This is a genomic window from Parachitinimonas caeni (genome assembly GCF_030129945.1).
GTDB lineage: Bacteria > Pseudomonadota > Gammaproteobacteria > Burkholderiales > Chitinimonadaceae > Parachitinimonas > Parachitinimonas caeni.
Genome location: NZ_JARRAF010000001.1, coordinates 230,687 through 288,357, shown reverse-complemented (window position 1 = coordinate 288,357; position 57,671 = coordinate 230,687). Strand labels below are relative to the sequence as shown.

The window sequence follows — 57,671 nt, the reverse complement described above, 5'->3', positions numbered from 1 at the left end:
GCAGGGCGGCCATCCGTCAGTCCCCGCCAATTTCCTTTTCCAGATCCAGTTCCTGAATCTTACGGGTCAACGTATTACGGCCCAGGCCGAGCTTCTCTGCAGCCTCAATGCGTTTGCCACCCGTACAGGCCAAGGCCCGCAGGATCAGCGTCTTTTCAAAGCGTCGCGACAGATCATCTATCACCCCGGTTTCGCCGGCACGCAAGCGGCGATCAACTTCATCGGCCAGCAGCTGCATCCAGTCCCCTTCCATCGGCATCGCCGCTGGCATGTCACCGCGCAACTCGGGCGGCAAATCCGCGACCTCGACGTTCTGGCCAGGCGCCATGACCGAAATCCAGTGGCAGAGGTTTTCCAGCTGCCGCACATTGCCGGGAAAATCAAAACCAGCCAGATGACGCATGGCATTTTCGGATAAACGTTTGGTTTCACCGCCCAGCTCCTGAGCACTGCGCTGCAGGAAATGGCGAGCCAGCAGGGGGATGTCTTCCCGGCGTTCGCGCAACGGCGGTAAACGCAATCGAATGACATTGAGCCGGTGAAACAGATCCTCACGGAACAAACCCTGCCGCACCCGCTCATCCAGATTCTGATGGGTTGCCGCGATGACTCGCACATTGGCCTTGATCGGCGAATGGCCACCAACGCGGTAATAGAAGCCGTCGGACAGCACGCGCAACAGGCGGGTCTGCAACTCTGCGGGCATATCGCCGATTTCATCCAGAAACAGCGTGCCACCCTCCGCCTGTTCGAATCTTCCCTGCCGCTGCTGCTGTGCCCCGGTGAACGAGCCGCGCTCATGGCCAAACAATTCCGACTCCAGCAGATCTTTGGGAATCGCCGCAGTATTGATGGCAACAAACGGCCTCGCTGATCGTGGGCTATGACGATGCAACGCCCGCGCCACCAATTCCTTGCCCGCACCAGACTCGCCCGTGATCAACACCGTCGCCGCCGATTGGCTCAGGCGACCAATCGCCCGGAACACATCCTGCATCGCGGGCGCCTGGCCAAGTATCTCCGGAGCGGTCAGCGCCGGCTCTTCGGGAGCTTCCTGCCGGCGGCTTTCTTCCATCGCCCGCCGGATCAGGTCGACCGCCTGATCCACATCGAAAGGCTTGGGCAGATACTCGAAAGCCCCGCCCTGAAACGCTGCCACGGCGCTTTCCAGATCAGAATGGGCCGTCATGATGATCACCGGCAGGCTTGGGTGGGCATTTTTAACTTTCTGCAGGAAATCCAGGCCCGACTCCCCTGGCATGCGAATATCGCTGACCACCACCTGAGGCAACTCGGACTGCATCCGGTCCAGCGCCTCGGTGGCCGAGGCGAAAGTCTTGAAGGCAATTCCCTCCCGACCTAGCGCTTTTTCAAATACCCAGCGTATCGAACGGTCATCATCGATGATCCAGATTGGTTTCATGGCGGCTCTTTGGTTTATTTGGCGGAATCGGCATCTGGCCGGACAGCCCAGCCATTCAGGGGCAACAACAGGGTAAAGACGGTGCGGCCGGGTACGGATTCAAAATCGATGGCGCCGTTGTGTTGCAGGACAAAGGTATGCGCCAGGTGCAGGCCAATACCCGTTCCCCCCGGTCGGCCCGATACCAGCGGGTAGAACACCTGATCGCGAATATGCTCGGGTATGCCAGGGCCGTTGTCGATGATCTGCACTTGCAGGGCCAATGGCTGGCGCTGGCGATTGATGGTGACCTGACGGGCAATCCGGGTGCGCAAAATCACTTCACCCGCCCCATGCATGGCCTGCACGGCATTACGGACGATGTTGAGGACCGCCTGGATCAGCTGCTCCTTGTCACCAATCAGGGTAGGCAGGCTGGTGTCGTAATCACGCCGTACCGCCAGTCCGTTCGGGACTTCAGCCAGCATCAGCGAGCGCACGCGCTCCAGGACTTCGTGGATATTAAGTTCGGCCACCTGCGGCAGCCGATGCGGGGTCAGCAGACGATCCAGCAGGCTTTGCAGGCGATCGGTCTCGTCGCGAATCACCTGGGTGTATTCGCTCAGCACCGGAGAGTTCAGTTCGCGCTCCAGCAACTGCGCAGCGCCACGAATCCCCCCGAGTGGATTTTTGATCTCGTGGGCGAGATTGCGAATCAGTTGGCGATTAGCCTGCTGCTGCACCAGCAGTCGCTCTTCATTGACGATCTTCAGTTGCTGATCGGTATGACGGAATTCGAGCACCGTCAGCGCGGCAGGGGAGTCGATGGTCTTGACGGTGAAGCTGACATGAATGGTGGCCCCCAGCCTCAGTGCGATGGCCACATCGTGCTCTGTGACGCTGACATTGCGATGGTCAGCCGCATCGACCGCGGCCAGGACTTCCTGCGGCTCATTAAAGCAATGCGAAAGCGGTCTGCCCTCGACATCCCGGAGATTCAGTTCAAACAAGGTCTCTGCGGCCGGATTGAGGTAACGCACGACCATGCTGCGGTCGAGCACCACAACGGCGGTTTCAAGCAGTTCCAGGCCGCAATAAGCTGAGGCATTCATGGGCATATTGGCCAAAGTTCAATTGAAGGGCACCAAGCAATTTATGGACCATCCGCCACAAGCATGAAAACCCCTTTATTAACCAGCCACTTACCAACCAAAACAGGCCCGCATTACCTCCTCACGCTTGCTCAGCCCATAAAACCCGACCAGCACGCACCAAATCAGTGCGTGTTATTTAAGATTGGAAATTTCCTTGTTCAGGGCCTGGATGTTTTTTTCGTGCAAGGTGACTTCATTCCGCAGATTCGCCACCCGATCGAGGTATTTCTGATAGTTGTTGCGTTCCTCGCCGGTTCTTACCTGTTCCCCCTCGCTCAGAGCCTTGCGCGCGGTATCAAGCAACTGTTGCTCGGAACGCATTTCATCCTCAAGAATCTTGCGGCGGCCCTGGTCGCGCTGTTTCTGGGTACTGGTGTCCACTTTCGGGAAATCGCTGGGGGTTGGCGATCGGGAGGCGCTGGACGGGTTTCCGCCACCTTCGCCCCGACGGGGTGAGGAAATCACTTGTGCCGGCCCCAGGTCGAGCTTCTTGGCGCCACGGATGGGCATATTTGAATACGTCACCCGGCCTTCGGAATCGACATACTTGTAGATCTCCGCCTGGGCCATACCGCTGATCATGCCACCCAGCAAGGCAAACAATGGCAGGTGCTTCATGCAGCAGACTCCTTGGCACGGACGATATTGGCTTGGCAGCACAGGGCCACACGATAGGGTCGCAACTCGGCTTGCATCACCCCTGCCACAACAGCAGGGTCGGCAAGCATGATGGCTCTGGCGGCCGCCTCGTCCTTGGCATTGAAAATCGCCAGGCCGATGGTGTGCTGGGTATTTTCAGTGGTACGGCCCGCCAGAATCAGGCTGCCCGCTGCTTCCAGCTGCTGCAGATAAGCAAAATGGCGCCCGACTGCGGCCGACTCGGCCTCTGTCGGGCCTTCGGTCAGCATCGCCGGGCGAGTGGGTGTCAGCAAATAAAGGAATTCCATAGGACAATGTCGTTACGAACAGATCTCTTCGATAATAGCACGCGGTCCTTCACCGGCTTGCCAAGCTACTCCGACAGGGGCTCAACGCAGAGGTTCTCGGCACTGTAGATGTTTGATTTTCGGGGAAACCTTGCACCGGATTTGCGTCCGCAACCGCATTGACGACCCGGTGCGACCGGGAACAAAACCTCAACAGCGCCTTGCGAAGTTGCCTGCCCAAAACAAAACGGACGATCAGCTGATCGTCCGTTTTGTCACTTACCCAGATAAAACAACCTGGCAATGCTTACAGGCTGTAGTACATGGCGAATTCGACCGGGTGAGTCGTCATGCGGAAGCGGTTGACTTCTTCCATCTTCAGCTCGATGTAGGAATCAATCCAGTCATTCGAGAACACACCACCACGGGTCAGGAATTCACGATCCTGATCCAAGGCTTCCAGAGCCTGCTCCAGGCTATGGCACACCTTCGGAATCTTCTTGTCTTCTTCAGGTGGCAGGTCGTACAGATTCTTGTCGGCAGGATCACCAGGGTGAATCTTGTTCTGTACACCGTCCAGACCCGCCATCATCAGGGCGGTGAAGGCCAGGTAGGGGTTAGCCAGTGGATCGGGGAAGCGGGCTTCGATACGACGCGCCTTGTCGCTGGCAACATAAGGGATGCGGATCGACGCCGAACGGTTCTTGGCCGAGTAAGCCAGCATAACCGGCGCTTCAAAACCAGGTACCAGACGCTTGTACGAGTTGGTGCCAGGGTTGGTAATGGCGTTCAGGGCCTTGGCGTGCTTGATGATACCGCCGATGTAGTACAGGGCGAACTCGGACATGCCAGCGTAACCGTTACCGGCAAACAGGTTCTTGCCATCCTTCCAGATCGACTGGTGAACGTGCATGCCAGAGCCGTTATCACCCACGATAGGCTTGGGCATGAAGGTAGCGGTCTTGCCGTACTGGTGAGCCACGTTGTGTACCACGTACTTCAGGCGCTGAGTCCAGTCTGCGCGCTGTACCAGCGTGCTGAACTTGGTACCGATTTCGTTCTGGCCGGCGGTGGCCACTTCGTGGTGATGCACTTCAACCGGGATACCCAGCTCTTCCAGCGCCAGCACCATGGCCGAACGGATGTCCTGGAAGCTGTCTACCGGCGCAACCGGGAAATAGCCGCCCTTGACGCTTGGACGATGGCCGGTATTGCCGGAATCGTAGTCTTCAGAAGACGACCAGGCAGCTTCTTCCGACTTGATCTTGACGTGGCAGCCGCTCATGTCGGCACCCCAGGTCACGCCATCGAAAATAAAGAATTCAGGTTCCGGGCCAAAAAAGGCGGTGTCGCCAAGGCCGGAAGCCTTCAGATAAGCCTCGCCACGCTTGGCGATGGAACGTGGGTCACGGTCATAGCCCTTGCCATCGGTGGGGTCCACAACGTCACAGGTCAGGAACAGGGTGGGCTCGTCATAGAACGGGTCCATGGCCGCAGTCGATGCATCGGGCAACAACAGCATGTCGGAAGCCTGAATGCCCTTCCAGCCAGCAATCGACGAACCATCAAACGCATGGCCGTGCTCGAACCACTCTTCATCCACCACATGCGAGGGCACCGAAACATGCTGCTCCTTGCCACGGGTGTCAGTAAAACGCAGATCAACAAAGCGAACTTCATTGTCCTCGATCATCTTCAGAACATTGGCAACCGCCATTGGATTCTCCTAGGGTTTCTGTACTCGGGAAATCAACGAACTACTCGTGCCCGGTGGCTAACGGGCCAGACAAAGCATTAAGCATGCCATGTGCCAACAAGGCCGCAAAACCGCTGCTTGCCCCTGAATCGCTCAAGCAGATGCACACTCTGCCGCCCCGCTTCAGGGCAAACCAGCCCCGTCAGCACCATAATGGTGCGCAATGGTTGGCCTTGCCAAACTTTGCAATAATTCCATTGCAACCATCCTATTTCTAAACGGAGTTACCGCCATGAGCCAAATCAACCAAACACTGCTGGCGGCACGTCAGCGTGCGGCCGCGCAAAATCTGCCTTACTCCGGCGCGCTGACGCCACAGGAAGCGCATCAGCTATTGCAAGGGCTGCCAGCCGCCCGCCTGGTGGATGTGCGTAGTGCTGCAGAATGGCAATTTGTGGGGCAGGTGCCCGAGGCGCTGCGTATCGAGTGGAAAACCTACCCCGGCATGCTGCCCAACCCCCACTTCATCGAGCAACTCAAGCAACAGGCAGACCCCGAAGCGGTACTTTTGTTCCTGTGCCGCACCGGCGGCCGTTCGCACGAAGCCGCCGCAGCAGCAGCCGCCAGCGGTTATTCCGAGTGCTACAACGTGCTCGAAGGCTTTGAAGGGGACCGGGACGCTGAGGGCCATCGCGGCACGGTGAATGGCTGGAAGGCACATCAGCTGCCTTGGCAGCAGAGCTGAGATACGAACACCCCATCGCGACGCTCAGCCCGTCCGTAGGCCTGAGCAGGCTGCACGACAAGCAGCGCTTGACCTCGCCGGCAGCCCCTGTCGTGGGCAAGGCGTTGCTTGATTCTTCCAACGTAAACGGGTACATCCCGGCCAGCCGCTTTGGCTCTTCCAAACCAACTCATTTATGACCGCCCAGTACGCAGTAATCGGCCACCCGGTGGCCCATAGCAAGTCCCCCATCATTCATGCAGCTTTTGCCGCACAAACCGGGCAGCGCATCCGCTATGACAAGCTGGAAGCACCGCTAGAGGGATTCATCGACTTCGTCGCCCAATTCTTCGCTATGGGCGGGGAAGGGTGCAATGTCACCGTTCCATTCAAGGAACAGGCCTTCGCCTTTGCCAATCAGCTGACCGAACGCGCCCGGCAGGCAGGTGCCGTCAATACCCTGTGGCTCGACGACGATGGTGTAGTGGGGGACAACACGGATGGCGTGGGCCTGTGCCGCGACCTGACCCGTCATATCAACCTTGCCGGCAAACGGATACTGCTGCTGGGCGCAGGTGGGGCTGCCAGAGGAGCAATCGGAGCACTGTTGGCCGAGCAACCGGCCCAACTCACCATCGCCAACCGTAGCGCCGACAAAGCAATCACCCTGGCGGCCAACTTCGGTGGCGTCTCTGAGGGGTGCGGCTTGCCGGATCTGACCGGCCGGTCTTTCGATCTGGTCATCAATGCCACCAGCGCCAGTCTGGCCCAAGCGCAACTCGCTTTGCCTTCCGGGCTATTCGCACCAGGCGCCCTGGCTTACGACATGATGTACGGCCAAGGTGACACCCCATTCATGCAACAGGCCAGGGCGGATGGCGCCGCTCAAGCCGTTGATGGGCTGGGTATGTTGGTCGAACAGGCAGCCGAAGCCTTCCGCCTGTGGCGCGGCGTCCAACCCGATACCGCTCCGGTGCTGGCTGAGCTGCGCGCCAGCCTGGCGTAAAGGGGCGGGGCATGCAGAACGTCTGGAAATGGCTATGGCGCGGTCTGGCTTTATTGCTGGCGCTGATTGTGCTCTATCAGCTGTGGATCTTCGGCCACATCTGGTGGTGGCGCGACCATAACCCTAGCGCAACCGCCTTCATGGATGAACAGCTGGCACGCTTGCAGGAAAAAGACCCCGAAGCGGAGCTTCGACACAAATGGGTGCCCTACAACAAGATTTCGCCCAATCTGAAACAGGCGCTGATCGCAGCCGAAGATGCCCGCTTTCTTGAACATGAGGGCTTCGACTGGGAAGGCATTCAGCTGGCGTGGGAGAAGAATCTGAAAAAGGGCCGGATTGTGGCTGGCGGCTCCACCATCAGCCAGCAGCTGGCAAAAAACCTGTTCCTGTCCTCCCGCCGCACCCCTTGGCGCAAGCTGGAAGAAGCTGTCATCACGGTGATGCTGGAAAACATGATGGACAAGCAGCGCATCTTTGAAATCTATCTGAACGTGATTGAGTGGGGAGATGGCGTCTTCGGGGCCGAAGCCGCCGCCCGCCATTACTTCAAGACCAGTGCTGCCGGGCTTGGACCGTCGCAGGCAGCCAAACTGGCAGCGATGGTCCCCAACCCCCGCTATTTCGATACCCATCGGCAAGACCGCAAGTTGTTGCGTAAGGCGGCAATTATCGAACGACGCTTGTCTTACGCCGACGCCCCCTGAAGCGGGCACAGCAACCCCAGTCCAGAAAAACAAACAGCCCGGCAAATCCGGGCTGTTTGTTTTGTCAGGGCGGCGTGTGAACCACGGCCGACAATCAGCGTGGCTTTTTACCGACTTGAACCCCTAGCTGCTTGAGCTTGCGATAAAGATGGGTACGCTCCAGGCCCACCTTGTCTGCAACCCGACTCATGTTGCCACCTTCCAGACCAATGTGGTGTTCAAAGTAAGCACGCTCAAACTCATCCCTGGCTTCACGTAGCGGCTGGTCAAAATTGAAACGTGGGCCCGACTGCACGACCGTCTGCGGCCGAGGAGGCGTGAATTGAGCCAGTACCTTGTTAACCGGCTGCGCATCAATCTCAGACTCTGTGGCCGTCAACGCCAGACTTTTCACGATATTGTTCAACTGCTCGTGATTGCCCGGCCAATCGTGTTGACGCAGCGCATTCAAGGCTGCCGAGGTAAAGCGGCGCGGCGAAATCTGATTGGCTTCGATCAGGTTCGACAAGATATGCTCGGCCAGCTCGGGAATATCATCCCGGTGGTCGCGCAATGGTGGCAGTGGTATCACCAGCTGCGTCAGGAATGTAAACAGCGTCGGATCAAAGCGGTCCAGCAGCTCGGGCAAGCCACGACTGGTGGCACAGATCAACCGCACATTGAAGCGATCAAGCTTGGGCACCAGGTTGACCAGCGCATTCTGCGTACGACGCTCGTAATGGCCAATATCGCGCAAAAACAGGCAGCCATTGGACGCCTTTTGCAGCAGGTCTGGTCCCGACTCAGCAATAACGTCCTGACTCTCGGGCGCCACGAATGGCGCAGTTGGTGGTGTCAGATAGCGGGCACACGGCACAAAGCCGCTCCCCGGCTCGCCAGTCAGCAGCAAGGGCAGGGTCAGGTTCATGGCCTGATCGAGCTGCTTTTTCAGCACCAGAATCTGCGGACTCTTGCCCAGCACTGCCAAAGAATTATCGGGCTTGGGCTGTGACTCGACATGCTTGAGCGCCTTGCGCACCGTGGCCAGTAGCTTTTGCAGGCCGATCGGCTTTTCCAGAAAATCGAAGGCACCAATGCGCGTGGCATCCACGGCGGTGTCGATGGTGGCATGGCCAGACATCATCACCACCGGCATGGTCAGCTGGCCATTGCTGGCCCACTCTTTCAGCAAGGTGATCCCGTCTGTATCAGGCATCCAGATGTCGAGCAGCACCAGCGCCGGACGTGCCTGATTACGGAGCTGACGGGCCTCCTCCGCATTTTCTGCCAAAGCTACCCGGAAACCCTCGTCCTGCAGGATCTCGGACAGCAATTCGCGGATGCCGATTTCGTCATCCACGATCAGAATGTCATTACTCCCCACGTATATTCTCCGCCAGCGGGATGTCGATTCTCACCAGAGCCCCCTGCGGCTCACGATTGGCCGCCAGGATATTCCCCGAGTGTTCCTCAACGATTTTCTTGACGATGGCGAGCCCAAGGCCCGTCCCTTTCTTCTTGGTTGTAGCATACGGCTCGAACACACGATCAAGGATGGCATCAGCAAACCCCTCACCGTTGTCGGCCACGCTCAACCGGGCATTGTGCTCGTTCAGCTCTAGCCGTACTTCGATCAGGCCATCTGGCCTGTCGCTCACTGCCTCCCGCGCATTCTTCAACAAGTTATGAATGACCTGCCGCAGCAGCGTCGGGTCTCCGTTCACCTCAACCGGCGCGTCTGGTGCGCCAAACCTCACGTCATTGCCTTCATACAGAACCAGCACCTCCCGCACCAGTGCTGCCAGATCCAGCCGCACCAATTTGGCCGTGGGTTTGCGGGCGTACTCCCGGAAAGCATCAACCATCTGCTTGAGCGCCGCAACCTGACCGACGATGGTCTGGGTGGAACGCCCCAACATTTCCGCATCGGCTGGGGCCAGTTTGGCCGCCAGTTTGTGTTCAAGCCGCTCCGCCGCCAGCTGGATGGGTGTCAGCGGGTTGCGTATTTCATGGGCCAGCCGTTTGGCAACTTCGCCCCAGGCGGCATCGCGCTGGGCTTGCATGAGTTCGGTCACGTCGTCAAACACCACCACATAACCGCCCGTCTTTTCGGCCAGATCGCTCGCAGGCAGACGGTCTCCCCGAACCAGCAGGATACGGGCCCCGCCCTCCAGCCGGCATTCCAGCTGTTGCTGCCAGTCACCCTGGCGGCTGGAAAAGCCCGCTGCGACCCCTTCTGCAAACGATGCAAGATGGGGATGATAGTCGCTCCAGTCGGCCAGCCGCAAATTACCTACCGTATTCAGGTCGGCATGCAGAATGGCGCCAGCACTGGCATTCGAGCTTTTCAGGCGCCAGCGGTCGTCGAAGGTCAAAACTCCAGCAGTGAGGCTCCCCAGTACCGTTTCTAGATATGCCTTAGCGGCGGCCTGTTCGCGTTGATTTTTCTCAACTGCTTCGCGTGCATCGGATAATTGGCGGGTCATCCGGTTGAAAGAGTGGGTCAGAATGCCCAGCTCATCGCGGCTGACCACGGGCTGCATCTGCGAGAAATCGCCCTGCGCCACAGCACGGGTACCGGCTGCCAGAACATTCAGGGGCTCCGACAGCTTCTCGGACAGATAAATACCCAGCACCAGCGCTGCCAGCAGCGCCAGCAACAAGGCCAGTGTCAGCGTCAGACCATAAATGCGCTTGAGACCGATGCGACCTTGCGACAATTGTTTGTAGTCGTTGCGAACCTGCACCACCAGTTCGGCATCATCCGTCAGTTGACGCGGCACTGGCTGAATCAGCTGCAACACCCGGGTTTCTTCATTGAGCGAGGAGGGGATAACCGGAATCACCACCCTCAACAGCAGGCCACTGGCAGAATCTGGCATAGGTTCCCTGGCAGCATAGGGCTTCTGCCCAACCTGCTTGAGCATGGCCCGGTCCGGTACAAGTGGAATCGGGTTGGATGAGCTATCGCCGATATGAGCAATGATCTGGCCGTGACTATCGAACAAGCTGGCTTCCATGACATTTGCCTGCTCGCGCAAACGGGTGAATTTGGTTAAAGCGGTAGCGTCAAATGGCCCGCCGAGCTCACCCGCCATGTAGTCGGCCTTCTTGCGCAAATCTTCGAGCGAGTAATCTATCGCGCTCTGGCCAAGCTTGAAGCCGCGCTCCAGCGCGACATCCACCCGATCATCAAACCAGGTTTCGATACTCTTGGTCAGGAACTGCACGGACAAGGTGTAAACCAGTGCTCCGGGCAGCACGGCGACCAGGCCAAACATCAACGTCAGCCGCCACGCCAGACGCGAGCCAAATACCCTTGCCTTGAGTTTGCTGCGTAGACGCACCAGCTGTACACCCACCAGCCCGGCCAACCCAGCCGCCAGTAGACTGTTGAGAATAACCAGCCAGCCGTAATAGCTGCTGAATACGGTGGTGTTGCTGCTGGCCGTTGCCAGCAGAAACAGCAGGATCGCCATCAGGGAGCTGACAAACAACAAGGTGTTACGCACAGACTTACTCCGGCGAGGTTTCTTCGAGCAGCAGCTCGCGTTTGGGCGACTCCACCACCCACTCGTCCTGCCCCAGAATCGACAACTGAAAAGGCTTGGGCAGTTTGGAAGTATCCAGGCGCATCATCAGCTCACCGCCCAGCCGCATATCACTGAATGGGCCTTTGCGCGTCAGGCCACCGCGCTCGAATACCTTCCAGTCCCGAACGATCCCCACCACGCGCAGGGCTTCAGACAGGGTACTGAAGCTCTGGAACAATGAGCCGACGCTGACCCGGTAACTTCGGGTAAGGCTATGGTAAGACAGCTTGATTTCCTGGCGCGAGGTCGAATCAAACCAGTCACTGAGCTGCCGGTATGCCCAGTACCAGCGCGGCCGGGTGAGATTGAACTCGGAGGTGAATACCAGCGGCACACCGGCAAGCAATGCCGATTCGTGCACTTCGTCGAGCGTAATCTCGAACTTGGCATCAATGAAATAGTGGCCATCCTGGCCATAGCTCTGCGCTGACTGGATCTTGATCCCGCCCGCCCAGACAGGCAGGCAGGCCAGCAGCAAGGCCAGGCTGAGCAGGCTATTTCGCCAACAATGCGTAGTAAAAACCATCGTGATCATCGTTGGGCAATAGTTGGCCGTGAGAGGGTAGGGGGGCAGGCAAGGGCACACGCCGGGCTTCTGGGTGACGCGCCAGAAATGCCGTGAGCTGCTGCGCATTTTCCTGCGGGAATACCGAGCAGGTTGCATACAGCAACAGACCGCCCGGCTTCAGACAGCCCCACAGGGCTTCGAGCATGGCGGCCTGCTGTGTCGCGAAGTTTGCAAAATCCTCGGGCCGGCGCAGCCACTTGATATCCGGATGACGCCTGACCACACCGGTGGCACTGCAGGGCACATCGGCCAGGATCCGGTCAAACTGCTGACCATCCCACCAGCGCTGTGGCTGGCTGGCATCCCCTTCGAGCAAATGGGCCCGCAGTTGCAGCCGCTCCAGATTGCCACGCACCCGATCCAGCCGCTTGGCATCGACATCGACTGCCGTCAATTCGACATCGGCCAGTTCAAGCAAGTGACAGGTCTTGCCCCCCGGCGCAGCACAGGCATCCAGCACGCGCATGCCCGGCTGCACATCCAGCAACGGCGCCGCCCATTGCGCACCAATATCCTGGACCGACACCCAGCCTTCGGCAAATTTGGGCAGACGATCCACCGCAACCGGCTGCTCCAGCTGAATACCCACGCTGCTGACAGCGCGAGCGGCCAAGCCTTCGGCGGCCAGCAAGGCCAGATAGTCGTCGCGCTGGCACTGGCGCTGGTTGACGCGCAAGCTCATCGGCGGCCGGCCATTCGATGCCGCAATCAACGACGCCCAGTCGGCCGGATAGGCTTGACGCATGGTGTCCACCCACCAGGCTGGATGGTCATGCGCCGCAACCGGGTCTGCCGCCGCAGCGGCTTCCAGCTCGTCCTGCTGGCGCAGATAGTTTCGCAGTACCGCATTCACCAAGCCTTTGCCGCGACCACTGCCCAATTTGCCAGCCACTTTCACGGCATGATCAACCACCGTATAGGGCGCCGCCCGGCTATGCCGCAGCTGGTAAATGCCCGTCGCCAGCAGGGCGTGCAAGTCCGGCTCGTGAATCGGTCGGCTCAACAGACGTTCCAGTATGAAACGGATGCGGCCATAAGCGCGCAGCGTGCCGTAGCTGATGTCCTGCACGGCAGAGCGCTGGCGCGGCAAGAGCGTGGTTTCACGACGCCAGGTGGCCAGAAGCGTGTCGGTGAGATTGCGACCGCCCAGCACGGCAGCCACGACTTCACAGGCAAGGCGTTGGGTAAGAAACACGAAACAATACTCCCGTAGGCGACTCGGCGCCCTAGATCAGTGGGTACAAAAGCTCAGCTACTTTGGTTATCAATATGGCCTAGCGGCCTCTCCGGTACGATCACGTCTCGCACCCGTCGCTTCAATTCAGCGGCGTCAGGAAACCCCTGCTCGGCTTTCCGGCACCAGATCAAGGTCGAACCGACCTGTACCTGAAATATGCCACCCGTTGCAGGTTGCAATGCCACCTCAGCGAGATCGGCATCGAAGGTTGATAACAATTCCTGCGCCAACCACGCCGCCCGTAATAGCCAGCGGCATTGTGTGCAATACCGTATTTCGATGCGAGGCTTGTCAGCAAGCACGGTCATGAGACACCCCCCAGTGAATTCCAGCCCGCATCATAACGAGCGGCAACCGATACCGCCGGTTTGTCAGCCCGATCCAGGCCAGACTGTATGACGCCTGCGACGCCGCTTGCTTTGAAAGCTTGCCCGGCGTGACCGGCAAAAAAAGCCAACAGCGCCTAGTAGCGCGCCATCGTCGGCTCGACTACCTCCGCCCAGGCCGCAACACCGCCTGCCAGATTAAACACTTCGGCAAAACCTTGGCGCTCCAGAAACGCAGCAACCTGATAGCTGCGCATGCCATGGTGGCAAATGCAGACCACATCCTGTTCCGGATCAAGCTCTGCCAACCGCTGCGTGACCGTACCCATTGGCATCGACATCGAACCTTGAATCTGGCAAAGCGCAAACTCCCACGGTTCGCGAACATCCAGCAATACTGGCTTGGATCGCGTCGGATCGGCCAGCCATTCGGCCAGCACGCCGGGCAATAATTGTTGCATGGGGTTACTCCACAGAAAAAACCGGGGCGCCACAAGGGCGCCCCGGTTTGCTCACTTGATACGCCGGGCATTGCAAATACCCAGCACTATTTATCAGAACGTAAAACGGGAAGGCTGAGGTGCGTTTTGCAGCGGCGGCATCATCGTTTCAAACAGACGCAGCTCACCAAAGCCATCGGCCTGATCGCGCGTGATCAGCGTGGCCGACATGACCGGTGCCGAACCGACGATCACAAACATACGCCCGCCTGGTGCCAGCTGCTGCTTGAGCGAATCCGGCACAACAGGCATTGAAGCGCCCGCCACAATCACGTCGTAGGGTGAATGCTTGTCCCAGCCCAGTACGGCATCGCCGACTTCGACGGTCACATTCTTGATGCCAGCGCGAGCGAGGTTGGATTTGGCCTGCTCAGCGAGCTCTGGCTGAATTTCGACGCTGTAGACATGCCGCGCCAGACCCGCCAGCAAAGCGGCAAGGTAACCGGAGCCACTGCCAATATCGAGTACCCGGTCGGATGGCTTGATTGCCAGCTCCTGGGCAACGCGGGCTTCCAGCTTGGGTTGCCACATTTTTTGGCCGTGGCCGATCGGCAGCTCTAGGTCAGCGAGCGCGATCTCCCGCTGGTTGGCCGCAACGAAATCTTCGCGCCGGAGCTTGAACAGAAGATTGAGCACCGTCTGGTCCAGCACATCCCACGGGCGGATCTGCTGCTCGACCATATTGAAGCGGGCTTTTTCGAAATCCATTGTCGTTTTGTCCTTTGGCAAGCATCCCGCAAACGGGAAAAGCAAGGCAAAAAATCCGGTTCTGACGGCACAAAACCTGTATCGACAGGGCCGGAAAAATCTTGTGAATCTTGAAATTATCCCATATTTGCTATAGCTTCGACAGCCATCCGAAGCACCGGCTTCGTCACGCTAGGGGTTCTCGCCCAACCGCCGGTCCGCCAAACCAGAGTAGACCACTTAACGGGCGAGATGAGAGACACCCTCATAACCTGATCCGGCTAACACCGGCGTAGGGAAGCGCTCCCGGCCGTTCGTCCGTAGATCGTCCGTCCGCCTTCCTTGCCGTTGTAGCAACCAAGGAGGCCACGCAATGAATGCGCCACATACTGCCCTGTCACAAACCGCCCATGTCGATGAAGCTGCGGTTCAGCCCTTTCCCGCCTCACGCAAAATTTATGTAGAAGGTAGCCGGCCCGACATTCGCGTGCCGATGCGCGAAATCAGCCAGACCGACACGCCCACCAGCTTTGGCGGCGAAAAAAACCCGCCTATCTACGTTTATGACACCAGCGGTCCTTATACCGACCCAGTGGCACAGATTGACGTACGCAAAGGGTTAGCACCTCTTCGCGCCCAATGGATTGCCGAGCGGAACGACACTGAACAACTGACGGGCATGAGCAGCGATTACGGCCGCGAGCGTGAGGCCGATCACAGTCTGGATGTGCTGCGCTTCGAGCTGACGCGCAAACCGCTGCGGGCCAAGGCCGGCGCCAACGTCACCCAGATGCACTATGCCAAGCGGGGCATCATTACTCCCGAGATGGAATACATCGCCATCCGTGAAAACCTGCAGCGCGAACAGTACATCGAATCACTGAAGGTTGCTGGCGGCAAACTGGCGGATCGCATGGTTGATCTGCTGACCCGTCAGCATCCCGGCCAGAGCTTTGGTGCCGCCATCCCGCAAACCATCACGCCGGAGTTTGTTCGCGCCGAAGTGGCCCGTGGCCGTGCCATCATCCCCGCCAACATCAATCACCCAGAATCCGAGCCGATGATCATCGGCCGCAATTTCCTGGTGAAGATCAACGGCAATATCGGTAACAGCGCCGTTACCAGCAGCATCGAAGAAGAAGTCGCCAAGATGACCTGGGGCACCCGCTGGGGTGCCGACACCATCATGGATTTGAGCACCGGCAAGAACATCCACGAAACCCGTGAGTGGATTCTGCGTAACTCGCCGGTACCAATCGGTACCGTGCCGATCTATCAGGCGCTGGAGAAAGTGAATGGCAAGGCCGAAGACCTGACCTGGGAGCTATTCCGCGACACCCTGATCGAGCAGGCCGAGCAAGGGGTGGATTACTTCACCATCCACGCTGGGGTCTTGTTGCGCTATGTGCCGATGACGGCCAAGCGCATGACTGGCATCGTCAGCCGTGGTGGCTCGATCATGGCCAAGTGGTGTCTGGCCCACCACAAAGAGAATTTCCTCTACACCCACTTCGAAGATATCTGCGAAATCATGAAGGCCTACGACGTCAGCTTCTCGCTGGGCGACGGCCTACGCCCCGGCAGTGGCTGGGATGCCAACGACGATGCGCAGCTGGGCGAGCTGAAGACGCTGGGCGAGCTGACCCAGATCGCCTGGAAGCACGACGTGCAGACCATGATCGAAGGTCCCGGCCATGTGCCGATGCAGCTGATCAAGGAAAACATGGATCTGCAGCTCGATTGGTGCGACGAAGCGCCGTTCTACACCCTCGGGCCATTGACTACCGACATCGCGCCCGGCTACGACCACATCACCAGCGCTATCGGCGCCGCACAGATCGGCTGGTACGGCACCGCCATGCTCTGCTACGTCACGCCGAAGGAGCATCTGGGCTTGCCGAACAAGGATGACGTGAAGGAAGGCATCATGGCTTACAAGATCGCTGCTCACGCGGCGGATCTGGCCAAAGGCCACCCCGGCGCGCAGATCCGCGACAACGCGCTATCGAAGGCCCGCTTCGAGTTCCGCTGGGAAGACCAGTTCAACCTCGGCCTCGACCCTGACCGCGCCCGCGAATACCACGACGAAACCCTGCCGCAGCAAGGTGCCAAGGTAGCGCACTTCTGCTCGATGTGCGGTCCGCATTTCTGCTCGATGAAGATCACGCAGGACGTGCGCGACTTCGCTGAAGCGCAGGGCATTGCCGCTGAAGAAGCGCTGCAAAAGGGCATGGAGGTGAAGTCGATCGAGTTCGTGAAGAAGGGGGCGGAGGTGTATCACAAGGAGTAATTGACTGGCACTCCCGATAAAAAGCAGCCGAATCGGCTGCTTTTTGCTTCCTTGCTACCAACTGGAACAGTGCGGTGACAAAGTAACATCCCAGAAATCTATTCTGCGAAATGCCGACAGTAAATCAGACACAGAACCCCAGACGGGCATTTCTTTGATTTCGTCTTTTGTAGCCGGTCGAATTCCCAAGAGCTCGTGAAATGCGTGGTCATCAATTGATGACTCTCCCGCAGAGTATTCGTACAGTATTTGATACAAAGTTGGAATACCTATCTGTTCGGCAACAAATACGCCGTCACCTTCCACGCATTTCGATAACTCTTCAACCTCTGCGTCGGAGAACCATCCCGACAATAAAATTGCGCCAAAAGCCTTGTAGTTACTGGCATCTCTGTAAAGGTACTCAAAAATGCTGTACTGCATCACTCAACCGTCCTGCTGTCGATAAACTCTTCGTTCCGATGCCGTGAAATAAAGCTCAAACTAGGCGTGAATCGTTCTGGCAATTCGATTGTGACCCCCTCCAACGGCAAGAGAACCGACTTGATGAAAGTATCCTCTTGGCGCTTCAATTTATCCGAAATAATGATCTTGAAATCATCATTTAAAGTGATCAATCCTTGGTCAAATGCGCGATCATGCAAAGCTGACAAACACAGTCCATTACTCGGATTAAGTCGATTTAACTTATCCTTACTCCAAGGAACAATATGGCTAGCTATTAACAGGCGTGGCTCAGCTACGCCCGACATACAGCAACGTCCACGATAGCTACTGAGCACAGCGCGACGGAAGAAACTTTGTTTAATACGTTGTTCGATTACCACTTGCCGCGTTTCGCCACTGAAATCCTCTGGGATAAGCAACTCATCGGATTCATCCGTTGCAGGAGTTGGATCAATACTGCGCCGTAACACTTCGCACTCCACGGCAAGCAGCTCCCAATTGGCATGAAATTCAGCCCATATTTCACGATCAAGGCTTGATGCGCCATCTAGGCCCTTTCGGCCCGAAGCAGTAATGGCAGGGTCAAGACTGGCGAAATTCACCAATTTCATCGCGACCGCAGATGGGGTTCGCTCGATCAGTTGCGCGAGTCGGACAATCTCGGGGTTGGTCTTGTGCAGCTTGCCGAAAGGTAGTTGGCAATAAAGGTGAAACGCCAGCTTGAGTTGTTCTCTTGTCCAGTTCTTGTTTGTCGCCACAATTTTCGGCACTGCAATGGTGTTCGCAAGCGCCGCCTCCTTGAGAGTGAGATACGGAGCCATAAGTGTAGCGGCGACATTGATCATCGGTACGACAGCAGCTTCTGAAAACTGCCTGTAAGCCCTCGTATCCGACACAGGAATCCTGAACGTATCCGGAAAGCCCATCAGCCGTGCGCATTCACGCGGCGTGAGGCGGCGCGGATTTTTGCCCTCGCCCTGATCGACCAGAATTTCCGAGCCATCCTTGTAATAGCGGGCCGACAGCGTACGGGTAACGCTCTCCGGCCCCACCAGCCCGAAGCCGAAACCATTGCCCTTGGCACGATGCTTCTCGGCATAGTTCTGCAGGTAAGTCCACAAGTTGGGGGTAAGTGTGTATTTATCGGGCACTTTGCAGGCTTGGTGATCGAAAAAACGATCTTCATCCCACGGAAGTCTCGGCTCGCTACCATCGGTGCGATGCAGGATGTCCTTGAGTTTCGCGGAGCCTTTGGCGGGCAGGGCCAGCGCATCCCAATCGAAAGCAACGGGCTCGCGAAAGCCGATGATCAGGATGCGTTCGCGATGCTGAGGGGTGAAGTGCGCACCATCAATTACCCGATAGTGAATGTGATACCCCAGCTGTTCGGTAAGGGTGCGCCGGATGACGTCGAAGGTACGGCCTTTGTCATGCGAGAGCAGATTCTTCACGTTTTCGAGCAGGAATGCCCGGGGTTGTTTGGCTTGAATGATTCGCGCGACGTCAAAAAACAGGGTGCCTTGTGTTTCGTCTTCAAACCCATGTGCCCGCCCCAGCGCATTTTTCTTGGAAACACCGGCAATACTGAATGGCTGACAAGGGAATCCCGCCAGCAGTACATCGTGATCAGGTATTTGCTGTGCGGGTTCAGTGATGGTGGTGATATCACCATGAGGGGGATGCCCGTCATGCCGAAAGTTTTCGATATATGTCTTCTGGGCGTAGCTATCCCACTCACTGGTAAACACACACTGACCACCGATCTGTTCGAAGGCTTGCCGGATACCACCAATACCGGCAAACAGATCAATGAAGCGGAAGCTGGTCTGGCGGTCAGGTTCCGGGGTGTCAAAGGGCAGCATCAGCTGTAGCGCCGGGCCCAGATAGGGTGGTGGGTCATTTTCGCGGGTTTCCCATCGGCGCAAAGTGCGCTCGGGAATACTCAACGCTTTGGATACTTCTTTCTGGGTGTAGTGCTGACGCACACTCATCAAGAGAGCATGAACGGACTCTGCGGGATCAGTATCTGGTTTCATTGAAATTACTATCTGGGAATTTTTGCGGACATTATGTCCTGGTTCATACCCAGATAAATAGTATTCATTTGCCGGCCGGCCGAGCCGACTTGATCATGGTTTATCCACGAGTGGATTTCGCAGCTGGCCGACAGGTCATTCTGGCAATCACGCCACGCCAGCCACCCCTGCAGCCTGAATGAACGCCAGCATCGCCTGATCGACGCCAGTTCGCATCAGCAAGGCGGGTTGTTCTTCGAGCGCAGTACGTAGTTTCTGGCGTGTCGCCGGGTCTTCACCGGCGAACTCGCGGGTCAGCAGTTCCCATTGCTGGGCGGCGGCTTGGACTTCCTTGCTATCGGGGGTGGCACCTGCGTTCATCAGGCGGCGCACTTCGGCAATCAACGGTAGCCAGCCTGTGGGATTCTTGCCGTAGTGGGCGCGCATGCGGACCATTTCGGTGTCGTTGAGGTAGTGGGCATAAATAGCAAGCCTGGCGTGCGCCAATGCCTGTGTAATGTAGGCAAGCATGTCCGGGGCAATACCGGTCTGGGCCTGCATGCTGGGTTCCTGCCGCATCATCAGCGCAGATTTGATCAGCAAGGCAGGGTTGCTGCCGGTGAATTGATGAACCAGAGCGCTCCAGCGACGGGCCGCATCCTGCGTGGCCGGATCATCGACGGGCGTACCTGCATCCATCAACTGCCTGACTTCGGCGATCAGTGCAGGCCAGCTTTGCTGGGCGGTCGCGATGGCAGGGTCAGCCTGGCGTTGTTGTAGTTCGGCTTGTTCTTCGGTGGTGAAGTATTTGTCGTACACGGTCATTTGCTCCAATGTGCTTAACCAGTCAGCCAGCTCGGGTTCGCCACCCCGCGCCAGAACGTCCCGCAAACGGCCAAGACGATCACGCAATGCGATGGCTTCGGTAATCTGCAGAGCAAGCGCCTGCAATTGGCGATCAATCAACGCGGGTAATGCCGAACCTTGGCTGGCAAGCGTTTCCCCGATCTCCGCCAGCGGCAAACCCAGCTGCCTCAGCGCCAGAATGCGATGCAGCCGTGCGATGTCCTCGCGGTTGTAAAGCCGATAACCGGCATCAGAGCGGGCAGAAGGCGACAGCAGGCCCAACTCGTCGTAATGGTGCAGGGTGCGCACGGTCAGGCCTGTACGTTTGGCCAGATCGCCGATTTTGAGCAGCATGTTTATCTCCTTCCACCTCCACTGTCGGGCCTCACGTGGCGTGAGGGTCAAGCGGTATAGTACTAATAAGCCACCCGGCAGCAGTTCCCCCGACCACCGCCAGAGCAAGACCGGCACGCCGCTTCACCCTGGAGGATCTATGACTCACTATCTGATCGGCTTATCAGGCATAGCATTGCTGGCCAGCCACTTTGCCGTCGCCGACAGCTTTCCGCCCGCCGGCAACCCTGCTGGCCGTTGCCCGATACCTGCTGAAGCGGCAGCGGAAGACGTCTCCAAACCCAGTAACGTCATCGGCAATGGCACGCCGGCCAGTTGCACCAGCGATGCGGTGGTCAGTGCGGTGGCCAAAGGCGGGGTGATTACTTTCGATTGCGGGCCGGAACCCATCACGATCACCCTCAATCGCACAGCCAAGATCTTCAACAATACGGGGCCAAAGATCGTGATTGATGGTGGAGGCAAGGTCAGCCTCAGTGGCGGGGGCAATACGCGGATTCTGTATATGAACACCTGTGACCAGGCCCAGGTGTGGACCACGCCGCATTGCGATAATCAGGATCATCCGCAGCTGACGGTGCAAAATCTGACTTTCCTCGACGGCAATGCCAAGGGGCAGAATCCCGACGGCGGCGGGGCGATCTGGGTGCGGGGAGGACGTTTTAAGCTCATCAACAGCCGCTTTTTCCGCAACCAGTGCGATGACACCGGACCCGATGTCGGCGGCGCTGCAGTTCGGGTATTTAGCCAGTATCAGAATCTGCCGGTGTACGTTGTCAATTCGACTTTTGGTGGGCGCAAGGATCTGGCAAACCGCTGCGCAAATGGCGGCGGACTCAGTAGCATTGGTGTGTCGTTCAGCGTGCTCAACAGCCTGTTTTCGCATAATCAGGCGACTGGCGTTGGCGCGAATCCGGCCCGTAGCGGTACTCCGGGCGGCGGAAGCGGCGGGGCCATCTACAACGATGGCAATACCTTCAACCTGCAGCTATGCGGCAGCGACCTCAATCACAACACGGCCAATGAAGGCGGTGGGGCCATTTTCTTTGTCAGCAATGATCGCAGCGGCACGCTGTCGCTGGATCAATCCGACCTCAGTGCCAACCCAAGCGCCGGCTTTGAAACAAGCGGCTACCCTGGCATCTTCTTTCTTGGCCAAGGCACGCCTCGGCTTACTGCCTCCCATCTCAGCAAAGGCCTGCCCACCACCACGATGGATTGCCTGTTCAGCTGGGCCGAGCGCACTTACCCGACGCACCTGAGCCCGGCAGGCGCCGCTGCATTGAGCAGCGCCCCGTACTACTTTCGTCATTACGCGGGCAGCGGTAGCTATCTTGGTATTTCTACTGACGATGGCCATCTCTACTACCTGAGCGCCAGCACCGGCCCACAGCCCTTCGATCTGGGCGCTTATGCCATCTGGCGTCTGACGGCCGGGTGCTGAACAAGCGACAATCCAGGATTCTCGGCTTGAGTGCGGGTTAGCGAAAGCGGCCGGTTCCGATCTGGCGGTCGGACATCAAGTCGGCAAAGGCCATTTCCAGAAGTTCGGTATGCGGCACAAAGTCGGCAGGGGGCTTGTTCCAGAAGTCCCTGGTGGCTTCCAGATGAACGCCGGATACGAACACTTTGCCCTGCCCATACGAGAACTGCGCCACGGCGATGCCTTCCGGATGGGGAACCTTGCCGGCAGAGGCCAGATACTTGCCGAGAATCTCCACCCGCTCTTCGCCCAGCAACAGGGTCATAACCGAACCCGCCTGAAAATACGCACCAAATTCCAGCTTGGTCGGTAACCAATACAGCTTTTCGATGCGCTCGACGGCATCTTCGTTCGGAAAGTTGTCGGCTTCCATTGCGGCGATGTTGAGCGCATTGAAAGCGAACTTGTCGTCCTGATACCGGGCCTGGGCAACAATGGCGCCGCCGCAGATTCCGGCATAGCGCCCCCCGGCCCGCAACCAGTCTTGAATAGCCTGGATCGACGCCGGCGTCATGGCCTGGCTTCCGCCTTTGGCCCAGGCACTCAAGTCATCGTCGGTACCAGGAATCACAAAGATCGAACGCGCAGGCAATGCCTTCAGTGCCTGCGGAACCTCCGACCACTGCCGCACCACTCTAGCCTCTGGTGCCAAGGCTTTGAGTTCTGGTGTCCGCGGCTGCCTGATCAGATCAAGAACCGGCTCTTCGCAGCCCTTACATACCGGCGCACCGGCGTAGACCAGCACCACAGGCGCCTCCACCGATTTGCCAGATTGACCTTTCGATGCACCACTGGCTGCCCATACCGTCTGGTATGGCAGAAAACTGGATAACACGGCTGCACCAGCCAAAATCATTCGCATAGATATTCCTCTTAGCCATTCCGGAGAGTTCGCCGCCACGCAGGCCCCCGGCCAAACCCCATCCTGCCATCGTCACCCGGTATTTCAGGGGTCGCTGCAGGTGCCAATGCTTACCTAAGCTCTGTTGACGTTTTGTTTCCGGTGAAAAGCAAGACGTCCGCAGCACTCAGCAAAGACGCCAGTTTGCGCGGGTGCCACACACCACTTCCAGTGATCTCTGGCTAATCTGCGGCGCGATTAGCATTTGGTTAGAGGCCGCTCCAGGCTGCCTCCGGGCTTGGTTAACGCTGCAATAAGCCTTAATCTGCGGGCCTTTTCACAGGGAAGGGCACGTGGCATGAGGTATTTCGGTATGGCAATCCTGACGGGACTTCTGATTGGCGGTGCAGGCATTCTCCCCGCAGGCGGTACCGTGCCGGCCCTTGCAGGCACGGTTGGCCAAAGGCCATCCACCCCGCAGATTTTGCAACCTGTCCTGCTGGCCGGAGAGGGTATCCGGGGGTGGCGGGATGGCGCCGCCGGTCAGGCCCGGTTTGCCGACCCTTACGGCATTGCCGCCGACAGCGCCGGCAATCTCTATGTGGCCGACGCGGGCGACACAAACCGCATCCGCCGCCTGGGCGCAGACGGCCAGGTCAGCACCCTGGCTGGGGGGCGCGAAGGTTTCGCCGATGGCAAAGGCACCGCTGCTGCGTTTCATACCCCCTCTGGCCTGGCGCTGGATGCCACCGGCAATCTCTACGTAGCCGATACCGGAAACCACGCTATTCGCAAAATCAGCCCGGCCGGGCTTGTCACCACCCTCGCCGGCACCGGCCAGTCGGGCTTTCGTGACGGCCCGGCACGGCAGGCTCAGTTCAACGGACCGATGGCAATAGCGGTGGACAAGCAGGGCCGGGTCTACGTTGCCGACACCTACAACGACCGGATTCGCCGCATTGATCTCGACGGCATGGTCACCACCCTCGCCGGTGGCAACCATCCTGGTTTTGCCGATGGCCCAGGCACCAGCGCACGTTTTGACACGCCCTGTGGCCTCGCTGTCGATGCACAGGGCAACGTCTGGATTGCCGATACCCGCAATCGTGCCATCCGCAAGCTAGCCAGTGATGGCCGTGTCAGCACACTCGCCCAGGCCGACAAGGAAGACGAGCAGGCGCCACTGCGGCGCCCGCTGGCCATTACCGCCGGTACCGACGGACACCTGTATGTCGGCGAAATGAGCCACGGGCGGCTGCTGCGCTTTTCGCCGCAAGGCGATCTCAGCATCCTGATCGGCGCCACGGCCGAGCGTATCAATCGCCCGGCCGGCATCGCACTCGGCCCACAAGGCAAGCTGTACTTCAGCGATGCGCAAAGCTACCGGGTCTACCAAGCCAGCCCTAATCCCCCAGCACTCAGCATCGTCCGTCTGGGCCCCGCGCCCACCAACCCCTTGCCCGCCACGCAGCAACGCTGGCCACTGGCACCACAAAACAGCTGGCATGAAGTGGTTGGCACGCTCGGTGAAGTGCGCGGTAAGGACAAGGGCGACAGCCGCGACCATCTGCATAACGGCCTGGATATCCGTGCCGATGTGGGCGAGAAGGTACTGGCCATTGCCGGCGGTAAAGTCAGCGACCCACTGGCCAACTGGGGCTACGACAAACAAGGCGAAGGGATGGTCATTGACACGCTTGGCTATATCCACATGAAAGTCGGCCGCGATGCCAAAGGAAAAAATCTCGACCCGGCGCGCTTTCAACCGGTGCAGGATGATGCCGGCAAACCGCGAATCCGCATCCGGCGAGGCACCCGCTTTCAGGCCGGCGAAGCACTTGGCAGCGTCAACAGCATGGCGCATGTGCATCTGACTCTGGGGGCCGATAACGACCTGCGCAATCCCCTGCAGCTGGGCTTCAAGGGCTATGCCGATAAAGTACCCCCGCGCATCGAGCAGATTGCACTGCTGACCCCGCAAGGCAAACCGGTTGGCCAGTTAAACCAGGGCACCCTGCATCTACCTGCCAAGAGTGGCGCGCTGCAACTGGTTGTCGAAGCCAGTGATCAGGTCGATGGCAACCAGCCCCAGCGCCGGCTTGGCCTGTACGCGCTCGGCTACCAATTGCTGCGTGCCGATGGTTCAGCCCTACCCGGCTTCGAGCTGCCTCGCATGAGTATCGAATTCAGCCACCTGCCCGCCGACCCGGATGCCGTTAAATTCATCTACGCCGAACAAAGCGGCATCACCGTACACGGCAGCGCCACCACCCGCTTCCGCTACAACGCCCACCACACGCTGCGCAATGGCCGCACCGAAGCCGGTAGCCTGGTACTGGATCAGCTACCGGCAGGGGAATATCTGCTACGAATTGTCGTGAAAGATTTTGCGGGGAACGAGGGGGTGAGGCTGCAGAGGGTGAGGCTGGGATAGGCACTGTTTGCAAAACCCAACATCTTGTTTGGAAATTTTTCTTTCAAATACAAAAACTTGGGAAATTCAGCAAACAGGCTATAAAATTCCGCCCGTAACGCACGGTTACAGTAAAAATTGCTTCGATCTAGATTGAATGAAGGTAAATACCATGTTGAAAAAGCTGTTTGCAGTAGCGGGTTTGTCGATTTTTATGGTGGGCTGCGCATCGGTTCCGATGGGAGACCCAGCTAAGGACGCAGAACTGAAGAAATTCTCCAGCAAGCCAGAAGTTGCAGGCGTATATATCTACCGCAATGAATCGTTTGGTGGTGCAGTCAAGATGGATGTTGCCGTCGATGGCAAGGAACTGGGTTCGACCGCAGCCAAGACCTATCTCTACACCGAAGTCGCTCCTGGCAAGCACACCGTGACCTCAAAGGCCGAAAACACCGCAGAACTGACACTCGACGCAGTGGCCGGCAAGCTGTACTACGTATGGCAAGAAGTCAAAATGGGCGTAATGTCGGCTCGTTCGAAACTCAGCCTGGTAGATGAAGAAACCGGCAAGAAGGGTGTTAACGAATCCAAGCTGGCCGCTGGAAAGTAATTTCCCGGAGCCAAATTAGCTTCGTATAAAAAATGGGCGGTCTTCCGCCCATTTTCATTTGTTGCATAGAGAACGATAGGTCATTCAGTCGCCACCTTTCAGCGTTAACTCCCCTCACTCCAACGGCGCCAGCAGTGCCGCCAAATCACTCTCGTCAAACTTCGGGGTATCGCTGTGGTCGTCGCTGAGGATGCCGGCGGCGAGTTGGGCTTTGCGGTCTTGCAGGGCAAGGATGCGTTCTTCGATGCTGCCAGCGGCGATCAGCTTGTAAACAAACACGGGTTTGGTCTGGCCGATGCGGTGGGCGCGGTCGGTGGCCTGGTTTTCAGCGGCGGGGTTCCACCAGGGGTCGAAGTGGATAACGGTATCGGCAGCGGTCAGGTTGAGGCCGACGCCACCGGCTTTCAGGCTGATCAGGAAAATCGGCACTTCACCGCTCTGGAAGCGGCGGACCGGCGTATCGCGGTCCTGCGTATCGCCGGTCAGTAACACGTAGTCGAGCTTGGCCTGGTCGAGTTCGTGCTCGATCAGCGCCAGCATGCTGGTGAATTGGGAAAACACCAGCACGCGCCGGCCTTCTTCGATCAGTTCGGGCAGCATCTGCATCAAGGCATCGAGTTTGGCGTGTTCCTTTACCGTCTTGGCGCTGTCCTGTTTGAGCAGGCGTGGGTCGCAGCAGACCTGCCGCAACTTGAGCAAGGCGTCGAGGATCTCGATCTGGCTGCGGGCAAAGCCTTTGTCGGCCACGGCCTGCTTGATCTTGGCATCCATCGCCGCCCGCACGGTTTCGTAGAGTTCCCGCTGACGGCCTTCGAGCTCGATTTCGCGCAGCATGATGGTTTTCGGTGGCAATTCTTTCGCCACTTCGTCTTTCTTGCGACGCAGGATGAAGGGTTTGATGCGGCGGGCCAGCAGGTCTCGCCGCTCGGCATTGGCACGCTTTTCAATCGGTGTGCGCCATAGTTTGGTGAAGGCTTTGTTGTCACCCAGAAAGCCGGGCAGCAAGAAATCGAATTGCGACCACAACTCACCCAGATGGTTTTCAAGTGGCGTGCCCGTTATGGCCAGCCGATGACGGGCATTGAGCTGGCGCACCGCGTCGGCACTACGGCTGGCGGCGTTTTTGACGGCCTGGGCTTCGTCGAGAATCAGCAGGTGGTAGTCGTGCTTGGCCAGAGCGTCCAGATCGCGCCAAAGGAGCGGATAGGTGGTCAGCACCAGATCATGGTCGGCGATGCGGTCGAAGTCCTGTTTGCGCTGGTTGCCTTGCAGCGACAGCACTTTCAAATCGGGGGCAAAGCGCTCGGCTTCATGTCGCCAGTTGGGCACCAGCGAAGTCGGCAGCACAATCAGCGCCGGTCGGTCGAGTCGGCCCTGTTCTTTTTCGAGCAGGATATGCGCGAGTGTCTGGGCGGTTTTACCGAGACCCATATCGTCAGCCAGAATGCCCGCCAATTCATTGGCCCGCAGGTATTGCAGCCAGGCCAAGCCTTGCAACTGGTAGCTTCGCAGCGTCAGGGCCAGCCCTTGTGGGGGAACTACCGCCTTAACCTCTCCAGCCTGCTGCAATTTGACGGCCATCTGGCGAGCCACTTCGATACCGTTGGCTTCCCAGCCCTCCAACGCTTCAACCAGTCGCGGCGCATCGTAGGCGCCGAGGGCGAGGTGATCACCGGTCTGATCGAGCAACTCGACCAGCATTTCCAGCAGGGGCTTGATGCGGCCAGCGGGCACCTGCATGCGTTGGCCTGCAGGCGTTTGCAGAATCACAGGCAGCGTGTCGGGCAAAGACTGTCGGTAGAGCGCATCCAGCCAGTCTGGCTGGCGTTGGACCAGGTCGGCCAGTAGCGGCGCCAACGGCAGTCGGGCGCCCTCCAGTTCGATCTCCAGCCCGACGGTGTAGCCTTTGTCATGGCTGTTGATTTCAGCAAGCCAGGCCGTCGGTTCGGCAGCCCAGTGGCGGAAGCTGTCGTGAAGGCGTACTTCCCAGCCCAAAGCCTTCAGCTTGGCAATGGATTGCGCCACGAATAAAGGCCAGTTTGCCTCACTGGCCAGGGCGTGTCGCCCTTGTGTGCAAAGCATGATCTCATCGGAGGCCTGCAGATTTCTTTCGCCGAGGGGCTTGAGACCGAACTTGCCCAGCTGCCTGAGCCGTGCTTTTTCTGCTTCCTGATCGCGCACAATCAGAAATGATTCGCCCTCATCTGTCCGGCCTATGGTTCGCCCATCCTCGGGACGCACCGGAAACGGCCCATACCAGAACTCGGGCGTCGCCAGATCGAGCAAGCCGCCACGCTGCGCCGGGTAATCCCGATAGCCATAGAGCAGGTCAATCAGTACCGAATCCAGATGCAGCACCGCACGGCCCAAGCCTTCCACCTTGGCCATCGGGCGAGCAGCGGGAAGTAGCTGGGGGGGCACTTTGCCTTGCAGATGGCTGCTGACCAGCGGCAGATCGTGATCGCTGAGCGGTGGAATCGTCATCAGTTGCTGCCAGACATGCCAATCGCCATCCAGGCGTACCGGCCCGACTTCGCTTCCACGCACATCCAGATAGTAAGGGCTGCTGAGCTGCAAGAGAAAAGCCTGTGGCTCCGTCCTGCACTCCGGCACCAACAAACCTTTCTCGTTACGCTGCCAGCTCAGATGGCCGGGTCGCTCCGATCCGGCCTTCAGAACCATCGAGCTTATCCGGCCATCGTCCAGCTCCAAGAAAAAGCGCTTGGTTTCGAGCAGTTTGGCCAGCAATGTCTTGTCATTCCGCCCCCCGAGCAGATAACAGCTCCCCCAGTAGCCGGGGCCCGTATGGGTCTTGAGCAGCTGCAGTATCGACAGGTCTTCTTCGCTGATAAAGCTGATCGGTTTGCGCAACGCATTGTCGAGGTTGTTCCAGATTTCGATTTTTCCGGCCAGCCGGCCGTCCACCACACTGCCAGCCTTGGCCATACGAATTTCTGGCCGATGAGGCAAACTCATATTCAGCAGGTAGATCAGTTGGCTGCTGGGCGCTTTCTTGGCAGCGGCTTTCTTTTGGGGGGAGGTCGGTTCGAAACTGGCCAGCCATTCCAGCACCAGTGGGTTCACCCCGTCGGGCGTTGATTGCTGTTGCTGCAATCGGGCCAGCAGGGTCGCGGCAGCATGTTTACAGTTGTGGCCGACCGGGCAGCTGCAATCAGCATGAAAGCTGACCTCGCCCGTTGGCAAACGCTCACCCTTGATAATGACCCGATAGGGCTTTGCCATGGAGCCTTGTACCTGCGCCACCAGCAAACCCAATTGGGTCGAAGCGCTCAGCACGTTTTGAATGATGGCTTGACCCTTTTTGGCTTCGGCTGCGCCCAGGCTACGAACAACGTCATCACGGGTAAATATAGGAAACGCAAAGCTCATGGCGGCTAGTACAGATCATTGGCAAGCCGGGGATTGTAATACGCCCATCACCCCCTAGCCGCGCCGCGCGCTTGCCAACACCGCAGCTGGATCGGGCCAGCCGCTTGGGATAGTCTCTAATTGATTGATTCTGTTATCCTTCCCGCCCTTTTCCCGAACTGGTTGCCGCCATGAGCCTGTTGCCGCATCAACTCGAACTGTTATCGCCCGCCAAAACTGCCGATATTGGCATCGAAGCCATCCTGCATGGGGCGGATGCGGTGTATATCGGCGGGCCGTCATTCGGGGCGCGTCACAATGCCTGCAACGAGGTCAGCGAGATTGCGCGGCTGGTGCAGTTTGCACATCGCTACCATGCGCGAATCTTCGTCACCCTCAATACCATCCTGCACGATGCTGAACTGGAACCCGCTCGCAAGCTGATCCACCAGTTCTACGATGCCGGCGTCGATGCCCTGATCATTCAGGACATGGGTTTACTGGAGCTGGATCTGCCACCGATCCAGCTGCACGCCTCCACCCAGTGCGACATCCGCAGCCCCGAAAAGGCACGTTTTCTGGCCGAATCCGGTTTTGACCAGATCGTGCTGGCCCGCGAGCTGACGCTGGAGAAAATCCGTGCCGTGCGGGATGCCGTGCCGACCGATACCACGCTCGAATTCTTTATCCACGGCGCCTTGTGTGTCGCCTATTCCGGCCAGTGTTATATCAGCCATGCCGATACCGGCCGTAGCGCCAATCGGGGCGACTGCTCACAAGCCTGCCGTCTGCCCTACACCATGACGGACAATCAGGGGCGCGTGGTGGCCTTCGAGAAACACCTGCTGTCCATGAAGGACAACGACCAGAGCGCCAACCTTGAAGCGCTGATCGATGCTGGCATCCGCAGCTTCAAAATCGAGGGTCGCTATAAAGATATGGGCTATGTGAAAAACATCACTGCCCACTACCGGCACCTGCTCGACGAGATTCTGGAACGTCGGCCGGATCTGGCTCCCGCCAGCAGTGGGCATAGCGAAATCTTCTTTACCCCGAATGTCGATAAAAACTTCCATCGCGGCCACACCGACTACTTCGTCAATGGCCGCGAAGGCGGTGACATCGGCGCCTTCGATTCGCCCAAGTTCGTTGGCGTACCGGTTGGCAGCGTCACGCGTCTGGGGCCGGATTGGTTCGAGCTGGAAACGCCCGAAGCGCTCGCCAATGGCGATGGCCTCAACTACATGCACAAGCGGGAAGTCATGGGTTTGCAGGCGAATGTGGTGAAGCCGGTCGGGCAGGGGGACGAAGCCCCCCTCTGGCGGGTCTGGCCCAATGAGGCCATGCCCGCACTGACCGGCCTGAAAGTCGGCACTGGCGTCAATCGCAATCGTGATCACGCCTGGGAACAAGCGCTGCAGAAGAAATCCGCCGAGCGCAAGATCGACGTCTGGCTCCGGCTGACCGAATCCGATGATGGTTTGCAGCTGACCCTGACCGATGCTGATGGCCTCAGCGCCAGCGCCAATCTGCCACTGGCATTGGAACCCGCCCAGAACGCCGATAAAGCCAACCTGACGCTGCGGGACAATCTGGCCAAGCTCGGCAACACCCCGTTCCGTGCTGTCGAAGTAGTCCTGGCCTTGCGCCAGCCGTGGTTTGTGCCGGCATCCAGCATCAATGCCCTGCGACGTGAGGCTGCCGAGCGGCTGGAAGCTGCTCGCATTGCTGCCTGGTCACGACCGCAGCGCAAGGCCGAAACCGTGCCACCGGCGACCTATCCGGAAACCTCGCTCAGCTATCTGGCCAATGTCTACAACCAGGCGGCGCGTGCGTTCTATACCCGTCACGGCGTACAGCTGATCGACGCGGCTTACGAATCCCACGAGGAAGCCGGCGAAGTCAGCCTGATGATCACCAAGCATTGTCTGCGCTTCTCCTACAATCTCTGCCCGAAACAGGCCAAGGGCGTCAAAGGCGTACAAGGCCAGGTCAAAGCGGAGCCGATGACCTTGAAGACCGGCGATGAGACCTACACCCTGCGCTTTGACTGCAAGCCTTGCGAGATGCATGTGGTGGGCAAAATGAAAAAGCACATTTTCAACGCACCACCGCCATCGAGTGTGCCGGTATCGCCGGTCACCTTCTTCAAGAAGCGACCGGAGACCAGCCAGTCATGACCGCTCCCATCGCCATGGCCATTCACGGCGGTGCCGGCACCATCCGTCGCACCGATCTCACCCCGGAGCGGGAAGCCGCGATCCGGGCCGGGCTCAATGCCGCGCTGGACGCCGGGCTGGTCGTTCTGCAAGCCGGCGGGGGTGCGCTGGATGCGGTCGAGGCCGCAGTCATCGTCCTGGAGGATGACCCCTTGTTCAACGCCGGGCGGGGCGCTGTATTCAATGATGCCGGCTTGATTGAACTCGAAGCCGCCATCATGGATGGCCCCAGCCGCCGGGCCGGTTCGGTCACGGGCGCACGCCGGGTGCGCAACCCGGTACGGCTCGCCCGCCGCATCATGGAACAGACCCCGCATGTCACCTTGGGGTTTGCGGCCGCTGATGCCTTTGCCGAGATTCAAGGTCTGGCCCTGGCCGATGCGGACTATTTCTTCACCCAGACGCGTTGGGATGCTCTGCAGAGCGAGTTGGCACGGCTACGCGATGGTGGCGCGGCTGAAGCCGTCAGCGAGCAGGTCAAGCATGGCACCGTAGGCGCCGTCGCCCTTGATTGCCAGGGCCACCTGGCTGCCGCCACCTCGACCGGTGGCCGTACCGCCAAGATGGCCGGGCGGATCGGCGATACGCCGGTCATTGGGGCCGGAACCTGGGCCGATGATCGGGTCGCAGTATCGGGAACCGGGCACGGAGAGTTTTTCATTCGCTGTGCCGTCGGCCACGACATTGCCGCCCGTATCCGCTACGGCCACGCCAATCTTGTCGATGCCTGCGACGCTGTCATCAACCAAGAGATGGTAAAGATGGGCGGCACGGGCGGCGTTATCGCTATCGACCATGCCGGCCATATCGCCATGCCCTTCAACTGCGAAGGCATGTACCGGGCCGCCGTCGATGCCGAGGGCAAGCGTCAGATCGCGATTTACCGCGAAACCTGATACATGCGATAACCGAAAGTCTCCCCCGGCATCGGCCTCTGAGATAATTCAATTTTGTACAGCCTCCCCAAGGACACACTGCAATGACAACCCCTACCATGGACTGGCCTGCCATCCGCGCTGAGCTGGAACGCTATAACAATGTCTTTCCGCAAGCCGCCGTCGAGGCGGTCATGCAGGCGCCAGAACAGGCCATTCCGCATCTGGTGCAGGAACTGGCCGACTGTGCCGCCAACCCACAACCACGGCTCGACCCCAACGACACCTGGATGCTGCATCTGTATGCGCTCTACCTTTGCGCCACACTACGTGTCGAAGCCGCTTATCCCCATTTGCTGAATCTGGCCCAGCTTGACACCGAGACCCTTGATGAAGTGCTGGGCGATCATGTCACCGAAGGCTTGCCTCGCGCGCTGGCCGCTACCTGCCCAGCCGGCGCGGAAGGCGAACTGACTGCCCTGGCCCAGAACCAGCGTTGCGATATCTGGGTACGCTCTGGCGCGTTGCGCGCGCTCACCTTGCGGGTGCTGGAAGGGGATTATCCGCGCGAAGCCCTGCATGCCTGGCTGGTAACCACCGCCAATGCCGAAGCCCAACGCATGCGTGACGAAGGCATTACCGGCGATATTCATGGCGAAGGCGGCATGCTGACCTGGCTGGAAATTGCGCTGGCAGAAATCGGCGCGGGCGATCAACTTGATACGGTACGCAGCTGGTTTGATGACAAGCTGATTGATGAAGAAATTGAAGGCTGGAAAGGCGCTCAGAATGACCTGAGCCGCGACTGGGCCACATGCTTGGAACAGGAGCTCAACCACGGTTGGGGCTACCCCAGTGATATCGTCGCGGAGATGGGGCGTTGGGCCTGTTTCTCGGATGAGGACGATGACGAAGAAGATGATGAGGAAGCCGGCCCGCCCCAAACCCCGTTTGTGCGTGCAGAACCCAAGCTCGGTCGCAATGACCCTTGCTCATGCGGCAGTGGCAAGAAGTACAAGAAGTGCTGTGGCGCTTGAAGTACTGGCGTTAACAACGCAGGCACAATGAAAACAGGGCGGATGATTTCCGCCCTGTTTCACGTGAAGCATTGTTGTTTCATTGGTCATTTGTCCCGATGCGGCAGCGCCAGATGAATCTGGTAGTAATCGCTGCCCACGGTGGTCTTCAGCTGTGCTTCGGCATCGAAGTGCAGAAACAAACGCTCCCGGATATTCGCCATCGCCATCTTGTTACCAGCATGATGCTTGCCGCCATCCGGCAGATAGGGATTGCGGATGTCGATATGCACCTGGTCCCGTACCCGGAAAACATTGATCGAAATCACCCCCGGCACCGACGACGGTTCAATGCCGTGGTACACCGCGTTTTCCAGCAAAGGTTGCAACACCAAGGGCGGAATTTTGGCATCAGCCGGCATCTTGTCGATATGCCACTCAATGCGCAGGCGCTCGCCCAATCGCAGCTGCTCGATGCTCAGATATTGCCGTGCCAGCTCGATCTCCCTTTGCAGGGTCGATAAATCACGGTTATCCGCCATAAAGACCCGGAACAGATCTGCCAGATCTTCCAGCGCGCGCTCCGCTTTACGTGGCTCACTGCGGATCAGGCTCAACACCGCATTAATACTGTTGAACAGGAAATGCGGCCGTATTCTCGCCTGCAGTGCTTGCAGACGCGCCTCGGTCAGCAAGGGTGACAAGGCCCGGCTACGCAGACGGAAGTAGCCGAGAATCAGCCAGCAGATGCCCATCCCCCACAGGCCGGTTCGGGTCCAATCAAGCACCGTGGTCGTTTCCAGCTCCCGCAGGGCAAAGCGGGCCCCCCATGACATCATGAAGCTGATGATCAGACACAACACCACCCCCTGCCAGTAGGGAAGCCGGCTCAGCCAGCGGTTGACAACAAAACCCGACATCACCGACAGCACCAGCGCCGGCTCCAGAAACGCTGCCGTCGTTGTATAGCGGCGGATCGCCTCCAGCAGGGTTTCCGCCCCGCCGAGCGCGGCGACCAGCGACATGACATTGACCGAAATCAGTATGCGCATCATCACACCCAGATTTCGAAAATCCGGCAGCTGGTCGGGAATGCGCTCAGGCAATACCTGACTCATCATTGACTCCTTGAATTAGGCTCTGCTGACATTTTATTTCCGGATCGCGTTTCGTCGGATTTGGGTCTGATGCAAGGCGAAAAGCGCGCCGCTTAGTGATAAGCCACGCGATTTTTAACACCGCAGCAGGCCCAAATCCGTCGAAACCCTCCGGGCTAGGTCGATTTTTGGGGCATGGCGTTGTTAGGGTTCGCTTATTTAGCCCGCTAAACCTCGCTTACCCTGCCTAGCCCTGCCCCAAAACTCGGCCTGGCGCGACCGGAAACAAAACGTCAACAGAGCCTAGGTTCTGCTGATGCCTCATCGCCGCCCCCCCGACGTTGTATCACCCGCCCCCAGGGCCAGAAAATCCGCGTGGTACAACAGTTCCAGCCCACTGCCGGCCCGTTCAACGTTCACCGCCATTGCCCGTCCCAAAGTCTCGACCGGTATCGGCCGAAAGCGATCAGGCAACACCCCCGCCACTTTGGGAAACAGCCACTGGTTGATGCGGTCCGGCATTCCATAGCGTACCGCCTCGGTCAAGAGCAGAGCCGGTCGGAACAGGCTGACCCGGTCAAACCCCGGCGTCTGGATTGCTGCTTCCGCCTCGGCCTTGATCCGGCTGTACAAAAGCCGGCCTTTGGCATGGGCATTCACTGCACTCAGCAACGAGATATGGCGGGCGCCAGCATGCTTGGCCAGGCGCGCAAATGCCGCCGGATAATAGACATCGGTCTTCCACAACATCGCCTGGCTCAACTTGGACGGCTGCCCGGCACCGAGCGTACAGATCGCAACCTCGCATTCGAGATCGGCCGGATCAAGCTCGTGCAGACTGTCAAAGTCACACATGCGCTGATCCAGCTTGCGTAAACGCGGCACCGACGCATCCAGGGGCCGCCGTACCAAGGCCACGACCCGACTGCAACGGGGTGACGCCAACAGACAGGCCAGCGTCGCGGCACCGACCGCACCACTGGCCCCCACCATCAGAACTCGGTAGCTATCAGGCATGGCAATTCTCGCAAGGGTATTCTCTTTTCATAGATCGAAATTGGCTTACATCCCGAACGAAAGCGTCGTTTCCGTCCATTTGACCGCAAAAACCGCGCCAGGACTTCATTTGCGCCTTTCAATCGGCCGGCGGATCGCCTAGAACCCAAGGGAGATTCGACCAATCGTGCATCGGCCCTCACCGGGCACCAACCCCAATCACCACCTATGTCGCTCGCCATCGTCCACAGCCGCGCCCTTGCCGGGGTCAGCGCTCCGCCGGTCACGGTCGAAGCCCATCTGGGCAATGGACTACCCAGCTTCACCGTTGTCGGCCTGCCCGACGCCGAGGTCAAGGAGGCCCGCGACCGGGTGCGCGCAGCCATCCAGACTGCCGGCTTCGAATTTCCCGCACGCCGGATCACCGTCAATCTGGCACCTGCCGATCTACCTAAAGCTTCTGGCCGTTTTGATCTGCCGATTGCCATCGGCATCCTTGCCGCTTCCGGGCAGATTGATGGTCGTGAACTCGACAAGCTCGAATTCGCCGGCGAACTGGCCCTGACCGGCGAGCTGCGCCCGGTGCGTGGCGCCCTGGCCATGGCGATTGCCGCACGCGATGCCGGCCATGCCTTCATTCTGCCACCCGCCAATGCCGACGAAGCAGCCTTGGCGCAAGGTGCCGCAATCTATCCGGCCGCCTCACTCCTCGCCATCGCTGCGCATTGTGCCGGTAGCGACCGACTTGCCCGTCACATCGCCCAGCTTACCCCCCAAGCTCCGGACTACCCCGATCTTTCTGAAGTCAAAGGCCAGCAGCATGCCAAGCGCGCACTGGAGATCGTGGCTTGCGGAGGACATTCCCTGCTGATGATCGGCCCCCCCGGCACGGGCAAGTCGATGCTGGCAGCCCGTCTACCGGGCATCCTGCCCGCCATGAGCGAAGCCGAAGCGCTCGAATCCGCTGCCATCCAGAGCTTGGGCAGTGCCGGCTTCGACCCCAGCCGTTTTGGCTCACGTCCCTACCGTAGTCCCCATCACACATCTTCTGGCGTAGCACTGGTGGGTGGAGGCAGTGACCCGCGCCCTGGTGAGATCAGCCTTGCGCATAACGGTATTTTGTTTTTGGACGAATTACCCGAATTTGACCGGAAGGTACTCGAAGTCTTGCGCGAGCCGCTGGAGAGCAACCGGATTACCATTTCGAGGGCAGCCAGGCAGGCTGACTTTCCCGCCGCTTTTCAGCTGGTGGCCGCGATGAATCCCTGCCCATGCGGCTATCTGGGTGATAGCCGTTGCCGCTGCACCGCCGACCAGATTGCCCGTTACCGGGCACGCTTGTCCGGCCCGCTGCTCGACCGGATTGATCTGGTGATTGAAGTGCCGGCATTACCCCACGCACAGTTGGCGGGGCCTGCCGACGGTGAAAGCAGCAGCGACGTGCGGGCAAGGGTAGCTCAGGCCCGGCAGTTACAGCAGCAGCGCCAGGGAAAACCCAATGCCCGACTGCGGGGCCATGCGCTCGATCGTCATTGCAAGCCCGACAAATCGGGCCAGCAACTACTCGATACCGCCGTGGCACGGCTGGGTCTGTCTGCACGCGCCTACCACCGCATCCTGCGTGTGGCCCGCAGTATTGCCGACCTTGCCGGCAGCAATCCGATCAGCAGTCCGCATGTGGCTGAAGCGATTCAGTACCGACGCGGTCTCGACCCACGCTCTCCGACATGATCCGCAGCAAAACCGCTGTAACAGTCCGCGCCCACACTGTAGCGCCGCAAAAAAGTGCTCGTAGCGCCAATGAGTGGGTTTTCTTTTTTGGCAAGCCGTGGTTGAATAGGTCAGATCAAACGCTTGTTTGAAATGTATAGGCAGGTATCTCATCAGACCTCCTATATTTTCCAGGGCAATCGGCTCACCCGGCCGGCTGCCACAGCGAGCCTCAACCAGGCATCGCCAGACGCTGTACCCTTGATTTCGCCGTAGCACCGTAGTCGTCAACCCCCAGCAGCGCTTGTTGCTGGCAAGGTGTTGCGGGTGTTTATTTTGTTGATCGCAAAAGACGCCCGTCCCACCAAGCAGTTGCCTGTCCTTACAGTGTGGTTGTTCCCTTCCTGCCAGAAGCCCTGCGCCCGACCAACCGGTCTGGGGTATGCCTGAGCGGCCGGATCGGAGATGGAAAGCAGGGATACCCCGTCAATCGGGTAGCCATCCGCATTGTCAGCACGGGCACCACGACGGTGCCATGCCGAAGTCAGAGGCCTTCCCCAAGCCACGCATGCGTGGCTTGGGGAAGGTTTCTGATCAAATTAGGCGAGGTGCATGTATGCGAATTGGCATTGCGAAGGAGGTCGCCGCTTACGAAACGCGGGTGGCTGCCACTCCCGAGACCGTGAAAAAACTGGTCTCCGGCGGACACAGTGTGGTCGTACAAAGCGACGCGGGAAGGCTCTCAGCCATACCCGATCAACACTATATCGACGCGGGCGCTACCGTGGTTGCGACAGCAGCCGAGGCGTTCGATGCCGATATTGTGCTCAAGGTCCGCGCCCCCGAGGCCGTGGAAATTCCCCAGATCAAATCCGGTGCCCTGGTGCTGGGTTTGTTCCATATCTACACCAATACCCTGTTGCCCGAACTGGCAGCCCATCAGCTCTCGTGTTTTGCGATGGAGCTGACGCCGCGTACTACCCGCGCCCAGTCGATGGACGTGCTGTCATCCCAGGCCAATATCGGCGGCTACAAAGCGGTGCTACTGGCCAGTCAGTACTACCCGCGTTTCTTTCCGATGCTGATGACCGCCGCCGGCACGGTCAAACCGGCACGGGTATTGATCATGGGTGCCGGCGTGGCGGGTTTGCAGGCAATTGCCACGGCCAAGCGTCTGGGTGCCGTAGTCGAAGCCTTTGATGTGCGCCCCGTGGCCAAGGAACAGGTCGAGTCGCTCGGCGCCAAGTTTGTGGAAGTCCCGTTGACCGACGAAGAAAAGAAATCGGCGGAAACGGCCGGTGGTTACGCCCGTGAAATGAGTGAGGACTACAAGCGGCGACAGGCCGAGCTGGTGGATAAACACGCCCGTAACGCCGACATCATCATCACCACGGCACTGATTCCGGGCCGGCCGGCACCGGTGCTGATCCAGTCAGAAACCGTCGGCAAGATGAAAGCCGGTTCGGTGATCATCGACATGGCGGTAGAGCAGGGCGGCAATTGCCCCTTATCGCGTCTGAACGAGGTCTACACCACCGACAACGGCGTCACCCTGGTTGGCATTGCCAACCTGCCCGGCCTGGTGGCGGCCGACGCATCCGCCCTCTACGCCCGCAATCTGCTGACCTTCCTCGGCCTGCTGCTGGATAAGGAAGGCAAGATCGTACTCAACCGCGAAGACGACATCATTGCTGCCACCTTGGTAACCCACGGTGGGGAAGTGCTGTTCAAGCGCCCGAACTGAGACAAGGGAGATCCATCATGACGACCGAAACCCTGAACCAAGCCGCTACCGCCGCCGTGCAAGCGGCACAGCAGGCAGTCACCCACGCGGACAGCATGCCCTTTGTGACCATCTTCACCATTTTCATTCTGGCCATCTTCGTTGGCTACCACGTGGTGTGGAATGTCACCCCGGCGCTGCACACCCCCTTGATGGCGGTGACCAATGCCATCTCCGGCATCATCGTGGTGGGGGCGCTGCTGCAGACCGTCACCGTTGGCGGTGAAACCATCAGCCTGACCAGCGTGCTCGGCGCCGTCGCCGTGTTTCTTGCCAGTGTGAACATATTCGGCGGTTTTGCCGTCACAGAGCGCATGCTCGATATGTTCAAGAAGAAGAAAAAATAAGGAGCCGCACCGATGCATTCTCTTGCCCCCTACGCGGATTGGGCGTACCTCGTCGCCGCAATCCTGTTCATCCTCGCGCTCAAAGGGCTATCGAGCCCACTGAGCGCCGTGGCCGGTAACCGCTATGGCATGGCCGGCATGGCCCTGTCCATCATCATGACGCTGGCGGTTGCCCCTAACCCCAACTTCGCCCTGATCGTCGTCGCCATTGCCGCAGGTGCCGTGGTCGGCATCTGGCGTGCCCGTACTGTGCCGATGACGCAAATGCCCGAAACCGTGGCGATGATGCACTCGCTGGTGGGCCTGGCAGCCGTGCTGATTGCGCTGGCGGCCGTCCACCACACCGGCGTCCACCACGATGGCGTGCATCGCTTCGAGCTGTTTGTCGGCTGCTTTATCGGCGGCATCACCTTCACCGCCTCGGTCGTGGCCTGGGGAAAACTCTCGGGCAAGCTGGCCGCCAAGCCGCTGAAGGGCGCTTGGGTCAAGCCGGTGCAGATCGTCCTGGCTACCGCCATGTTCGGCTTCGGTGCGCATTACTTCATCACCGAAACGCTGCAGTCGTTCTGGATCATGACGGCACTGTCGCTGGTGCTGGGTTACTTCCTGATCGCACCGATCGGCGGGGGCGACATGCCAGTGGTGGTTTCCATGCTCAACAGCTATTCAGGCTGGGCGGCAGCAGGTATCGGTTTCACGCTCAACAACTCGGTGTTGATCATCGCAGGCTCGCTGGTGGGTTCGTCTGGCGCCATCCTCAGTTACATCATGTGCAAGGCGATGAATCGCTCGCTGCTCAATGTGATCTTTGGTGGTGGCATGGGTGGCGAAACGGCAGTAGCCGCCAGTGGTGACGGCGAGCAGAAAGCCTATAAGTCAGGAAGTGCCGACGATGCGGCCTTCCTCATGAGCAATGCCGATTCGGTAGTGATCGTGCCGGGCTATGGCTTGGCCGTATCACGCGCCCAGCACGCCCTGCAGGAATTTGCCGAAGCCCTGGCCCACAAGGGAGTCACCGTCCGCTACGCCATCCACCCGGTGGCGGGGCGGATGCCGGGCCATATGAATGTGCTGCTGGCCGAAGCGGAAGTACCTTACGAACAGGTGCTGGAAATGGAAGAGATCAATTCCGACTTTTCCAACACCGACGTGGTGCTGGTGATCGGCGCCAATGATGTGGTCAACCCCGCCGCCCAGCGTGACAAGGCCAGCCCCATCTACGGTATGCCGATTCTGGAAGCCCACAAGGCGCGTACCGTGATCGTGGTCAAACGCTCAATGAGCGCTGGTTACGCGGGTCTCGATAATGATCTGTTCTATATGGACAAGACCATGATGGTATTCGGCGATGCCAAGAAGGTCGTGGAGGACATGCTCAAAGCCACACAGCACTAGGTGCGGCTGACATTTCATTTCTGGATCGTGTTTCACCGAATGCGGACAGCAAGCAAACGGCTGCTTCGATTCCCCAAACTCACGCCGCCCACAAGGGCGGCTTTTTTTCGCCTGATGTCAGCGCCGTCACCTGCCTCCTCATCCACAGAGCCTGGAAGTGCCGGCAATTTTCACAATCAATTCTGTTCACCTGCCGTTAACCCGTTCTGAGCGAACCTTGCGTTAAATCGTTATCAACTGCTCAGGAGCCCCATCATGAAAAAATTACTTGCCGCCCTCTTGCTTGCCAGCACCAGCCTGCCCGCACTTGCCATTGGCACCATGGCTGAGGTCAATGTGGTCGATCGCTACAGTGGGCGCTTCCTGCCAACCTACTATCACAATGGCAGCTGGTATGTGGCCGGCAAGGCAGGGGGAAAATATGAAATCTCGGTACGTAGCCAGTACGGCGAACGCCTGTTGGCGGTGACATCGGTTGACGGCATCAATGTGATCAGCGGCAAGAATGCCTCACCTCAGCAAAGTGGCTATGTGATCGATGCCTGGGGCGAAACACGGGTTGAAGGCTGGCGCAAGAATATGGGGGAAGTCGCCTCGTTCATCTTCAGCCCACAAGGTCATAGCTATGCCGCGCGCACCGGGCGGGCCGACCAGGTAGGCGTCATCGGCGTTGCCTTGTTCCGCGAGCGGGCGCCGGTGCAGGTCTACCGCGAACGCGAGCGTCTGTACGACCGCAGTGACGCCCCTGCGGCCAGTGCATCACCCGCTCCGATGCAGAAACGCCGGGCCGAAGCCGCACCCATCATGGAAGACTCCGGCCGTGTATCGCCCGGTACACCACTGGGCACCGCCCACGGCAATCGCGAAGAATCGCAAGCCCGCTATACCGACTTCCAGCGAGCCAGCAGCAATCCGGATGAGGTCATCACGATTTATTACGATAGCTACGACAATCTGGTTGCGATGGGCGTGATTCCGGGGCGTCGCCATCCACGGCCGCAGCCCAGCCCCTTCCCTGGCGAGTTCGTACCCGACCCGCGCTGGTAAGCCTTGTTTGGCGCCATCAACGACAAAGGACACCTTGCGGTGTCCTTTGTCAGTTTCCAGCGCCCAGTCCGGATCAGTGCGTGCTGACCGCCAAAGTGCCAAAACTTGAAGCGGGCTCTTCACGATACCCACCGAAAGCAGCAGCTGCATCGGGTTCAAATGCTGCCATTGCGCCGATCATTGCCTGCAGTTGTTGATCGACACCTGCCATTTCGGCCGCCGAACTCTCCGCCATCACCTCCGCCAACCGGTTGCCAGAATCAGCCTGTGGGGCAGCCGAGATCAGCACACTGCTTGGTGCAGGCGTGGCCAGCCGGCTCTGGATGTCTGCGTCAGTCCACACCACGCCGTCGCTGAACTTGAACTGCTCGATCCGGTAAGTCGCTGCGAACGTGGCATCGAAATAGCGCTCGATCTGCACCTGATCGCCCGCGCCATATTGCAGCACCAACGCATCGCCACTGCGTAACACGGCCGTGACCTCTGCGGCGGTGGCGTCGGTGAACTGCACGGTATCGATGTTGCCAGTGGTCCCATCCCGATCGCGGATCACGTCTTTGCCATCACCTTTGCTCAACAGATAGGTGTCGTTGCCAATCTCACCTTCCATGCGGTCATCGCCTTTGCCACCCTTGATCTGATTGGCGGAGGCATTACCGACCAGCAGATTATTGCCAGCATTACCGGTGGCGCTGATGGCGGTGCCAGTCAAGGTCAGCTGCTCCAGATTGGCGCCGAGGGTGTAGCTGACCGATGCCCTGACGGTATCCAACCCGTCGTTCGCCAGTTCGGTCACGCTATCGGACAGGGAATCGACGATGTAAACGTCGTTACCTGCGCCACCAATCAAGGTGTCGAAGCCGGAGCCGCCATCGAGCGTATCGTCGCCGAGTTCACCCTGCAGACGGTCGTTGCCGGAATCCCCCATCAGAGAATCATTGTCGGCGCCACCATTGAGGTTATCGTTGTCCAAACCGCCGACCAGCGTATCTCTACCTGCGCCACCGTCGAGCGTGTCATGGCCCGCATTGCCAACCAATGTATCGTTGCCGCTACCGCCAACCAGCCAGTTGTGCAGGCTGTTGCCATAGCCCTGGAAGTTACCGGTTCCGGCATAACGCAGATTTTCGATGGCGCTCTGCAGCGTGTAGCCACCGCTCTGGGTCTCGATCGTGTCCGTGCCTTCGCCAGCATTCTCAACAATCTGATCGCCGCCCAGATTGACGTAGTAATCGTTGCCCTTACCGCCCACCAGCGTGTCAACGCCCAGGCCACCAATCAGCGTGTCGTTGCCATCACCCCCCAGCAGCTGATTAACGCCATCATTGCCAGTGAGCACATTGTCCAGTGCATTGCCGGTGCCGATGCGCGCATTGCCAAGCAACGTCAGATTCTCGGTATTGGCCTGAAGGGTCCAGTCGATGCGGGCAAACACACTGTCCTTGCCCTCATTGGCATTCTCTGCGGTGATGTCGCCCAGATCATCAACTTCGTAGCGATCATCATCGACACCGCCAACCATCGTGTCCTTGCCCGCGCCGCCATCCAATGTGTCATTGCCTTCGTAGCCGAACAGCAGATCATTGCCGCCCAAGCCGTAGAGTTCGTTGGCATCCTTACCGCCGTTGAGGGTATCGGCGCCTTCCGTACCTTTGATCACCGCCCCGCCCGAGCCTTGCAGCAATTGCTCCAGCGTCAGGTTCTGGCCATTGGGGAAGTGGAAGAGGGTAGGGCGGGTCGCCTGAGTGGTGGCCCCAAAGCGATCCAGCTCAACCCGGTCATTGGGTGAATACGCCAGCCAGACCCGTGGCGAACCATCCGCCGGGTTGACGAGGCCAGGTATGGTCTCGAAGCGGATCTGCGCCGGTAACACCCCCTCGCCAAACCAGATTTCGTTCTGGCCTTCGCTATCGTCAATATGGCTCCAGTTGTCGATCAGCTTGCCATCCGGGCCGGGAGTGGGGAGGAAGGCGTCACCACCGACAGTCAGCTTGTAGTGATCGTTGCCGGCGCCACCGCGCATCAGATCCTGGCCGAGCCCACCCTCCAGCTGGTCATTGCCATCGCCCCCTTCGAGCACATCGTTGCCGCCGTAGCCCATTAAATTGTCATCGCCGGCCAGACCAAACAGCCACTCGTTGGCGTCGCTGCCTGTCATCAGATCACCTGCTTCGGTGCCATAAGCGATGGAGCTCTTGTCGAGGCGGAACAGGGCACCGTGGCTGATAACCTGCCCGTTGTCGAACCAGTAATCCCGGATGAACGTGCCACCGTCTTCGGTTTGATCGAGTTCGATCCGGTCAGTAGGCGAGTAGATGAGCCAGTAACGGGGATTCGGGCTATCGGGTGTACCAGGTATCCGCTCGAACCGGATGTCTTCCGGCCGGATGCCCACGCCAAAGCGAATGGCATTGTCGCCTTCGCGGTCGATGATGTGGCTCCAGTTATCAACCAGGCTGCCGTCCGGGTTGCGCTGCAGAGTAAATGGGTCATCGCCACGTTCCAGCACGTACTCGTCGCGATCTTCGCCGCCGATCAAGGTATCAATGCCTCTGCCGCCAATCAGGACATCCCCCATCGCCCCACCCGATAGCCAGTCATTGCCATCCAGACCGGACAGCTGGTCATTCCCCCCCTTGCCGATCAGCACATCGGCTTTATCTGTGCCCTGCAGCCAATCGGAAGCATCTCCGCCCACTCTCGGCAACTCCGAGGCAGGCATGCCGACCAGCCCCCCGGCCGGATCATTGGCAAAGTACAGCATCACATTCGGACTCTGCAGCAGACTGGCGTCCAGCTCGATCCGGTCCTGCGCGGAATACACCAACCAGACGCGAGGTGGCATCTGCTCGGAAGGAATCCACTCCAGCCGCAGATCCGCCCGCCGGACGCCGGGGCCAAAGTACAGCTCGGTGACGCCTTCCTTGTCTTCGAGGCGACTCCAGTTTTCTATCAGCTGGCCATTCGGGCCAATCTGACGGCTAAAGGGGTCATCGCCCAGGTCGAAGTAATAGCGATCAAGACCCGCCCCACCGCGCAAAGTATCCTGGCCCTTGCCACCGCGCAGCTGGTCATCCCCATCCCCCCCTTCCAGCAGATCGCTGCCTTCGCCACCTTCGAGCAGATCGTTGCCAGCAAGGCCCAACAGGGTGTCGTTGCCAATGCCCCCATCCAGATGGTTGCCGGTGAGATTGCCCGTCAGGTGGTTATTGTCTTGGTTACCAATGATGCCGGTCATCGAGAAGGCACTTTCCTTCAGCACCGCATTTTCAATATTGCGTACCAGGTTCAGATTGATGTGCTCTGCAGAAAGCCAGGTGTCCGTTCCTTCACCCTCGCGTTCGACGATGGTCGCAGCCGTGGCGGTATCGTAAACATCATCGCCTGCACCGCCGAACAACTGCACGCTGCCGTTCGATCCCGCAAGCGTATCGTTGCCATTTCCACCGTTGAGCACACCGCCCATTTCATCCTGCAACCAGTCGTTTCCATCTCCACCATACAGTTCGTCAAAACCACCGCCACCAATCAAGGTGTCATGGCCTTCGTTGCCTTCGAGCACATCGTTACCCTCAAGGCCGATCATGCGGTCGTTACCCAGACCACCGCGCAGATGCTGGCCCATCGGCGAGGTCGTCACCTCGTCATCACCATCACTCAACAGCAGCCCCTGTCGGGCAATTTCTGCCGCAAGGTTGTAGTGCAGACCTTGCAGGCTCAACTGCTCAATCGCCGGGGTAGCCGAGGCGAAATAGTCGCGCACCGTCACGCTGTCACCCGCGCCATAACGAACGATCAAGTCCTGGCCCAGTTGCTGGAAAGTGAGCCCCGCCAGATTGCTCACATTAACGAAATGCAAGGTGTCGCTACCGCCCTCGACACCCGCTGTCTCGATCACCACATCGGCCCCATCGCCATTGACGAAGGTATAGAAATCATCACCACGGCCGCCGGCCAGCTCATCGTTGCCGGTGCCGCCAGCAAGTAAGTCAGTGCCATCATCACCGCTCAGACTATCGTTGCCGCCGCGGCCATCCAGCATATCGTTGCCTTCGCGGCCGGCGACGCGTTCGTTGGCATCGCTCCCTGTAAACGTGTCATTGCCGGAAGACAACTCCAGGCCCGCCAGCTGTACCAGCTGTTTCAGGCTACGGCTCTCGCCGTTGGCAAAACGCAGCGTATCGAGCGCATTGTTTTGTGCGACATAAAAGTAGTTCTGGAGAAACAGCCGGTCGGTCGCGCCATAGTGAATTTCCAGGCCATCGCCATTACGTACAAAACGCAGCTGATCCGGCCTGATGCCGGCTGTAAATAGCAGACTGTCTTCGGCATAACCATCAGCTACGGTATCAAAACCAAACTCCGGCCCATCCCCCTTGTTGAACACAAAGGTGTCCGCACCTGCGCCACCATAGAGCCAGTCGCCGTCTTTGCCGCCTTCGAGGCGGTCGTCACCACTATCACCACTCAAGGAATCTGAGCCGACTCCCCCGAGCAGGGTATCGCGGCCATCGCCCCCGCCGACATGGTCATTGCCGGCGCGGCCATCAATGTGCTCGTCGCGCGCATCACCGACGTAACGGTCATCCTGCTCGCTCAGCCTCAGACCTTGCTGGCCAAACGCTGTGCGCCAGTCCACAAAGCCACTGCCTGCCAGCTCGAAGCCATTGAAATCGTCCATCGACACGGTGACGGAATCCCCTTCGCCATAAATAATCGCCACCGTATTCAGGCCGCGACTTTCGAACTGCATATCCTCCAGGCGAATGCCGGATGCAAATTCAATGCGGCCATCCAGAAAGCGGCTGGCATCTCTGACTTCGACGATCCGGTCGTGGCCATCACCACGTTTGAAGCGGTAGGTATCAACGCCCAACACACCCTCCAGCGTGTCATTGCCGGCCCCCCCTTCAAGGGTGTCGTCGCCGTCCATGCCGCGAATCGAATCATCCCCGGCGTCGCCCATGATCCAGTCGGCGGCGTAACCGCCGTCGTACTGGTCGTTGCCATCACTCAGATGCAAACCCAGTTTGGCGATTTCAGCGGCGATCGTTGTGAAAGGTTCATTCAGGAACTTCAGCACTTCAATCCGGTTTGCCCAGGTATCGTCGCTCTGAAAGTAATCGGGAATCGTGATCGAATCGCTGGCACTGTAGCGGATGACCAGGTTGAGACCATGCCGGTAGTAACTGAGCTGATTGCTGCTGATATCCTGGCCAAACTGGAAGGTATCCCGCCCGGCATCGCGATAGTCGTTGAAATCAAACACCGTGTCGTTGCCATCCCCCAGGCGGAACACATAGATGTCGTCACCACCGCCGCCTTCCAGCCGGTCAGACCCGGCTTTGCCTTCGAGCCGATCATTGCCAAACCCACCCTGCAAGGTGTCATCGCCGTCGGTGCCGACGAGTGCATTGCTGTTGCCGTCACCAATGATCACGTCGTTGGCCTTGATCATGTCCCTCGTCAATGTATCCATATAATTCCTCTGTATTTCTAATCGAATTGGCTTGCTTACGATTTGCTAAGGGTCTGGCAAGCGAATGCCGGCTGCGACCCGGTCAGAAAAAAGCCACCGCTCTTATCGAGACGGTGGCCTGATCGACACCCATTTAAAGCTGGCAATCGTTGATTGCCGCTTCCAACATCGCCCAATCAGGGGGTTCTTCACACGCCACGATGACTTCACACCGGCTGTCCCGACGATAAGCCAGCGCCGTTGCACTGGCATCGCGGCCGACAACGTTAAACAACAACCAACCTTGATCGGTATGAAAAACTGCCTTGACTCGGGACAATTCTTGCAGGCCCAGGCTCGATGGATTGTTCGTCAATTTCAGCATCAGCTCGGCCAGCCTATCGCCCGAAAAAACCCGCTCCGGCGACCAGACCCAGCCGCAGCTGGCCTGTCCCAAGCCTTGATTGAGATGGCGACGTCCTTCGGTTGCCGGCGGAGACATGGCCGACCGCTTGGCTGAGGTCAGGTGGTGCTGCGGTGCGGCAGACGGTGCCGTCGTCGCCGGGTAGTCGGTAACCAGGTCCAGCCAGGCTGGGTCCAGTTTTGCCTGAATGGTCGTTGCCACCACCTGCTTGGGTGGAAACAACCGCGCCGCCATCGCTTCGAACTGGTCGATATGCTCGGCATCGGCCCGATCACACTTATTGGCCACCAGCACATCCGCCAGCACGATCTGGTCGCGCCAGGTTTCGTGGCGGGTGTAACGCGCATCCTCCAGATGGCGCGGATCAACCAGGCAAATTATGGAGCGCAAATCCAGCGCAACCGACAGAAACGGATCTCGCAGCAGGTCAACGATGCCGGCCGGATGACCCAGACCTGAGGGCTCGATCAGCAGGCGATCGGGGCGGCGCTCGCGCAGCAGCCGGGTCAGGCTCACCCGCAGCTGGGGGCTGGTCGTGCAACAGATACAGCCCCCCAGAACTTCCACCACATTGAGCCCGGCCTGTGTGTCAGTCAGCGCAGCGCCATCAATCCCCACCTCGCCAAACTCGTTGACCAGCACCGCCCAATATTCGCCGGCGGGCCGATCAGCCAGCAGGCGGCGCAGGGCGGTGGTCTTACCAACCCCCAGAAAACCGGTCACGATATTGACGGGGGTCTTGCTTGTACTTTGCATGGTTTGACTCTGAAAAAAGACGTAAATCCAGCCCACCCCGGCACATACCGAGATCGTGTGGCACAGATTTACAGCGGTAAATTAGGTTCTGTTGACCTAAGTTGGCACGGAAGCGATCAACACAGCCACTGGCTGAACGTTGCAACTATTTCAGCCAGGTAAAAATGGGCTGCCACTCCGCGAGGTCACGTTCGATTTTGGGCGCGGGCAAATCGAAGATGCCCAGGCCGCGTGGCAGCGTCTGCACGTAAAGTTGGGTTTCCCGTAAGCAGGTCAGTACGGGTAGATCAAATCGCTCCAGAAACCGGGCCAGCTCACGGGCGGCAACAGTGCGGGCATTCACCCGCATACCGACCACGGCAACGGGCAACCGCCCCTTGCGTACGGCCTTTTCTTCACTCAAACGGGCAAAGAATGCTTCACTGGCCCACATATCAAACGACGATGGCTGTACCGGCACCAAGACCCGGTCCGCCAGTTTGATCGCCGCATCCAACCGCTTGCCATGCAAACCTGCCGGGCTATCGATCACCGCCTTGGCGCAATGCGTTTCACGTGGATCATCCGGATCAATATCCCATCGCTCAATGGCCGGAAAATTCAATGAGCGGTGCTCCAGCCAGCGGCGTGATGACTGCTGCCGGTCCAGATCAGCCAATGCCACCTCATCTCCCTGCCAAGCGTGCCAGGCAGCAAGATTGGTCGCCAGCGTGGATTTGCCACAGCCACCTTTGGGGTTGGCAATCAAGGTTACGGACATCTTAAATTTTTTGCTTTCATGGATTGGTATTGTGACACCCCAGCCCTTGTCATCCGCCACACCACATATCAGGAGGGGGCGGTGGCGGGGTCAGTTTTTCAGGACGCGCCCACAGCAAATACCCGAAATAGGAACCGGGCAACTGCCGCAATACATACTTCGTCGCCAGATCCATCCGCGCATCATTGCCTTGCCAGCTTTTCAAAGCCTTCAGGGCAGGCTTGATGGTATCCCAACCGCCACGGTAATGCGGATAGCGTGTAATCGCGGTCAGGATTTTGCTGTCTGCATGGTCATGCTGCGTCAAGAACAGGCTTAACACCTCATCTGCCCGCGTCAGGTCTGGCGCGCCGAACCAGCCTTCGATCAAACCACGGGCTAATGTGTAGCCCGCCATATAGGCATCCTGCTTGCTACAGGCCTGCCACAGCAGAATCTCGGTGCGCGTACGATCCCCCCGCGAAAACGCATCCTGAACCAGCCAGCGCAGTGCCGCCTGACTGCCTTGCATACCGGCTTTTTCCAGCCAGAGCCGGCCGGCCTCGATGCTCGGTTCGCAACCTTGCCCTTCCAGCAGGCAGAATCCCAGCCGCTCCTGCGCCAGGGAGTCCTCCTGCTCCGCAGCCAGTTGGTAAGACTCGAAAGCCGCCGTTGCTCCGCCCTCAATCTCCCCCTCACGCTGCATATCACCCAGGATCACCATTGCACGCAGATCGCCCAGCCCATACGCCTGCCGGAACAATTCGGCAGCGCGGGGCCGGTCGCCATGGGCTTCGGTGGAGCGCAGTAAATAAGCCGTGGCAACCAAGCATGGGATCTGCTGCGCCGTCCCCCGCGCCAGCTGATTGGCTACTTCATATAAGCGGATCGCCTCAAGCGGATCGCAGCGAAATCCGTCGTCCCCCTGCCCCAGATCGTAAGCCAGATAGCGGGCAGACCAGTAGCCATAGGTTCCCCCCTTGTCGATGGCCACCCGGAAAAACTGTTCAGCTTCGTCCAGCTTTTCCTGCTTGACCAGCGAGCGCGCCAGTTCATAGAAGTATTCCGCATCCGGATCAGCGGCGACCGCAGCACGCCAGGCATCAGTTGCCTCGGCTAGTCGGTCCAGATCTCTGAGTGCCAAGGCACGGTAATGATGAATCTGGCCCACAACAGGCGGTGTTGCTGCAAAGCTCAACGCCTGCTGGTAATGCTGCAATGCCTGTTCCGAGTCCTCCCGAAAACTGTAGGCATAGCTCCCGACCCACCAATGGTGACTGGCTTCGAGGTCGGTCACCGACTGCGGGTCTTGCAAACCACTGCGGGCTTCATCGAGCAAGGCTTGCATCTCTGGCACACTCCCGCCCCAGCGGGGTTCCTTGATGGCCTGCATGGCTCGCCAGCCGCCATACCACTGGGGATCAACCTCGCGCAGTTCACCAAACAGCCGCTCGGCTTCGGTCTGCTGCCCAATCACCTGCTGCCGTTGCATGAGTGCTTCCAGCTGTCGGCCAGCAGGCACCCCCAACGCCATCGAGCGACGCAATAAGGGCTCAGCCAAGTCATAGTGCTTGCGGATCTGCGCCCAATCCTGCTCCGACACCCCACCAGACGTGCTGGCACCGCGCGTTTCTCTGGCGATGTCGGTATGCAACAAGCCGGCAACCGCATGGGCCCATCCACTGTCAGGACGAGAGGCCAGCCATGCTTCCACGGCTTCGAGATCCCGATCCTGGGCCGCCTCGGTCAGCTGGCGATACAGGCGGCTTATCTGATCACACGTTTGCCGACCAGGCTGCTGACGATATGCCGCATAGGCATCTGCCAAGGCTTGCTCCAACAGATCGAAGTCGCCCGCATGCATGGCCGCCCGCAGAGTATTCGATTCAGACATGGGGCTCACCTCCCAGATGAGAGGCCATCAGTTTGTATAAGGCGTGCCGATGCGTATCACGGTCTTCCCAATAGCTCGCCAGCAAGGCAGCGGCTGCCGGTGCCAAATCCGGCTGCAACAACATGGCACGGTGAATGGCGGTGATGGCTTTCTGCGGTTGCTCGCCAAGCCAACGCCGGCCATAAGCCAGTACAGCGGGCGCATGGTCAGGGTGCAAGCCGAAAAATGCATCAACGGCAGCATCGTCGTCCTCAAGCTCATCCGCCTGAATTCTAAACAACAGCAGCTCCCACTCCTCTGCGACCGACCGGCTGGAGTTGGCCTCCAGTTCCATCCGCCGGGCTTTGGACTGTGTCAGTTCCTGATGCCGCTCCTGCCACTGGGTGGCGATACCGTCGCGCCAGCGCTGATCAAACTCTGCCAATACCTCAGATAGATGATCCCCAAACCAGGCCTCCGCCGCGGTCTGATCTGCCACCGGTGCGATCGAACGTCCCTCAATCAGGATCTGGTCCGGGTCCAGGCCCATCGCCTGCAGCCGATCGGACAAAGCGGGGTGGGTATCAAAATAATTGGTCTCCTGCGCCAGCCTTCTGCGCAGAATCCGCATGGAAATTTCCCGGTCCGGATCACACCGGATCAAGGCAGGCAGCTCGAACCAAGGGCGGGCCTCGGGCTGGGGCTCCTGTTCAACCCGCGCATAAATCTTCTGCCAGAAGTCTTCCTGCAGATAGGCGGCGGCAATTGAAAACCGCATCAGCGCATCCGCAGCCGTGTGGGGTGACACCAGCCGCGCAGAGGCCCGGTCCGCGCCATATTCAGCGTTGCGACACAGGGCAAAAACCAGCACATCAAAACGCGGTACATACCAGTTCAACACCCGAACCAGAAGCCGGGAAGGCCAATCCTTCCAGCGAGAAGCTTCATCGAGCATATGCAGCAGGAAGATCCGCAGCCGGTAAATTGCCGAATCAAAGCGGGAAGGGTGGCCGGACAAGTGGCCGTATTCATGGGCTACCACCGCCATCGCCTCAGCTTCGGACAAGGTTTGGATCAGCGGCACACCTAAACCGATGTAATGCCGGCGCAGCCCCAGAAACCAGAATCCGCCCAGCGGCCGCGATATCGCAAACGCATTGAAGTCTTCCGTCAGCAAGACGCCGTGGATTTTCGGACCGCGCAGCTGCTGGCGCATCCTGGCCAGATCGGCAAAAAGCGCCGGCGCTTCGTGTGGCTTGATCCAGCGACCATTCGGCATAGGACTGGGGCTGGCCACTGTCCGCCAGCCAATTCGCAAAAATCCCCATACCGGAATCAGCAGCACCCAGACCACATTGAGAAACTTCAGTAGCACCAGCAAGCCCTTCAGGCTCAACACCAGCACCACCACCAGCAGCAGCACCAACACACCCGTGCCCAGAACACCGCCAAAAATCAGTAATCCGAGTAAAGAAAATGCAGCAACCTGCAGCCGAAACCGAACCGGATGCTTCTGCAACATCTGCTGGTGTTCGGCAACACTGACGTCGAAATTCTCAAGACGAAGGTACATGCGCTCACTCCTGATCGATGCACAAACTGCTTGAAAGAGAAAGTTTTTCTCCTGGCACGCTTTAAGTTTGGCAGAAGAAAAACAGGTTTTCGACGGCGATTGCCCAACATCATCAACCACCCACCAAACCCCTTTTCTGACGCATGCGCCACCCCAGAACGCCCCTTGCTCTTCACCCTGAAAACCTGACAAGCATCAAAAAGCCTTTGTTTATTCTAAAAATGTTGCTGCGCAAAAATCACTCCCTCGCTAAAATTCGAGCTCTTTCCATCCCTTTGGGCATGCACCATGGCAACACTGGCGACCGAACGCGTAATCAGCGTACATCACTGGAACGACACGCTTTTCAGCTTCCGCACAACTCGTGATCCGGGGTTGAGATTTGAAAACGGTCAGTTCGTGATGATCGGCCTGCAAGTCAATGACCGCCCCCTGCTGAGGGCATACAGCATTGCCAGCGCCAACTATGAAGAAGAGCTGGAGTTCTTCAGCATCAAGGTTCAGAACGGTCCTCTGACATCCAGGCTGCAACACTTGAAGCCCGGCGACGAAATCATCGTCAGCCGCAAACCCACCGGCACATTGGTTCTGCACGATCTGAAGCCCGGCAAGAATCTGTACCTGTTGAGCACCGGTACTGGCCTCGCCCCCTTCATGAGCGTCATCAAAGACCCGGAAACCTATGAGCGTTTCGAGAAGGTGATTCTGGTACACGGTGTACGCTGGACCAATGAGCTGGCCTACACCGACATCATCACTCGCGAACTGCCAGAGAGTGAGTTCTTTGGCGAACAAGTTCGCAATCAGCTGATCTACTACCCAACCGTTACCCGCGAACCCTTCCGCAACCAGGGTCGCCTGACCGACCTGATTGAAAATGGCAAGCTGTTTGAGGATATCGGCCTGCCACCGCTGAACCCCGAAACCGATCGCGCCATGCTGTGTGGCAGCCCGGCAATGCTTGAAGACACCTGCAAGCTGTTGGACGCTCGCGGCATGAAGGTTTCACCGCGTATCGGTGAACCCGGCGATTACGTAATCGAGCGTGCTTTCGTCGAAAAGTAAGCCAACCCGCTCTGACCGCAACAACACATCCACCCAAGCAAAAAGCCGGCAGATATACCTCTGCCGGCTTTTGTTTTCCCTTCAACGCATCACGCGAGTTGCTGCTTCATGCGCTCACAGGCTGCCACCAACTCACGCTGAATGCCTGGCTCCCAGGCGGCATGGCCTGCGGCATCAACCATAATCAATTCTGATTCAGGCCAAGCCTGATGCAATTCCCAAGCCGTGACCGGTGGGCACACGACATCGTAACGCCCCTGCACAATCACACAAGGCAGGTGACGGATTCGATCGATGTTATCCAGCAGGCTGTTATCCGGCAGGAAAATGCGATTCACAAAGTAGTGCGCCTCAATCCTGCCCAACCCCAACGCCACCGGGTCACTGGCAAAGCTTGCTACCGTCGAGGCATCAGGCAGCAAAGACAGGCAACTCCCTTCGTATTCCCCCCAGGCACGGGCAGCCGGCTCATGGATTGCGGGATCAGGATTGTTGATTTTTGCGTGATAGTGCGTCAGCAAATCGGAGTGCTGGTCTTGGGGCAGGTGGTCGGCAAACTTCTGCCAGACTTCGGGGAAGAACTGCCGCATGCCATACATGAACCAGTCCACTTCCTGTGGCCGGCACATGAAAATGCCACGCAGTACCAGACCCAAACAACGATCAGGGTGGGTCTGGCTATATGCCAGCGCCAGTGTGCTCCCCCATGAACCGCCAAACACCAGCCACTGTTTCACGTGAAGCATCTCACGCAATCGCTCAATGTCATCAATCAGCAAAGGCGTCGTATTATCCCGCAACTCTCCCAGCGGTCGGGAACGACCGGCCCCACGCTGATCAAAAATCACGATCCGATAAAAAGCCGGATCAAAGAACTGCCGATGCTTGGGGCTGGCACCCGAACCAGGACCACCGTGCAAAAACAGCACTGGCACGCCATCGGGGTTCCCTGACTCTTCCCAATACATGGTGTGAAGATCATCCAGTGGCAAGAAGCCACTATGGTTGGGTTCAAGCGGTGGGTATAAATCGCTACGAACAGTCATCGTTCTTCTCTCCAGTCAACCGGTCTTAGTGAGCAAGCAAGTTCCAGATCATTTTGCTGGCCACGACAATCAATAGCAGGGCAAAGCACTTCTTCAAGGTAGCGACCGGCAAACGATGGGCGAGTGTCGCACCAAGCGGCGCCGTCAACATACTGGCAAACACAATCCCTGCCAGTGCAGGCAGGTATACAAATCCCAAGGCACCGGGTGGCAGACCCTGACTATGCCAGCCGTGAGCCAGATAACCGGCAAGCCCGCCCACGGCTATGGGAAAACCCAAAGCAGCCGAGGTAGCAATTGCATTCGGCAATGGCACATTGCACCAAGCCAGAAAGGGGACAGACAGAGAGCCGCCGCCAATACCAACAAAGCTCGAAATCGCGCCAATGACCCCACCCACGCCAAGCAGACCGCCAGTCTGCGGCAAGGTACGACTGGGTTTGGGTCTGAAGTTGGCCAGCATCTGTGCCGCCACCAAATACGCAAATATGCAGAAGAACCACTTCAAGCCGGTACTCGGCAATTGGGATGCCAGACCCGCTCCCAGAAAAGTGCCAAGAACCAGCCCCCCCCCCATCCGGCGCACCACCTGCCATTTCACCGCGCCACGCGCATGGTGCGCCCGCACACTGGAAATCGAGGTGAAAATAATGCTGGCCAGTGAAGTCCCCAACGCCAGATGCATCAGGTGATCCGGCGCAAAATGCAGCAGGCCGAAAGCCCAGATCAGGGCCGGCACGATAATCAACCCGCCGCCTACCCCCAGTAAGCCGGCAAGAAAACCGGCGGCACATCCAACCATCAGGTAAATCAGTAATGCCTCGGTAGTCAAAACAGACCCTCCAGAATGTGCCATTCCTGCTCGCTGACTGGGGTGATCGATAGCCGATTACCTCGTTGCAGCAAACGCATGCTACCCAGAGCCGGCAGATTTCTGAGCTCGGATAGCGGTATGAAGCGCGTCTTGCGCACGAATTTCACATCCACCTGCTGCCAACGCGGGACTTCGGGCGTCGATTTGGGGTCAAAATACTTATTCTCGGGATCAAACTGGGTGGGATCGGGGTAGGGCGCAGAACAAATTTCAACAATGCCAGCGATGCCAGGCACTGCACAACCAGAGTGATAAAACAAAGCCAGGTCGCCCATTGCCATATCATCACGCATAAAATTCCGTGCCTGATAATTACGGACACCATACCAGCCCACTGTCTGCGCTGGCAGTCGCATCAGATCGTCGATACCCACATCATCCGGCTCGGCTTTCATCAACCAGTAATTCATCGCTGCCCTCTTAACAAAATGCCTGATTCAAGTATTGCTACGGGTAGGCGGCAGCGGACAATCAGGCAAGGTAGGTGCAAAGTCATGGGCCCAAAGGCAGGCCGCGCGTTTGAAGGCGTCTTTATGCAGGGAAACCCCGCCGATAATGACGACGCTCACTGATCACGGCGTCCAATCGGATATCCCACGGTTCGCAGGGAATGACTTCGGCACGCTGGCATTCAAAGGCCAACCCAAGCAGAAACGGGCGCTTGATCGCCGCCGCCCGGGCCCGATACGCAAAACTGCTGTCGTAATAGCCGCCCCCTTGTCCCAAACGCCGGCATTGCTGATCAAAGCCCACCAAAGGCAAAACCACAAGCTCAATCTGGCGAGGTAGAAGGGTGTTCAGCGGACGGGGCTCCTGAATACCGTGGCAATTTTTACGGTGGGGCACACGACCATTCCAGACATCAAATCTTAGCCGCCGATGACGGGCAATCCGTGGCAAATACAGCTCTCGCCCCAAACTGCGAGCAAGAGCGGCCAAGGGGCGGGTATCCAGCTCACTACCAACCGGCCAGTAAAACGCAATCCGACTGAATTTTCTGAGATAACCCGCGCGCAGAATGCGCTTGGCAACCAATCTTGCTGCCTTGGTACGGACAGATCGAGGCAGGCTCATGCGAGCCCGGCGCAACTGCTTGCGCAGCACAGCCTTATCGATCATCGGAAATGAAATTAAGAAGAGAGGTGTGGGGGTGCCCCCCCGCGAGTGTCGCCCGGCCTGCATCTTGAACCGTGTGGTTCAAGTGGTCACCCTCCACGCGCCTTAAGGTGCATCCTGCAAGCCCGACGATTCGGGGGGACGCTCACAACAGCGCTAATCGGCTAGGTAACCTCGTCAATGACGAGTTGGTTCAAAGAATATTAGACCGACAACGAACACCGCAGGGAGACAAAACTTAATCTATGCATCAAACAGACGATAACTACGGCCAAAAATCAAGAAATTTGGCCTTTTTCGGTTAACGCCGCTTCAATCGTGTTCTGCATACGGGCAATTCTACGCCGAAAATCGCCCATGTCAAAATCCGCTGGAGTCGTTCGATTCAACATTTCATGGGTGATGTCCAATGCCGCCATGATCGCAATTTTGTCAATACCGATTACCTTGCCAGCATCACGAATCTCACGCATTTTCTGGTCGAGATAAGACACCGCCTGCAACAACACCGCCTCTTCGTCTTCCGGGCAGGCCACGCGAAATTCCCGACCCATGATTGTGACGTCAATGCTTTTAGGTTCAGTCATGTTCTTCTACCGGCAATCGCGCCAAAAGGGCTTCAACACGTGTTTTGGCCATATCCACCTTGTCATGCAGCTTCATATTGCTGGCCTGTAGCGAGGCCATCTCCAGTTTGAGCTGGGCATTCTCGGTGCGCAACTGCTGGCACAACATGGCAAGGGTGTTGATCCGGTCTTCCAGGCTGGAAAGTTCAGCGTCCATAATCAAGTTTCTGAGGCTAAAAAGCAGGGCGATTGTCGCGATATTCTGTTGAATAGTCTAGTTCGGCTACCGGGGCAAAGCCATGATTCGACGGCAAAGTTGATCCACGGCAGCAACCAGCCGAGGGCCCGGTCGGCCTAAGCGGATGGGATCAGCCTGAACCAGCCGCTGTCTGCTCACTGCGGGCAGAGCGGAATACCCTTGCCAGTGGGCAAACCAACGTCTGGACTCAGCCGGATTGGCGACCGCAATGATCAGTTCAGGCTTGGCTGCCAACACCGCTTCGTCACTTACTATCGGGACGGC

At 58.6% G+C, this 57,671-nt stretch carries 47 protein-coding genes, 1 other RNA gene and 1 riboswitch (1 of these 49 cut by a window edge); of the genes, 16 read left to right on the top strand and 32 right to left on the bottom strand.

Annotation, left to right across the window (positions count from 1 at the left end):
• Nucleotides 1-16: 16 nt before the first annotated feature.
• The 5 genes from ntrC to glnA all read right to left on the bottom strand — a co-directional run bounded on the left by ntrC (nt 17) and on the right by glnA (nt 5,199).
• Entirely contained in the window at nt 17-1,423 is a 1,407-nt protein-coding gene (ntrC, locus tag PZA18_RS01235; protein WP_284098943.1) for a nitrogen regulation protein NR(I), read from the bottom strand.
• A gap of 14 nt (nt 1,424-1,437) precedes the next feature.
• Nucleotides 1,438-2,514 carry a nitrogen regulation protein NR(II) gene (glnL, locus tag PZA18_RS01230; RefSeq protein WP_284098942.1) on the bottom strand — a complete coding sequence of 359 codons (1,077 nt, stop codon included), beginning with the start codon at nt 2,512-2,514 and terminating at the stop codon, nt 1,438-1,440.
• Nucleotides 2,515-2,688: 174 nt separating this feature from the next.
• Complete coding sequence (locus PZA18_RS01225) at nt 2,689-3,174, bottom strand: DUF4124 domain-containing protein (protein ID WP_284098941.1); 486 nt, start codon at nt 3,172-3,174, stop codon at nt 2,689-2,691.
• Complete coding sequence (locus PZA18_RS01220) at nt 3,171-3,503, bottom strand: YciI family protein (protein WP_284098940.1); 333 nt, start codon at nt 3,501-3,503, stop codon at nt 3,171-3,173. The genes PZA18_RS01225 and PZA18_RS01220 overlap by 4 nt, the downstream gene beginning before the upstream one ends.
• Before the next feature lie 286 nt (nt 3,504-3,789).
• The gene (gene glnA, locus PZA18_RS01215; protein ID WP_284098939.1) at nt 3,790-5,199 is read right to left on the bottom strand and encodes a glutamate--ammonia ligase; all 1,410 of its coding nucleotides are present in this window, start codon (nt 5,197-5,199) and stop codon (nt 3,790-3,792) included.
• 271 nt (nt 5,200-5,470) lie between these two features.
• Here glnA and PZA18_RS01210 point away from each other — a divergent pair, with 271 nt between their 5' ends.
• From PZA18_RS01210 to mtgA, 3 genes are all read left to right on the top strand, one after another.
• A complete protein-coding gene (locus tag PZA18_RS01210) occupies nt 5,471-5,923 on the top strand; it encodes a rhodanese-like domain-containing protein (RefSeq protein ID WP_284098938.1) in 453 nt (150 codons plus the stop codon).
• A gap of 175 nt (nt 5,924-6,098) precedes the next feature.
• Nucleotides 6,099-6,908 carry a shikimate dehydrogenase gene (aroE, locus tag PZA18_RS01205; protein ID WP_284098937.1) on the top strand — a complete coding sequence of 270 codons (810 nt, stop codon included), beginning with the start codon at nt 6,099-6,101 and terminating at the stop codon, nt 6,906-6,908.
• 11 nt (nt 6,909-6,919) lie between these two features.
• Entirely contained in the window at nt 6,920-7,615 is a 696-nt protein-coding gene (gene mtgA / locus PZA18_RS01200) for a monofunctional biosynthetic peptidoglycan transglycosylase (RefSeq protein WP_284098936.1), read from the top strand.
• 94 nt (nt 7,616-7,709) lie between these two features.
• Here the strand turns inward: mtgA and PZA18_RS24955 are convergent, their stop codons facing one another.
• The 7 genes from PZA18_RS24955 to PZA18_RS01160 form a co-directional block, all read right to left on the bottom strand.
• A complete protein-coding gene (locus PZA18_RS24955) occupies nt 7,710-8,978 on the bottom strand; it encodes a sigma-54-dependent transcriptional regulator (RefSeq protein WP_308447315.1) in 1,269 nt (422 codons plus the stop codon).
• Nucleotides 8,968-11,106 carry a sensor histidine kinase gene (locus PZA18_RS01185; RefSeq protein WP_284098935.1) on the bottom strand — a complete coding sequence of 713 codons (2,139 nt, stop codon included), beginning with the start codon at nt 11,104-11,106 and terminating at the stop codon, nt 8,968-8,970. The genes PZA18_RS24955 and PZA18_RS01185 overlap by 11 nt, the downstream gene beginning before the upstream one ends.
• A gap of 4 nt (nt 11,107-11,110) precedes the next feature.
• Nucleotides 11,111-11,713 (bottom strand): DUF4390 domain-containing protein, encoded by a 603-nt coding sequence (locus PZA18_RS01180; RefSeq protein WP_284098934.1) that lies wholly within the window; start codon nt 11,711-11,713, stop codon nt 11,111-11,113.
• Complete coding sequence (rsmB, locus tag PZA18_RS01175; protein ID WP_284098933.1) at nt 11,682-12,950, bottom strand: 16S rRNA (cytosine(967)-C(5))-methyltransferase RsmB; 1,269 nt, start codon at nt 12,948-12,950, stop codon at nt 11,682-11,684. The genes PZA18_RS01180 and rsmB overlap by 32 nt, the downstream gene beginning before the upstream one ends.
• Before the next feature lie 53 nt (nt 12,951-13,003).
• Entirely contained in the window at nt 13,004-13,300 is a 297-nt protein-coding gene (locus PZA18_RS01170) for a SelT/SelW/SelH family protein (RefSeq protein ID WP_284098932.1), read from the bottom strand.
• A 155-nt stretch (nt 13,301-13,455) separates the two neighbouring features.
• Nucleotides 13,456-13,779 (bottom strand): rhodanese-like domain-containing protein, encoded by a 324-nt coding sequence (locus PZA18_RS01165; RefSeq protein ID WP_284098931.1) that lies wholly within the window; start codon nt 13,777-13,779, stop codon nt 13,456-13,458.
• A 93-nt stretch (nt 13,780-13,872) separates the two neighbouring features.
• Nucleotides 13,873-14,526: a protein-L-isoaspartate O-methyltransferase family protein gene (locus tag PZA18_RS01160; protein WP_284098930.1), complete on the bottom strand. Its 654-nt coding sequence runs from the start codon at nt 14,524-14,526 to the stop codon at nt 13,873-13,875.
• 163 nt (nt 14,527-14,689) lie between these two features.
• Nucleotides 14,690-14,821, top strand: a riboswitch (TPP riboswitch).
• Nucleotides 14,822-14,878: 57 nt separating this feature from the next.
• Here PZA18_RS01160 and thiC point away from each other — a divergent pair.
• Nucleotides 14,879-16,795 (top strand): phosphomethylpyrimidine synthase ThiC, encoded by a 1,917-nt coding sequence (thiC, locus tag PZA18_RS01155; protein WP_284098929.1) that lies wholly within the window; start codon nt 14,879-14,881, stop codon nt 16,793-16,795.
• A 54-nt stretch (nt 16,796-16,849) separates the two neighbouring features.
• Here thiC and PZA18_RS01150 read toward each other — a convergent pair whose 3' ends face one another.
• The 3 genes from PZA18_RS01150 to PZA18_RS01135 form a co-directional block, all read right to left on the bottom strand.
• Entirely contained in the window at nt 16,850-17,218 is a 369-nt protein-coding gene (locus PZA18_RS01150; RefSeq protein WP_284098928.1) for a hypothetical protein, read from the bottom strand.
• Entirely contained in the window at nt 17,218-19,278 is a 2,061-nt protein-coding gene (dcm, locus tag PZA18_RS25440) for a DNA (cytosine-5-)-methyltransferase (RefSeq protein WP_308447314.1), read from the bottom strand. The genes PZA18_RS01150 and dcm overlap by 1 nt, the downstream gene beginning before the upstream one ends.
• 147 nt (nt 19,279-19,425) lie before the next feature.
• Complete coding sequence (locus PZA18_RS01135; RefSeq protein WP_284098927.1) at nt 19,426-20,457, bottom strand: MerR family transcriptional regulator; 1,032 nt, start codon at nt 20,455-20,457, stop codon at nt 19,426-19,428.
• A 139-nt stretch (nt 20,458-20,596) separates the two neighbouring features.
• Here PZA18_RS01135 and PZA18_RS01130 point away from each other — a divergent pair, with 139 nt between their 5' ends.
• Entirely contained in the window at nt 20,597-21,901 is a 1,305-nt protein-coding gene (locus PZA18_RS01130; protein WP_284098926.1) for a hypothetical protein, read from the top strand.
• Nucleotides 21,902-21,938: 37 nt separating this feature from the next.
• Here the strand turns inward: PZA18_RS01130 and PZA18_RS01125 are convergent, their stop codons facing one another.
• Entirely contained in the window at nt 21,939-22,802 is an 864-nt protein-coding gene (locus tag PZA18_RS01125) for a hypothetical protein (RefSeq protein WP_284098925.1), read from the bottom strand.
• Nucleotides 22,803-23,154: 352 nt separating this feature from the next.
• On the opposite strand from PZA18_RS01125, the gene PZA18_RS01120 reads away from it, so the two are divergent.
• Both PZA18_RS01120 and PZA18_RS01115 read left to right on the top strand, forming a co-directional pair.
• The gene (locus tag PZA18_RS01120; protein WP_284098924.1) at nt 23,155-25,215 is read left to right on the top strand and encodes an NHL domain-containing protein; all 2,061 of its coding nucleotides are present in this window, start codon (nt 23,155-23,157) and stop codon (nt 25,213-25,215) included.
• Nucleotides 25,216-25,366: 151 nt separating this feature from the next.
• Entirely contained in the window at nt 25,367-25,804 is a 438-nt protein-coding gene (locus PZA18_RS01115; protein WP_284098923.1) for a DUF2846 domain-containing protein, read from the top strand.
• Nucleotides 25,805-25,918: 114 nt separating this feature from the next.
• On the opposite strand, the gene PZA18_RS01110 is transcribed toward PZA18_RS01115, so the two are convergent.
• Entirely contained in the window at nt 25,919-29,194 is a 3,276-nt protein-coding gene (locus tag PZA18_RS01110; protein WP_284098922.1) for a DEAD/DEAH box helicase, read from the bottom strand.
• Nucleotides 29,195-29,364: 170 nt separating this feature from the next.
• On the opposite strand from PZA18_RS01110, the gene PZA18_RS01105 reads away from it, so the two are divergent.
• The 3 genes from PZA18_RS01105 (at nt 29,365) to PZA18_RS01095 (ending at nt 33,304) form a co-directional block, all read left to right on the top strand.
• A complete protein-coding gene (locus PZA18_RS01105; RefSeq protein WP_284098921.1) occupies nt 29,365-31,353 on the top strand; it encodes a peptidase U32 family protein in 1,989 nt (662 codons plus the stop codon).
• Nucleotides 31,350-32,288 (top strand): isoaspartyl peptidase/L-asparaginase family protein, encoded by a 939-nt coding sequence (locus tag PZA18_RS01100; protein ID WP_284098920.1) that lies wholly within the window; start codon nt 31,350-31,352, stop codon nt 32,286-32,288. The genes PZA18_RS01105 and PZA18_RS01100 overlap by 4 nt, the downstream gene beginning before the upstream one ends.
• A gap of 83 nt (nt 32,289-32,371) precedes the next feature.
• Nucleotides 32,372-33,304: a DUF1186 domain-containing protein gene (locus PZA18_RS01095; RefSeq protein ID WP_308447313.1), complete on the top strand. Its 933-nt coding sequence runs from the start codon at nt 32,372-32,374 to the stop codon at nt 33,302-33,304.
• An 86-nt stretch (nt 33,305-33,390) separates the two neighbouring features.
• Here PZA18_RS01095 and PZA18_RS01090 read toward each other — a convergent pair whose 3' ends face one another.
• Nucleotides 33,391-34,401: a sensor histidine kinase gene (locus PZA18_RS01090; RefSeq protein WP_284098919.1), complete on the bottom strand. Its 1,011-nt coding sequence runs from the start codon at nt 34,399-34,401 to the stop codon at nt 33,391-33,393.
• A 300-nt stretch (nt 34,402-34,701) separates the two neighbouring features.
• Complete coding sequence (locus tag PZA18_RS01085) at nt 34,702-35,397, bottom strand: Rossmann-fold NAD(P)-binding domain-containing protein (RefSeq protein WP_284098918.1); 696 nt, start codon at nt 35,395-35,397, stop codon at nt 34,702-34,704.
• Between the two features lie 207 nt (nt 35,398-35,604).
• Between PZA18_RS01085 and PZA18_RS01080 the strand changes: the two genes are divergently transcribed.
• The 5 genes from PZA18_RS01080 (at nt 35,605) to PZA18_RS01060 (ending at nt 41,658) form a co-directional block, all read left to right on the top strand.
• The gene (locus PZA18_RS01080; protein WP_284098917.1) at nt 35,605-37,107 is read left to right on the top strand and encodes a YifB family Mg chelatase-like AAA ATPase; all 1,503 of its coding nucleotides are present in this window, start codon (nt 35,605-35,607) and stop codon (nt 37,105-37,107) included.
• A 595-nt stretch (nt 37,108-37,702) separates the two neighbouring features.
• Entirely contained in the window at nt 37,703-38,830 is a 1,128-nt protein-coding gene (locus PZA18_RS01075) for a Re/Si-specific NAD(P)(+) transhydrogenase subunit alpha (protein WP_284098916.1), read from the top strand.
• A gap of 95 nt (nt 38,831-38,925) precedes the next feature.
• Entirely contained in the window at nt 38,926-39,216 is a 291-nt protein-coding gene (locus PZA18_RS01070) for a proton-translocating transhydrogenase family protein (RefSeq protein ID WP_284099051.1), read from the top strand.
• A gap of 12 nt (nt 39,217-39,228) precedes the next feature.
• Nucleotides 39,229-40,611, top strand: coding sequence for an NAD(P)(+) transhydrogenase (Re/Si-specific) subunit beta (locus tag PZA18_RS01065; RefSeq protein WP_284098915.1), 1,383 nt, complete (start codon nt 39,229-39,231; stop codon nt 40,609-40,611).
• Between the two features lie 255 nt (nt 40,612-40,866).
• Nucleotides 40,867-41,658, top strand: coding sequence for a hypothetical protein (locus tag PZA18_RS01060; RefSeq protein WP_284098914.1), 792 nt, complete (start codon nt 40,867-40,869; stop codon nt 41,656-41,658).
• Between the two features lie 73 nt (nt 41,659-41,731).
• Here the strand turns inward: PZA18_RS01060 and PZA18_RS01055 are convergent, their stop codons facing one another.
• The 5 genes from PZA18_RS01055 to PZA18_RS01035 all read right to left on the bottom strand — a co-directional run bounded on the left by PZA18_RS01055 (nt 41,732) and on the right by PZA18_RS01035 (nt 52,481).
• Entirely contained in the window at nt 41,732-47,137 is a 5,406-nt protein-coding gene (locus tag PZA18_RS01055; protein ID WP_284098913.1) for a calcium-binding protein, read from the bottom strand.
• A 133-nt stretch (nt 47,138-47,270) separates the two neighbouring features.
• Nucleotides 47,271-48,296: a CobW family GTP-binding protein gene (locus PZA18_RS01050; protein WP_284098912.1), complete on the bottom strand. Its 1,026-nt coding sequence runs from the start codon at nt 48,294-48,296 to the stop codon at nt 47,271-47,273.
• Between the two features lie 145 nt (nt 48,297-48,441).
• Complete coding sequence (locus PZA18_RS01045; protein ID WP_284098911.1) at nt 48,442-49,056, bottom strand: ParA family protein; 615 nt, start codon at nt 49,054-49,056, stop codon at nt 48,442-48,444.
• 49 nt (nt 49,057-49,105) lie between these two features.
• Nucleotides 49,106-50,929 carry a hypothetical protein gene (locus PZA18_RS01040; RefSeq protein ID WP_284098910.1) on the bottom strand — a complete coding sequence of 608 codons (1,824 nt, stop codon included), beginning with the start codon at nt 50,927-50,929 and terminating at the stop codon, nt 49,106-49,108.
• Nucleotides 50,922-52,481, bottom strand: coding sequence for a M48 family metallopeptidase (locus tag PZA18_RS01035; protein ID WP_284098909.1), 1,560 nt, complete (start codon nt 52,479-52,481; stop codon nt 50,922-50,924). The genes PZA18_RS01040 and PZA18_RS01035 overlap by 8 nt, the downstream gene beginning before the upstream one ends.
• A 288-nt stretch (nt 52,482-52,769) precedes the next feature.
• Here PZA18_RS01035 and PZA18_RS01030 point away from each other — a divergent pair, with 288 nt between their 5' ends.
• Nucleotides 52,770-53,546, top strand: coding sequence for a ferredoxin--NADP reductase (locus PZA18_RS01030; RefSeq protein WP_284098908.1), 777 nt, complete (start codon nt 52,770-52,772; stop codon nt 53,544-53,546).
• An 89-nt stretch (nt 53,547-53,635) separates the two neighbouring features.
• On the opposite strand, the gene pip is transcribed toward PZA18_RS01030, so the two are convergent.
• The 8 genes from pip to PZA18_RS00990 form a co-directional block, all read right to left on the bottom strand.
• Nucleotides 53,636-54,592, bottom strand: a complete 957-nt coding sequence (gene pip, locus PZA18_RS01025; protein WP_284098907.1) for a prolyl aminopeptidase — start codon at nt 54,590-54,592, stop codon at nt 53,636-53,638.
• Between the two features lie 25 nt (nt 54,593-54,617).
• Nucleotides 54,618-55,424, bottom strand: a complete 807-nt coding sequence (locus PZA18_RS01020) for a sulfite exporter TauE/SafE family protein (RefSeq protein ID WP_308447312.1) — start codon at nt 55,422-55,424, stop codon at nt 54,618-54,620.
• The gene (locus PZA18_RS01015) at nt 55,421-55,876 is read right to left on the bottom strand and encodes an EVE domain-containing protein (protein WP_284098906.1); all 456 of its coding nucleotides are present in this window, start codon (nt 55,874-55,876) and stop codon (nt 55,421-55,423) included. Before PZA18_RS01015 ends, PZA18_RS01020 begins: the two co-directional genes overlap by 4 nt.
• A 121-nt stretch (nt 55,877-55,997) precedes the next feature.
• Nucleotides 55,998-56,585, bottom strand: a complete 588-nt coding sequence (locus PZA18_RS01010) for a 5-formyltetrahydrofolate cyclo-ligase (protein WP_284098905.1) — start codon at nt 56,583-56,585, stop codon at nt 55,998-56,000.
• 32 nt (nt 56,586-56,617) lie between these two features.
• Nucleotides 56,618-56,815: non-coding RNA, 6S RNA (gene ssrS, locus PZA18_RS01005), on the bottom strand.
• 45 nt (nt 56,816-56,860) lie between these two features.
• Nucleotides 56,861-57,169: a cell division protein ZapA gene (locus PZA18_RS01000; RefSeq protein WP_284098904.1), complete on the bottom strand. Its 309-nt coding sequence runs from the start codon at nt 57,167-57,169 to the stop codon at nt 56,861-56,863.
• Nucleotides 57,162-57,365, bottom strand: coding sequence for a DUF904 domain-containing protein (locus PZA18_RS00995; protein ID WP_284098903.1), 204 nt, complete (start codon nt 57,363-57,365; stop codon nt 57,162-57,164). The genes PZA18_RS01000 and PZA18_RS00995 overlap by 8 nt, the downstream gene beginning before the upstream one ends.
• A gap of 66 nt (nt 57,366-57,431) precedes the next feature.
• Nucleotides 57,432-57,671, bottom strand: the 3' portion of a protein-coding gene (locus tag PZA18_RS00990) for an ABC transporter substrate-binding protein (protein WP_284098902.1). 627 nt of this gene lie beyond the right edge of the window; 240 of the gene's 867 nt are visible here — the last part of the coding sequence; its start codon lies beyond the right edge, outside the window; the stop codon is at nt 57,432-57,434.

Excerpts from the sequence above, each read along its gene's own strand:
- PZA18_RS01130 (WP_284098926.1), top strand. The coding sequence starts at position 20,597 with ATGACTCACTATCTGATCGGCTTATCAGGCATAGCATTGCTGGCCAGC.
- PZA18_RS01015 (WP_284098906.1), bottom strand. The coding sequence starts at position 55,876 with ATGAATTACTGGTTGATGAAAGCCGAGCCGGATGATGTGGGTATCGAC.
- PZA18_RS01220 (WP_284098940.1), bottom strand. The coding sequence starts at position 3,503 with ATGGAATTCCTTTATTTGCTGACACCCACTCGCCCGGCGATGCTGACC.
- mtgA (WP_284098936.1), top strand. The coding sequence starts at position 6,920 with ATGCAGAACGTCTGGAAATGGCTATGGCGCGGTCTGGCTTTATTGCTG.
- aroE (WP_284098937.1), top strand. The coding sequence starts at position 6,099 with ATGACCGCCCAGTACGCAGTAATCGGCCACCCGGTGGCCCATAGCAAG.
- PZA18_RS01150 (WP_284098928.1), bottom strand. The coding sequence starts at position 17,218 with ATGCAGTACAGCATTTTTGAGTACCTTTACAGAGATGCCAGTAACTAC.
- PZA18_RS01030 (WP_284098908.1), top strand. The coding sequence starts at position 52,770 with ATGGCAACACTGGCGACCGAACGCGTAATCAGCGTACATCACTGGAAC.
- PZA18_RS01090 (WP_284098919.1), bottom strand. The coding sequence starts at position 34,401 with ATGAGTCAGGTATTGCCTGAGCGCATTCCCGACCAGCTGCCGGATTTT.
- PZA18_RS01110 (WP_284098922.1), bottom strand. The coding sequence starts at position 29,194 with ATGAGCTTTGCGTTTCCTATATTTACCCGTGATGACGTTGTTCGTAGC.
- pip (WP_284098907.1), bottom strand. The coding sequence starts at position 54,592 with ATGACTGTTCGTAGCGATTTATACCCACCGCTTGAACCCAACCATAGT.
- PZA18_RS01225 (WP_284098941.1), bottom strand. The coding sequence starts at position 3,174 with ATGAAGCACCTGCCATTGTTTGCCTTGCTGGGTGGCATGATCAGCGGT.
- PZA18_RS01065 (WP_284098915.1), top strand. The coding sequence starts at position 39,229 with ATGCATTCTCTTGCCCCCTACGCGGATTGGGCGTACCTCGTCGCCGCA.
- glnL (WP_284098942.1), bottom strand. The coding sequence starts at position 2,514 with ATGAATGCCTCAGCTTATTGCGGCCTGGAACTGCTTGAAACCGCCGTT.
- glnA (WP_284098939.1), bottom strand. The coding sequence starts at position 5,199 with ATGGCGGTTGCCAATGTTCTGAAGATGATCGAGGACAATGAAGTTCGC.
- dcm (WP_308447314.1), bottom strand. The coding sequence starts at position 19,278 with ATGAAACCAGATACTGATCCCGCAGAGTCCGTTCATGCTCTCTTGATG.
- PZA18_RS00995 (WP_284098903.1), bottom strand. The coding sequence starts at position 57,365 with ATGGACGCTGAACTTTCCAGCCTGGAAGACCGGATCAACACCCTTGCC.
- PZA18_RS01115 (WP_284098923.1), top strand. The coding sequence starts at position 25,367 with ATGTTGAAAAAGCTGTTTGCAGTAGCGGGTTTGTCGATTTTTATGGTG.
- PZA18_RS01045 (WP_284098911.1), bottom strand. The coding sequence starts at position 49,056 with ATGTCCGTAACCTTGATTGCCAACCCCAAAGGTGGCTGTGGCAAATCC.
- thiC (WP_284098929.1), top strand. The coding sequence starts at position 14,879 with ATGAATGCGCCACATACTGCCCTGTCACAAACCGCCCATGTCGATGAA.
- PZA18_RS01035 (WP_284098909.1), bottom strand. The coding sequence starts at position 52,481 with ATGTACCTTCGTCTTGAGAATTTCGACGTCAGTGTTGCCGAACACCAG.
- PZA18_RS01000 (WP_284098904.1), bottom strand. The coding sequence starts at position 57,169 with ATGACTGAACCTAAAAGCATTGACGTCACAATCATGGGTCGGGAATTT.
- PZA18_RS01060 (WP_284098914.1), top strand. The coding sequence starts at position 40,867 with ATGAAAAAATTACTTGCCGCCCTCTTGCTTGCCAGCACCAGCCTGCCC.
- PZA18_RS01080 (WP_284098917.1), top strand. The coding sequence starts at position 35,605 with ATGTCGCTCGCCATCGTCCACAGCCGCGCCCTTGCCGGGGTCAGCGCT.
- PZA18_RS01160 (WP_284098930.1), bottom strand. The coding sequence starts at position 14,526 with ATGGATTTCGAAAAAGCCCGCTTCAATATGGTCGAGCAGCAGATCCGC.
- PZA18_RS01040 (WP_284098910.1), bottom strand. The coding sequence starts at position 50,929 with ATGTCTGAATCGAATACTCTGCGGGCGGCCATGCATGCGGGCGACTTC.
- PZA18_RS01125 (WP_284098925.1), bottom strand. The coding sequence starts at position 22,802 with ATGCGAATGATTTTGGCTGGTGCAGCCGTGTTATCCAGTTTTCTGCCA.
- PZA18_RS01050 (WP_284098912.1), bottom strand. The coding sequence starts at position 48,296 with ATGCAAAGTACAAGCAAGACCCCCGTCAATATCGTGACCGGTTTTCTG.
- PZA18_RS01180 (WP_284098934.1), bottom strand. The coding sequence starts at position 11,713 with ATGGTTTTTACTACGCATTGTTGGCGAAATAGCCTGCTCAGCCTGGCC.
- PZA18_RS01075 (WP_284098916.1), top strand. The coding sequence starts at position 37,703 with ATGCGAATTGGCATTGCGAAGGAGGTCGCCGCTTACGAAACGCGGGTG.
- PZA18_RS01170 (WP_284098932.1), bottom strand. The coding sequence starts at position 13,300 with ATGACCGTGCTTGCTGACAAGCCTCGCATCGAAATACGGTATTGCACA.
- ntrC (WP_284098943.1), bottom strand. The coding sequence starts at position 1,423 with ATGAAACCAATCTGGATCATCGATGATGACCGTTCGATACGCTGGGTA.
- PZA18_RS01085 (WP_284098918.1), bottom strand. The coding sequence starts at position 35,397 with ATGCCTGATAGCTACCGAGTTCTGATGGTGGGGGCCAGTGGTGCGGTC.
- PZA18_RS01070 (WP_284099051.1), top strand. The coding sequence starts at position 38,926 with ATGCCCTTTGTGACCATCTTCACCATTTTCATTCTGGCCATCTTCGTT.
- PZA18_RS01095 (WP_308447313.1), top strand. The coding sequence starts at position 32,372 with ATGACAACCCCTACCATGGACTGGCCTGCCATCCGCGCTGAGCTGGAA.
- PZA18_RS01165 (WP_284098931.1), bottom strand. The coding sequence starts at position 13,779 with ATGCAACAATTATTGCCCGGCGTGCTGGCCGAATGGCTGGCCGATCCG.
- PZA18_RS01055 (WP_284098913.1), bottom strand. The coding sequence starts at position 47,137 with ATGGATACATTGACGAGGGACATGATCAAGGCCAACGACGTGATCATT.
- PZA18_RS01010 (WP_284098905.1), bottom strand. The coding sequence starts at position 56,585 with ATGATCGATAAGGCTGTGCTGCGCAAGCAGTTGCGCCGGGCTCGCATG.
- PZA18_RS01135 (WP_284098927.1), bottom strand. The coding sequence starts at position 20,457 with ATGCTGCTCAAAATCGGCGATCTGGCCAAACGTACAGGCCTGACCGTG.
- PZA18_RS01120 (WP_284098924.1), top strand. The coding sequence starts at position 23,155 with ATGGCAATCCTGACGGGACTTCTGATTGGCGGTGCAGGCATTCTCCCC.
- PZA18_RS01100 (WP_284098920.1), top strand. The coding sequence starts at position 31,350 with ATGACCGCTCCCATCGCCATGGCCATTCACGGCGGTGCCGGCACCATC.
- PZA18_RS01105 (WP_284098921.1), top strand. The coding sequence starts at position 29,365 with ATGAGCCTGTTGCCGCATCAACTCGAACTGTTATCGCCCGCCAAAACT.
- PZA18_RS01210 (WP_284098938.1), top strand. The coding sequence starts at position 5,471 with ATGAGCCAAATCAACCAAACACTGCTGGCGGCACGTCAGCGTGCGGCC.